The sequence below is a fragment of the Aerolutibacter ruishenii genome (genome assembly GCF_007830115.1).
GTDB lineage: Bacteria > Pseudomonadota > Gammaproteobacteria > Xanthomonadales > Xanthomonadaceae > Aerolutibacter > Aerolutibacter ruishenii.
This window is the reverse complement of the sequence record NZ_VLKP01000007.1, coordinates 54,752-111,425: the sequence shown is the minus strand read 5'-3', so window position 1 is coordinate 111,425 and position 56,674 is coordinate 54,752. Positions and strand designations below refer to the sequence as shown.

Genomic DNA, 56,674 nt, shown 5'->3' with positions numbered 1-56,674 from the left:
ATGGTCGGCCAGAACCCGATGCGCCCCAGCAGGAATGGGAATGCGAGGAACATCGGCAGCGTGGGCACCACGTACCAGAACGTGTACCAGGCGTGGTTGGCGATCTTGGCCTGCGGCTGCTTTTCCACGTACAGCCAGATCAGGGCCAGCACGGTGACCAGTGGCAACGCGGCGACAAAACCGCCGAGCTTGTCGCTTCGCTTGGCGGCCTCGGAGACCAGGACCACCACCGCGGCGGTGAGGAGGTATTTGGTGATCAGCCAGCTCATACGGTTTCCTTTGGCAATGCGTGCATCAACAAGATGAATCAGCCTTGTCGGCTGCTCGGCAACGCGGACGCGACCTCACGGAACGCGACCAGTGCCGCTTCAAGGTGGTCGATGATCTCCTGCGCCAGCACATCCGGCGGCGGCAGGTTGTCCAGATCATCCAGGCTGTCGTCCTTGAGCCAGAAGATGTCCAGGCTGGCCTTGTCGCGAGCGACGAGCGTTTCGTAGTCGAAGTAACGGAACCGCTCCGATTCCTTGCGCTTGTGGCGGTTGGCCGGGTTGTAGGCCTCCACGAACTCCCGCAGGTCCTCGCGGCGCAACGGCTTGGTTTTGAGCGTGAAGTGCTTGTTGGTGCGCAGGTCATAGATCCACACGCCTTTGGTGTGGACCTTGCCGTCCTTGGGCTTGGCGTCAAAGAACAGCACGTTCGCCTTCACGCCCTGCGCGTAGAAGATGCCGGTGGGCAATCGCAGCAGGGTGTGGACGTCGCAGGTTTCCAGCAGCTTGCGGCGGATCTTCTCACCGGCGCCGCCTTCGAACAGCACGTTGTCCGGCAGTACCACCGCGGCCTGGCCGGTGGTCTTGAGCATCGAGACAATGTGCTGGAGGAAGTTCAGCTGCTTGTTGGACGTGGTCTGCCAGAAGTCCTGGCGCTCATAGGTCAGCGCGTCGCGGTCTTCTTCGCCGTCGGCATTGGTGATGGTCATGCTGCTCTTCTTGCCGAAGGGCGGATTGGCCAGCACGTAGTCCACCTTCTGCCGGAGCTCGGAGATCAGCGCGTCCGCGCGGTCCACCGTCGGCTCGCCGTCCAGGTCGCCAACGTTGTGCAGAAAGAGGTTCATCAGGCACAGGCGGCGGGTGGCGGCGACGATCTCGTTGCCGAAGAAGGTCTGGCGGCGCAGGAACTCCTTTTGCTTCCTATTCAACTGCACGCCGTCGCGGGTGAGCCACTCGTACGCGCCGAGGAAGAAGCCGCCGGTGCCGCAGGCCGGGTCGGCGATGGTCTTGCCGGGCTCGGGCTGCACGCACTCGACCATCGCCTGGATCAGCACGCGCGGGGTGAAGTATTGGCCGGCGCCGCTCTTGGTGTCCTCGGCGTTCTTCTGCAGCAGGCCCTCGTACAGGTCGCCCTTGGTGTCAGCGTCCAGGCTGACCCAGTCCTCGGCGTCGATCATCTGCACCAGCCGCGCCAGCTTGGCCGGGTCCTGGATCTTGTTCTGCGCCTTGAAGAAGATCGCGCCGAGCATGTCGGGCTCCTCCCCCAGTTTGTGCAGCACCTTCAGGTAGTGGGCCTCCAGCGGCGCGCCGGTCTTGCCGCGCAGGCTGGTCCAGTCGCAGCTCCTGGGGATGTGGGTGTCGCGGTTGTAGGGCGGCTGCGAGTACTCGTGCGCCAGCTTGAGGAACAGCAGGTAGGTCAGCTGTTCCAGGTAGTCGCCGTAGCCCACGCCGTCGTCGCGCAGGGTGTGGCAGAAGTTCCAGATCTTCTGGACGAGGGCGGTGCTGTTCATATCCGGATCACGGCAAGGTTGAATAACGCATTGTTTTTAAATGTCTTTATTAAGGATTGGCGAGTGACAATCGCATCACCCGTCGCATTGCTTGAGACCGGACAACCTGCCTATAATTCGGCCAAGTGGACTGGGAGAACCCGGTCGGCGTCCAGCCTCGGTGAGCCTCACCGGGGCTTTTCGCTTTCTGGGGCCGGGTAAACCTTCAGCCCCCAGTTCTCGAACCCCGCCCCCACGTTGTCGCGGCCGCCGCTGCAGAAGAACTTGCGCTTGAGCGCATCGAACGCCCGGTTTTCCTGCGTGGGACGCAACCGGTTGAGACCGACAGGCCTTGCCACCAGATCCGCAAGCTGAAGGCCGGACGAATTGACGCGCTTGTCCGCAAAAATGATGTCGAAGGGCAGCGAAATGCCCTTGCGGTTTGCACCATCGCAGATCCGCCGGAACTCCAGCTCAAGCTCCGCATCCTCCTTCTTGCCGCGACATTCCACGACGACGTGGGTGAGCTTTTCGTCCTGCTTCTTTTCCTGCATCAGGTCGTGCAGCGTTTCAAGGCAGAAGCCCAATGCCAAGTGATAAGGGTTGGAAGGTGCGCTTGAACCGCGCTGACGCAACTGTTCCTTGTCGATCACGCAGGCGATCAGGATGAAGTTGCTTGCCTCGATGATGTCGGTAAGTTGGCCGAGGAAGTCCTCTTTGTGCCGCCGGCTCTGGAACCGGAACGCACCCGTTTCCTTGCGGATGTCGGTTTCATGCAAGACGACCAGGTCATGGCCGAAATGGTTGAACTTGAACTTCTCCAGCGCCGGGACGACCTTCTCGGCGTAATGGCGCTTGTAGAAGACGCAGAACGCCAGCACGAACAACGGGTAATTCGGGTCCAGCTTTTCCATGCCATGGTCGCCGCTCTCATCGACGTACACGATGAAATTGCTGAACCTGCCTGCGGGCGTGACAGCATCCTCGCCAGCCGCCCGCTCTGGCGGTGGATTGATCTGGTCGAAGAGGGAGAACTGCGGACTTTCGTTGGTTGGAGAACTCATTCGGCCTCCTTGGCCTTTCTGCTGCGCCTGCCTTGGCGGGGCGTCCGGTCAGCGGCGCTGGGCTTTGAACCTGCTCCGCGCCGAGAGCGGGAGTTGGGGGCCGCCTCGCGCTCAGCGCGAATGCGGGCCAGCAGCGCGCTGGCGGGTTCGTCGTTGGAGTCCTGCGGGACCAGTTGGCCGGCGAAGGCGGTCGTTAGAAGGTTCTTGCGCTGGGCAGAAGACTGAGCGAGCGACATATCAACCGCTTGTTGTTGCCCATTCACTCCATCAATTGCAGCGCGCACCATTGAAGTTATCGCCGCTTGCTCTGCCAAACCTGGAAGCGGAATTGGCATGCGTTTCAAGTCATTCCCCGAAATTCCCGTCTGACCAGCCGTAGTCTTTACGCGCGATACAATGTGCGCTCGGGAGACTCCGGTTGAGGCGACTATCTCAATCCAATCAGCCAAATGTGCGCCTAGAACTGGCCGGATTCGAATGAGCTTGTCCGGATGCACTATGTCGCGAGACACGCCGCGAACCACGCCAACGACTCCCAGAAGATCAACACTTCCGTTGTATCTCGTCGCAAGAAGATCACCGTTCGCTAAAAGATACGGCGCGGCGTCTTCACGGGGGAGATGCAGGTAGCGAACCTCGTCTAGATTGACCGTCATTGGCCTGACGGCATTAATCCGCAGAATCGGATAACCAATCGGCTCCTGCGTTGGCTTTTGTGATAGCCCATTTCGGACATGAATGGAAAGCTGATCGATGGTGGACCACACCCATCCATCAGGCAGCGGCGGTAGGTCGGCGGTGTTCGGCGCAACGGGCTCGGGATATTTGGTCTGCCAGTCCTTGGGCGGCGTCTTGCCTTGCTCAGCAAATCTGGCGAGTTGCATCTGCGCCCAGCGGGCGCGGCGTTCGGTGAGGATGCGCTGCAGCAGTTCGGCGCCGGTTTCCTGCGACTGGTCGCGGGCCGTGCGCCAGTCGGCTGTCAGCGCGCCTTCCACCGCCGCCTTCAGCAGTGACTGGCGGTACTGCACCAGCTTGCGCTGCGCGGACTTCAGCTCTGTCACGCCGGCGTCGAGGTCGGACAGCAGCTCTTCCAGCTTCTCGACGATGCGGGTTTGCTCCGCGCGTGGCGGAAGCGGCAACTCGATTTCTCCAATCGTCTTCGACGACAGATGCTTTACCGTAATCGATGGTGTATTGGCGTTGATGGCTGCCAGGTATCCCGGCAGGACATAACCCAGAAGCGCCTTGTCATAGAGCTCAGAAGTCGGCGTGAGCTTGCAGACGCGCTGATTTAGCAGGGCAATCTGCGCTCCCCAGTAGCCGGTATTGAAGTCGCCATCCATGCCGACCAGCAAATCCCCTTGGCCAAGCAGATAGGCGTCTTCGTACTCGCCCGTGTAGTACGTCGATGTCCTGCCCGCCATTACGTCGCGGATGCGAGCCAGCGGAAGTCCGCCAGTAGAGTTGAACATTGCTGAGTCAAAAGGAGCACCGTTCAGAATGCTCGCGACTTCGGACAGAGGAACCCGCTCCCAAGACTCGTGTTTGGTCAACAAACCAGTCCTGTCTTCGGCGATCAGGTCCGCGATCTTTGCGGTAAACGCCATTAAGCCACCAACTCCTCATTCATCTCCGCCAGCAACTCATCCAGCTGTCCGTCAAAAACATGCCAAGCCCTCTGCAGCCCGCCCTTGCCCGCCAGCTGCGCGTAGTCGAAATCGTCGCGCTCGATGCGGCAGCTGCTGGCGATGTGGTCCTTGACCAGCCGCAGCCACTCCATCTGCTCCGGGGTGAACGCCGTGGCGCGCCGCGCATTGTGGCGGAACACCCAGTCCTGAAAGCGCTTGTCCACGCTGTCGGCAAACGGTCGCAGCTCCTCGTCCATTCCCAGCGCGAAGCGCACCAGCGACACCAGATCGGTCAGCTGCCGGCGCACGCCACTGCCGCGCACCTGGCTCTCCTGCACGCGCGCATAGGCGGTCCACAGTTTCTCGGTGGTCAGCATCAGCGGCGGGCGCGACAGCGCGTCGTGCAGTTCGTCGATCATGTCCAGGGTCAGTTCGCGCCGACGGTACGGCTGGGCGTAGAAGAAGCCCAGCGCGGCGATCTCGTCGCGGTGCGTCTCCAGGAATTCGCGGAAGCGGCCAACCGCGGCCTCGGCGTTGGCCTGTGCCTGCGCGGCAAACTCGCTGCGCGTGACCGAGTCGGTGTTGATGATGTCGATCAGCTGTTCGCGGTCGCGCCTTGACGACTCGACCAGGTCGCGCAGCGCCGGGTTGTCGAACGGCTGGCAGGCGGCGTCCACGCGCTGGCGCCCGGCGGCATCCAGTTCGGCATCGGTCACCGTGTCCTGACTACGGGTGATGCCGGCGGCCTTTGCAGCGTCCAGCGCGTCGGCCAGCACGCGGTCGGGGTCGAGCGCCTGCACCAGCCCGCGCGCGAGGTCCTGCAGGCCGATGCCGCCGCTGGCCTGCTTGATCCGGGCCAGCGCCTTGTCGTCCAGCTGCTTGGCCAGGCGGACCAGGCGGTTGCCCAGGCTCTGCACCGTGTCCGCGTCGCGCGCGCCCACCGCCACGCCCTTGAGCAGGTTGTCCAGGCTTAGGGTGGGGGTGCGCTCCAGCGGCCGGCTTTCGGTCTTGAGCGACTTCTCCACGCCTACGGCGTCGACCAGCACGAAGTGGGTCTTGGCACCGTCGGCGGAGTTGCTGACCTTTTTCAGCGCTTCAGCATCGAGGCTGCGCACGCCGCGGCCCTTCATCTGCTCGTAGTAGCCCTTGCTGCGCACGTCGCGCATGAACAGCAGCACTTCCAGCGGCTTCACGTCGGTGCCGGTGGCGATCATGTCCACGGTGACGGCGATGCGCGGGTGGTAGTCGTTGCGGAAGTTGGCGAGCACGCTGTCGGCGTCATCGCCGGCCACCGACTGGCCGGTCTCCGCATCCACGCCGGCGCGGTAGGTGACCTTCTTGCAGAACGCGTTGCCCTCGTCGTAGACCTCGCGCACCATGCGGATGATGTCGTCGGCGTGGCTGTCGGTCTTGGCAAAGATCAGGGTCTTCGGCGTTTCCTTGCGGTGCGGGAAGATGCTGGTTTCCACCGCGGTCTTCATCGCCTGGATGACCTGACGGATCTGGCTGGGGTTGACCACCGAGCGGTCCAGGTCGGTGGCGCCGTAGGCGGTGTCCTCCTCGGTCTGCGCCCAGCGCCTGGCGCGGGTCTTGCGGTCGCGGTGGTCGACCCACTCCTTGGCTACCAACGTGGCGCCCTTCCTAGTCACCTCGGTTTCGATCTCATACACGTCATAGCCGACGTTGACCCCGTCCACCACGGATTGCTCGTAGCTGTACTCGGCCACTACGTTCTCGTTGAAGAAGCCGTACGTGCGTTTGTCCGGTGTGGCGGTCAGGCCGATCAGGAAGGCGTCGAAGTAGTCCAGCACCTGCTTCCACAGGTTGTAGATGCTGCGGTGGCACTCGTCGATGACGATGAAGTCGAACTCCTCGATCGGCACCCGGGGGTTGTACTGCACCAGCTTTGCCTGCGCGTTGGACTGTCCTACCTCGTTAAGCGAGATGTCCTCGCTGGTTTCGGCCAGCTCGGTGCCGGACAGGATCGAGTACATGCGCTGGATGGTGCTGATGCAGACCTGCGCGTGCGGGTCGATGTTGCTGGAGGCCAGGCGCTGGACGTTGTACAGCTCGGTGAACTTGCGGCCGTCGTCCGGCGGCGTGTAGGCCATGAATTCCTGTTGCGCCTGCTTGCCGAGGTTGCGGGTGTCGACCAGGAACAGGATGCGCTTGGCGCCGCCGAACTTGAGCAGGCGGTAGACCGAGGTGATGGCGGTGAAGGTCTTGCCGGCGCCGGTGGCCATGTGGATCAGGGCGCGCGGCTTGTTCTTGGCCAGCGACTGCTCCAGGCCGGTGACGGCGTTGATCTGGCAGTCGCGCAGGTTGCGCTCGGGCAGCGGCGGCATCCGGGTGAGGCGGCGGCGCAGGGTGTCGGGCTCCGCAGCCCAATCGGCCAGTGTCTGCGGGCGAAAGAAGTGGAACAACTCGCGGGCGCGCGGTGCTGGGTCGGCGCCATCGGTGAAGTAGATGATCTGGCCGGTGCCTTCGTAGAGGAAGCGCAGCGGCGTGCCGCCTTTGCGCCACTTCAGGGTGGCGTTGGCGTAGCGCTCGGTCTGGGTCTCGTGGACGCTGAGGTTATGGCCGGCTTCGTCGCGTTTGGCTTCGATCACGCCGACGGGTTGGCGGTCGACGAAGAGCAGGTAGTCGGCGGGGCCGGTGTCGGTGGGATATTCGCGGACTGCGACGCCTTGCCCGGCACCGAGGTTGAGGTCCTTCTGGTCCTGAACGACCCAGCCAGCGGTTTCCAGCTTCTGGTCGATGAGCAGGCGTGCCTTGGCTTCCGGCGTCATGGTCCCCCCTCTTACCGCAATGACGGCAGCGGGCAGTGTAGCCGCTAGGTCGTCTGGGCCCGAAGCGGAAATAGCCTCAGCGACCGTCGGCACGGGGTGCATTTCGGGCGCTCGCTCGCGAACGCTTTACGCTCGCAAGCGCATACGCGGGCCCTGTCAGGGACCATGGGGCGCAGGCGCAACTACGTCCACCTCTTCGACTACGACCAGAGGCGCCGCGATCAGGCCGCGCACATCGGCGCCGGGCGACTTGCGTCCGCTCGATGACAGGTATAACGTTGGTTATAACGCGACTCCTCCCTGACGCCCCCATGAAGCTCAAGATCACCACCATCGGCAATTCCGCCGGCCTGATCCTGCCCAAGGAGCTGCTGGCCCGCCTGCGCGTGGACAAGGGCGATGAGCTGTACGTGCTGGAGACGCCCGACGGCATCAAGCTGACCGCGTTCGATCCGGAGTTGGCGGCGCAGATGGAGGTGGCCGAGCGCATCATGCGCGAGGACCGCGCCGTGCTGCACAAACTGGCCCAGTGAGGCGCGCGCCATGATCGTCTGGATCAGCAGGACGCTGGCGCTGGCCATTCACGACCGGCAGTTGGCCGAGCACGGCGGCGGCGGTGGAGTGCGTGACGAGGCGCTGCTGGACTCCGCGCTGGCGCGGCCGCAGCAACTGCAGGCCTACGGCGATCCGCCGCCCGACCTCGCGGCGCTGGCCGCCAGCCTCGCGTACGGCATTGCCCGCAACCACCCGTTCGTGGATGGCAACAAGCGCACCGCGCACGTCTGCTATCGCGCGTTCTTGGCACTCAATGGCGCGGAGCTGGTGGCGAGCGAGGAAGAAAAATACATCGCGATGCTCTCGCTGGCCGAAGGCAGCGTGGATGAGGTTGGATTCGCGGCATGGCTGCGTCGTCACCTGCATGGGCCCGGAAGCGCGGTACATGAGCCCCCCATCTCGTACGGCACACGTTGACCAATCCGTCCCGCTTCATCTCGCCGCACGGCACCATCGCGGGGCCAACGGCTGACGGAAGCCCGGTGCGTCGCGATAGCCGACAATCCAGCGCCCGACGTCTGCTAGGCTCCCGCCAAACCCCGGGGGATGCATGACGCAGGACGAGTCGAAGCCGCAATCGCACACCGCTCCGGATGGAGCCGTCACCCACAGCCAGTTCGGCCTGCTGCGCCAGCGGCGCTTCCTGCCGTTCTTCGTGGTGCAGTCGCTGGGTGCCTTCAACGACAATGTCTACCGCCAGGCCATCATCGGCCTGCTGTTCTGGCTGGGCGTGTCGCCCGAGCAGCGCACGCTGTACACCAACCTGGCCCCGGCGCTGTTCATCCTGCCGTATTTCCTGTTCTCCGCCACCGCCGGACAGATCGCCGAGAAGCTGGAGAAGTCGCGGCTGATCCGCATCACCACGGCGATGGAGATCGGGATAATGTCGCTGGCGGCGATCGGCTTCCTGACCCAGAACATGGCGCTGCTGCTGGTCGCGCTGTTCCTCACCGGCGTGCAGTCCACGCTGTTCGGGCCGGTGAAGTATTCGCTGCTGCCGTCGGTGCTCAAGCCCGAGGAGCTCACCGGTGGCAACGGCCTGGTGGAGATGGGCACGTCCATCTCCATCCTCACCGGCATGATCGCCGGTGGCCTGATCTTCAAGCTGGCCGGCGACCAGGGGCCCGTCGTTGCGGCCACCGCCATCGTCGCGCTGGCGATCACCGGCAACCTGGTCAGTCGCCTGATCCCGCGCGCTGAGGCCGGCGCGCCGGACCTGAAGATCAACCTCAACCCCATTCCCGAATCACGCGCGGTACTGCGCCTGGCGAAGAAGCAACCGGCGGTGCGCAACGCGGTGCTGGGCGTGTCATGGTTCTGGTTCGTCGGTACCATGCTCACCGCGCAGTTGCCCACCTATGCCGAGGTCAACCTGGGCGGTGCGGAAACGCTGTACCTGTTCGTGCTGGCGCTGTTCTCGGTGGGCACCGGACTGGGCTCGCTGCTGTGCGAGAAGCTGTCGGCGCGCACGGTGGAAATCGGCCTGGTGCCGTTGGGCGCGTTCGGCATGAGCGCGTTCCTGTTCGACCTGTACTTCGCCCGCACCGGCGCGCCGCCGGCTACTGGGCTGGACGTGGCGGGCTTCCTGCAGCAGTCCGGCAGTTGGCGGATCGTGCTGGACCTGACCGGCGTGGGCCTGTTCACCGGCTTCTTCGTGGTGCCGTTGTTCGCGCTGATCCAGAGCCGTACCCCGCGCGGTGAAATCGCGCGGGTGATCGCCGGGCTCAACATCCAGAACTCCGGCTTCGTGGTGCTGGCCGCGGTGTTGGGCGTGCTGCTGCAGATGTCAGCGCTGCAACTCGGCGGCGTGCGCATTCCGATGCCCGGCCTGACGATCCCGCAACTGTTCCTCGCGTTGGCCGTGGCCAACACGCTGGTGGCGCTGTGGATCTTCACCCTCGTGCCCGAGTTCCTGATGCGGTTCCTGAGCTGGGTGCTGGTGCGCTCGCTGTACCGCCTGCGCGTGCGTGGGGTCGAGGCCAACGTGCCCGACGAAGGACCGGCCCTGATCGTGTGCAACCACGTCAGCTACATGGACGCGCTGATTTTGGCCGCCAGCATCCCGCGACCGGTGCGCTTCGTCATGTATTACAAGATCTTCAACATCCCGGTGATGCGCTGGATCTTCCGCACTGCGAAGGCCATTCCCATCGCTGGCGCACGCGAGGATCCGGCGATCATGCAGCGCGCTTTCGATGAGGTCGACGCGGCCCTGGCCGACGGCCAGATCGTAGGCATCTTCCCCGAAGGTGCGCTGACCCGCGACGGCGAGATCGCCGCGTTCAAGTCGGGCGTGGAGCGCATCCTCGAACGCCGCCCGGTGCCGGTGGTGCCCATGGCGCTGCGCGGCATGTGGACCAGCATGTGGAGCCGCCGCGACAGCCGCCTGGGCCGCATGCGCGTGCCACGCCGCTTCCGTGCGCACGTGCAGGTGGTGGCCGATCCGCCGTTGGATCCCGCCGCTGCTTCGGCGGAGGTGCTTGAAGCCAAAGTGCGTCAGCTACGCGGTGATGCCGCTTAGCTCACCCACCCCGCAATGACAAACAGCGCCAGCACCGCCAACCACACCAGCAGGCAGCGCCACACCAGGCTCATCGCATCGCGCAGCTCCGGCAGGTCCGCCGCCACCGCCATGTAGCGCGCCGGCACCACGCCATTCTCGTCGGCGTAATCACTGGCTTCCTCGACCAGTTCGCTGCGCACGCTCGCGCGCGCCACCGCGCCCAGGAAGCGGTTGTCCAGCGACATCGATGCACCCCCGGACTCGCGCCACGCCGCCAGCACCGTGTCGAAGTTGCCGACCAGGGCCAGCGCCAGCGTCATCAACTGCGCCACCGGCCAGTCCAGCAGGGCCAGCACGCGGCGCGCTCCGTCCGCGGTCGCCGCAGGCACCTGCGCGGCCGCCTCGCCTTCCACCGCCAGGACCGCCAGGCGATAGAGCAGCGCGCCCACCGGCCCCAGCAGCAGGAACCAGAACAACACGCCAAACCAGCGCCGCAAGGCATTGCGGAACACCGCCTCGACCAGCGATCCGCCGTCCATCGACGGTTCCTGCCCGGCCGGCCACAGACGGGCCGCGGCTTCGCGCCGCGCCACCGGGTCCGTCGCGGCGGTGATCGCATCCACGTCCACGTCCAGGTCGCGCGGACCCCACGCGTACACCAGCACCGCCACCGCGAACAGCAGGCCGACCAGGCCCAGCAGCGGTGCATCCAGCGCCAACTGGAACAGCGCGACCACCAGCAACGGCGGCAGCAGTGCGATGGCGATGCCGTAACGCCCGCGCCACGCACTGCCTTCGCCAAAGCGGGTGGACAGCCAGCGCAGCCAGTCGCTGTACCAGTCGTACTGGCGCAGCGCGGCCACGAATGGCTGTGCCAGATGCCCCAGCAACAACGCGATGACCACGGCGATCAGGGTGACGGACATGGCGTCTCCTTCGGCCCGGCTGAGGCCCCGTCCGATTCTAGCCCGGTGGCATTGCCAGCGACGGCAACGCCGTCATGCCCCCCACCGGTCCATCAGGTGGGCGTCGACTTCGAATCCACCCAGGCATCGATCAACCAGCGCGCAATCGAAATGCGCGGCGACAGCAGCAGACCATCACCGGCGTCGTCGTGGCGCCGCTGCTGCGCGGCGCGCACTTCGTCCAGGCTGAACCAGCGCGCGTCCTCCAGTTCATCGTTCACGCGCGGCTCGTCCGGAGTGGCCAGCGCGGTGAACCCGAGCATCAGCGCCGAGGGGAACGGCCACGGCTGCGACGCAGCATAGTGGCAGGCCTGCACGCGCACGCCGGTCTCTTCGGCCACCTCGCGCACCACCGTCTGCTCCAGCGATTCGCCCGGCTCGACAAAGCCGGCGATCAGCGAGTAGCGGCGCGGCGGCCAACTGGCCTGCCGGCCGAGCAGCAGGCGTTCGCCATCGCTCACGGCGACGATCACCGCGGGATCGGTGCGCGGGTAGTGTTCGGTGTTGCACTGGGTGCAGCGCCCCAGCCAACCGGCGCGCGAGCGGCTGACCTCGCCGCCGCAGACGCCGCAGTAGCGGTGTCGCGCACGCCAGTGCTGCAACGCGCGCGCCTCGGCGAACACCGCGGCCTCGCGCAGCGGCCAGGTGGCGGCCGCGCCACGCAGGTCGATGCGAGACGGCGCTTCCCACGCGGTCAGCGCCGCGTCCAGCGAAAACCAGGCCACGCCTTCGGGGTCCAGGCCGAGGAAGGCGGCCGCGCCGACGCCACCGGGACCACCAGTGATCTCGGCGCCGGTCGGCAACAGGGGCGCATGGTCGGCATCGGCCAGGGCGTGGCCCTGCTCATCCAGCACGATCACGTGCGCGCGGGGCCACAGCGCAGCCAAAGCATCGGCGTCATCGCGCAGGTGGTCCGCACGGTCGAGCGCCGCTGGCGCCACGCGGCCAGCGGGGTCGCCGCCATCGATGAACGCGAACGGCGCGCCGGCCACAGTCACGTCGAGAACGACGAGCCGCAGCCGCAGGTGGTCTTGGCGTTGGGGTTGCGGATCACGAACTGCGCGCCGTGCAGGCTCTCGGTGTAATCCACTTCGGCACCCATCAGGTACTGCAGGCTGAGCGGGTCCACCAGCAGGGTCATGCCGTCGGTGCGCACGGCCAGGTCGTCCTCGGCCTGCGCCTCGTCGAACTCGAAGCCGTACTGGAAACCCGAGCAACCGCCACCCTGGATGTATACGCGCAGCTTCAGGTCGGGGTTGCCCTCTTCGGCCACCAGCTCACGCACCTTGGCGGCCGCGGCGGCGCTGAACTGCAACGGGCGATCCAGCGACTGGTAATCCGGCGCCAGGAGGGACTCGGGGGAAATGATGTCCATGTGTCCATGGTGGGGGGCGAGCAGCGCGCATTCAACCCATGGGGGCTGATCCTGCGCCGCAGCCCGCGGGTCGAAAGCGGGCGAAGCGCGTGCCGCTCAGGGCGCGGCGGCAGTGCTGTCGCGGGTGGCATCGGCCCACGTGAAGGATTCGGTGACCGAGCCGCCCGAACGCGGCTGCAACCGCACCTCCACCCGGACCGGGGTGAAGCCGGCCGGCAGGAACACGTCGCCTTCCACCTGCTCGAAGTACTTGAACGAGTAGGCCACGCCAGGGGCCTTCGGCTGCCGGCGCAGGTCGCTCCAGGCCAGCTTGCGCAGCTTGCCGGCCTGGGTGCCTTCCACCGCCAGCGTCATCTGCCCGGTGCTGACCGCGCCACGGTTGAGGTTCTGGGTCAGGGTGGTGGCGAAATGCCACGCATCCGGGCCCTGCGCCTGCAGGCGCAGCGCATGCACGCTGAGGCCACGACGCTGACCGGTGGCTCCCACCAGGCGCTCGTAGAAGGCCACGTCGGCACGCAGGCCGGCGATCTCCTCTTCGCGTTCGGCCAGTGCGCCCTGCAGGTCGCGGTTGGCGTCGCGGCTGATCTGGTCGGAGCGTTTGAGGGTCGCGATCTGTTGCTCCCGCTCCTCGATGTACGCCTTGGCCACGGCCAGTTGTCGCTCGGTGGCGGCGAGCCGGCCCCGCGTGTCGCTGCTGGAGGGCGCGAACACGCGCCAAGCGCCCCACAGACCAAACAGCAGGGCGATGGCGACCAGTAGCGCCAGCACGTAACGCGCGCGGGGACCGCGCGCGGGGGGTATCGGGCTGCCAGCGGCGCTGGAGGGGGTTGGGCTGGCTTCCATGACCGCTCCCGGAAGTCCGGAGAAGCGGTCAGCCTACTACGGCCGCAGCCTCCTGCCGTGCCTCGTCGAGCGTGGAGTCAGCGTGGATCAAGCGACCCGTCAGCATCGCCCCGGCGGCCATCTCCACCACCTTGTAGTACACGTTGCCACGCACCTGGGCCTTGGCCGCCAGTTCCACCCGTTCCTCGGCATGGACATCGCCATCAAAGCGACCATTGAGCACCACCACCGGGACGCGGATCTCGCCCTCGATGCTGCCGTTCTCGGCCAAAGTCAGCATGGCGGGCTTGCCTTCCTCAGCCACCACCTTGCCGAAGATGCGGCCTTCCACGTACAGCCCGCCACTGAACTGCAGGTCACCGCGAATGGTCATCTGCGGGCCGACCAGTGTGTCGACCTGGCCGTCCGGCACCGACGCCGGTTTGCTCTTGAACTTCATTCAGGTGGTTCCGGTAGAGGAAATATCGTTCCAGCCAAAGCTCTGCTCCAGGGCCACGCCGCCGCCGCGCACGTCCACGCGGACGCGCTGCGGGGTGAAGCCAGGCGGCAGGCTCACGCTGCCCTTGAGCCGCTGGAAATAGCGGAAGGAAAAGGCCTGCGGCTGGCGCCCCGGCGACAGCTCCGACCAGCCAAGCGTGGCCGGCCGGCCGCCGCGCATGCCTTCGATGCGCAGTTGCAACTGGCCCTGGGTCACGCCTTCGCGGTTGAGGCTCTGGGTCAGCACCACCTCGTACTGCCAGCTGCCCGGGGCCTCGGGGCCAATGGCCACCGAATGCACGTTCAGCGGTTGCGCCTTGGCACCGGGGCCGACCAGCCGCTCGTAGAAGGCCAGGTCGGCGCGCAGTTGCGCGAGCTGCTCATCGCGCTCGGCCAGGGCCACCTGCACCTCCTGGTTGGCGGCGCGGCTGATCTGGTCGGAGCGTGACAACGTGGCCTCGCGCTGGCGCAGGTCCTCCAATTCGCCCTGCACCACGCCCAGCCGATTGCGGGTCTCATCCAGCGCGGCGCTGACCACCGGCAGGCGCGGCGCGGCAGACATGGAGGCCCACCACCAGGCAACGCCCAGCGACGCCACCCAGGCCATCGCCAGTCCCGCCCACGCCCAGCCCCGCCGGCCCGGGCGCTGCTGGGTGACCACGTAACGCGGCGGTGGCGGCTTGCTGATCATCGAATCCCCGTGAGCGCGCTGCGAACGCCGCACTCCTATACTGCAGCCAACAGTCTAGCCGGATCACGACATGACCGATGCGCACCTGTTCGCAATTGGGGTGGTGCTGGCCTGGCTGGCCGGCATCCGCGTGTACCTGACCGTGTTTGGCGTGGGCCTGGCCGGCTTTTTCGGCTGGCTGGACCTGCCGCAGGCGTTGGAAGTGACTGCCTCGCCGTGGGTGATCGGGGTCTCGGGGGCACTGGCCACCGCCGAGTTCTTCGCCGACAAGATCCCCGGCGTGGACTCGGGCTGGGACCTGCTGCACACCCTGCTGCGGGTACCGGCCGGCGCGTTCCTGGCCGCCGCCACGCTGGGCGGCGACAGCGGCGAACTGGGCGCCGGCGCCCTGGCCACCGGCGCGGGCGTGGCGCTGACCAGCCACCTGCTGAAGGCCGGCTCGCGCGCGCTGCTCAACACCTCCCCTGAGCCGGTCAGCAACTGGACCGCCTCGGTCACCGAGGACGTGGCGGTGGTGAGCGGGCTGGGGCTGGTGTTCGCCTATCCGTGGGTGGCGCTGTCGATCGTGGTGGTGCTGACCGTCGCGTTCGCGCTGGTGCTGTGGTGGGTGTGGCGAAAGCTGTTCCGGCGGGCGCCGAGGGTACGGACGGGCTGAAAATCAACTGGCCTTCGAGGTCCGGCTTGGCGCGCTGGCGCGCGAGCGACCCGCCACGCCCCGCGAACGGGCAAATCCCGGAACCAAACTAAAACGCCACCGCAAGGTGGCGCTTCGCTGGACGGCGTTGACCCGGGAAAATCAGCTTTCCATCTTCATCGCCAGGTAGTTCTGGTCGCCCACGCGATCCATCAGCGACAGTTGGGTCTCGATCCAGTCGATGTGCTCTTCCTCGGAGTCGAGGATGTCGGCGAACAACTGGCGGCTGACGTAATCGCTGACCGTTTCGCAGTACTTGATGGCTTCGCGCAGCAGCGGCACGCCCTCAAGCTCCAGCGCGAGGTCGCAGCTGAGCACTTCACGCGGGGTTTCGCCGATCTTCAGCTTGCCCAGCGCCTGGAAGTTGGGCAGGCCATCGAGGAACAGGATGCGATCCGACAGCTTGTCGGCGTGCTTCATCTCGTCGATGGATTCGTGGTACTCGTGCTCGGCGAGCTCCTTCAGGCCCCAGTTCTTCAGCATCTTGGCGTGCAGGAAGTACTGGTTGATGGCGGTCAGCTCGTTGAAGAGCGCCTTGTTGAGGAACTCGATGACCTTGGCGTCACCCTTCATCGCGGTGCTCCGTTTGCATGGCAATGGGGCACTTTAGCCCGTTTTGCGCCCTTCAGGCAGGAACGCGAACCGGGTGCGGACGCGGACGCGGATCAGCGGCGCTCGACGGGCCGCCGAGCGGCTGTCACGCCGCCTGTCGGAGCACCGGCAGCGGCAGCGCCAGCCGGGCGTGGGTCTCGTCGAGGATCGCGCTGGCCATCTCGATGCAGCTGCCACAGGTGGAGCCGGCGCCGGTGCGCATGGTCAGCTCGGCCATCGTGCGGCAGCCGGCCTCGGCGGCCTGGCGGATGTCGTGGTCGGTGACCCCGTTGCAGATGCAGACGTACACGGTGGCATTCGGCTGGCAGACAGCCCGATTGGCTGCGTGCACAGGGGAACACGAATGAGAATGATTGTCAATTATTGGAAGCTGAACCAGCGCCACCGCCACGACCCGGCGCGCCCCCCGTCTGTGGCCGGGGGTGTGGGCGCGGACGGCCCACGGGTCGGGCCAGGCCAGGCAGGCCGCACGGATCGGGCACCGCCGCTGGGCCGGCGATGCGGCGCGCCACCGGGGCCAGGTGATGCAGCGCGCTGGCGTAGACCCCGCGCTTGAACATGACCACATGCTCGACCGGATACCAGAAATCCACCCAACGCCAGTGATCGAACTCGGGTTTGTCGGTCAGGTCCAGTCGCAGATCCGACTCCGCCCCCATCAGCCGCAGCAGGAACCACACCTGCTTCTGGCCAATGCAGACCAGGCGGTCGTGGCGGCGGATGGAGCGTTGCGGCAGCCGATAACGCAGCCAGCCGGGGGTAGCGCCCAGCACTTCGACGTGCTCGGGCAGCAACCCGGTCTCCTCGCGCAACTCGCGGTACATCGCCTCGAGCGGCGTCTCGTCGGTGTTCATCCCGCCCTGCGGGAACTGCCAGCCGTCGCGATGCACGCGGCGCGCCCAGAACAGACGGCCGTCCGGATGCATCAGGATGATGCCGACATTGGGCCTGTAGCCGTCCGGATCGATCACGATGCGGACTCCTGATATGGGTGACTTGCGTCTCTGTCCCCGACTCTGCCACGAGGGGTGGCGCAGGACAAGCCGGCCCCGGCGGGCCCTTGAATTGACATTGCCCGCTAGGATCCGCACAATTTGCGGCTCGCCGCGACTGCGGCGGGATCTGCGGCTCCCTGGCTATGTAGCTCAGCCGGTTAGAGCACAGCACTCATAATGCTGGGGTCGGTGGTTCGAGTCCACCCATAGCCACCAGTCGGTCGAGTCGCAGACGAACATTCAACCCCGCGGACTTGCGGGGTTTTTTGTGCCTGCCAGGCGGGACAGCCGTCAACCCAGCCCCAACGCCGCCTGCATCACCGGGAAACACTCGCGCTCCTCCATGCGGACATGGGTTGCAAGCCGCTCGCCCCACGCGCGCAATGCGGGTTCGTCCAGGGACAGGGCTTCGGCCCGTCGTGCGCCTTCGGCCAGCACGAGGTGATCGTCGAGCAGGCGTTGCTGCAGCACCCGCGGCAACGCGTCGGGATACTGCGCCAGGATCGCCTCCTCCTGTTGGAAGTGCGCCCGCATTTCCGTTTGCCAGTACTGGGCGATGCGCAAGTTCATCGCCTGCAGGACGTCCACCGGGGCAGACGACGGCATGCCGGCCACGCTACGGGCGAGCACCAGTGCGTTGTGGTGGTCGCGCGAAAGCTGCAGGAATGGACCCAGGCGGGGCATCAGTCATCTCCCGTGTGCATGCAGACGCCATTTGTATCGCGACAGCCAGCCAAGCGCTGGCGCAACCGTCCCGCGCGCACCAGTGCGTTGGCCAGGCATGCCGCAACCGCGTCGCCGCCGCTCCACAGCGCGACGCTGTGCCGCGCGCGCGACAGGCCGGTGTACAGCATCTGCCGCACCAGCAGCGGGTGCTCCGCCACCGGCGGCAGCAGCAGCGCCACGTGCGCATACTCGGAGCCCTGGCTCTTGTGCACGGTCAATGCGAAGGCGCCTTCGTGGGCGGGCAACACGTCCGGGTCGAACCAGCGCAATGCGGGAGCGTCGCTGGTCGTGCTGGCAGCGGCCTCGAAGGCGACGCGCAGCATGTCCCGGCCATCGGCCGTACGTACTCGCAGGCACAGGCCCACGTCGCCATTGAACAGGCCGCTGGCGTAGTCGTTGCGCGTGATCATCACCGCCCTGCCGGGATACCACGCGCCATCGACCCAATCGACGAGCGCATCGTTGCGCCGCAGGTGGTGTTCGATGCGCGCGTTGACGTCCACCGCGCCGAAAGGTCCTTCGCGCAACGCACACAGCAGTTGCTGCGCGCGTAGCGCGTTCATGGCGCGCAGGCCGGCGGCACCGTCAGCGGCGGGCAGGACGTCGAAGGCACCTGCATCGACAAGTGCGCGCTCCACCCGCGTCGCCCAGTCGGACAACAACGGATCCAGGGTGCGGCGATCCACCGGCGCGTGGCGCGACGCCTGTCCGCCGGCAGCGTTCCACGCGGCCTCGAAGGCATGCGCATCGCCATCGCGTATGGCGTCGTTGATCGGCACCAGCGCGCGGTCGGCGCGAAAGCAGTGGCGTAGGCGCACCAGGTCATCGCCACCTTGCGTTTCCAATGCAGCCACGAGGTCGGCGAGCACGGAACCGGTGCCGACGGAGGTCAGCTGGTCGGCATCGCCCACCAGGACGAGTGCGGCATCGTCGCGCAGGGCTTCGAGCAGGGCGCGCAGCAGGGCCAGGTCGATCATCGACGCTTCGTCCACCACCACGATGTCCGCCGGCAGGCGGTGGCCGCGATGGTGCGAGAAGCCCCCCTGCCCACCGCGACTGCCGAGCAGTCGATGCAACGTGCCGGATTCGGCGGTTTCGATCGCGGCCAGGTGTGGCCGCCACGCAGTGGGCAGGGGCTGCCAGACATCGTCCTGGCGGTGGGGCGGGCGCTCGTGCAGGTCTCGGCTGCCGGTGCGCAACGCTTCGGTGAGGCGTTGCGCGGCCTTGCCGGTGGGTGCGGCGATGCGCACCACGGGCGGGGCCCCGTGGCGGGCGCCATGGTCGCGCACCTGTGCCAGCAACATGCGCAGCACGGTGGTGGTCTTGCCGGTGCCGGGGCCGCCGGTCAGCACGAACAGGCGCTTGCCGGGAGCGGCGGACACCGCGGCGCGCTGCGGGACCTCTTCGTCGCGCCAGCTGCCGTTGAACAGGCCGCGCAGGTCGTCGTCGGTGATGGGGGCCGAGGGTGATTGCGGTTGGGTGCGACGCGAGCGCACCAGATCGGCAACCGCGATTTCGTGGAGGAAATTGCGGCGCAGGAAGAACGCATCCCCATCAAGGACAAATGGGCTGTCCGGACGGCCGGATTCGGCGGCATGTCGCACCCAGCCGTTGCTGCCGTCATCGGCCCAGGCCTGCACACGGGCCAGCAGGTCTGGGCTCCAGGGCATGCCAAGGCGCTGCGCGCCTTCGGCGCTGAGCACCTGTGCCGCGTCGCCCTGCCCCTCGGCCACGCTGGTCCAACCGGCGAGCTGCGCCAGCGGCACGGGTCCGCCGTGGGCGATCACCCAGCGCGCGACGGCGTGGTCGAGGCTGCTCCAGGCGGCAGGCGGCTCCAGCCCGGGCGCGGCGCGGAAGGAAAGGTGGTGGGGAGCAGTGGCGCTCATGCGGCCTCCTGCGCGGCAACGGTGGACAACGCGGCTTGCACGGCGTCGAGCAGGGCGTCGTCGAAGCGATGGTGCCAGATGCCGCACGCGCGGCCATCGGGCAGGTGCAGGCCGGTGGCGCGCACGAACAGGTACCAGCAGTCACCGAGGTGGCGGGCGCGCTGGTAGGCATCGCCCAACCGCTCGCGCAGGTAACGCTCGACGGCCACGGTGTAGAGCAGTGCCTGGAAGCGGTAGCGGGTGGCGTCCATCTTCCGCTCCAGCGCATCGGGGGCGTAATCCTCCAGGCACGCGCTGCTGCCATCGCCCAGGTCGTTGCCCTTCCAGTCGAGCACGTGGAAACGGCCGCCATGTTCGAACACGAGGTCGATCTTGCCGTTCATCAGGCCGGCGAGGACGGGCGTGCGCGCGGGGATCAGGTCGGGATGGCCGAGTTGCTCGCACGCAGCGCGCAGGCGGTCGAGCGAGGCGCCATCGAGGGCGTAGTTGAATTCCAGTTCGGCGCGCAGGGCGTGTGCGGGCAAGGCGGCCAGTCGCAGGTCGGCGCCATCGAGGCGGGTGTCGAGGACGGCCTGCAGGCGCGGCAGCAACCGGTCGGCCAAGGCGTCGGCATCGAGCTCGCGGTGGCGGACGTTGTACTTGGCCAGCTGTTCCAGCATCAGCGTGCGGTGGGCGGCCAGCGGTTGGCCAGGCGCGCGTAACTCGAGGATGCCGTGCACGGCGTTGCCGAAGTCGGCGCCAGCCACGCCGAGCAGGCTGTCGAGATCGGGGTGTGGCGTGCGGGCGGTGACGGGCAGGTCGTCGGCAACGGTGGCGACGTCGCGTTCGTCGCCGGCGGCGGCCCAGGGGTCGGCTTCGAACGCGCGGCGGCGCGCGGTGAGCGTGGTGAAGCTGTGGCGCGCCGGCAGCGGAGTATCGGGCAGCACGGGCCATGCGCGGGCTTCGTCGCCGGTGCGCACGCGGGTGGGCGGCGTGGCCACGGTGGTGCGCGGCGCTTTCCAGCCTTCCACCACGGCGATGCGGTCTGCCGCGAGTGCGTGCAGGGTGGAGGTGTCCAGTTGTGGCGTGGCCAGCGCCAGCGGCGAGGCGAGCGGGTCGCTGGCGTTCGCGTCCAGCGCGGGATCCAGCCATACGTGGCAGGCATGCACCGCGCGGGTCAAGGCGACGTACAACACGCGGTAGCGCTCGTCCTGCTCCTCGCGTTCGACTTCGGCACGGCCGGATTCGTCCAGCACCACGCGACGGGTGCCGTCGGCGGCGGACAGGGTGCGCACGCCCTTGGCGTTGTGCTTCTGCTTGCCGCGGTGCGCCCACATCAACGGCAGCATCACCAGGTTGAACTCCAGGCCCTTGCTACCGTGCAGGGTCATGACCTGCACGCAGCGCGCGTCGGATTCGATGCGCAGGGCCGTCGCGTCGGCCTCGTCCTCGTCGCCGTTCTTCGCGCCGTCGAGGCGTTGCTGCATCCACTTGAGCACCGACTCCGGGCCATCGGCCTGCTCTTCCTGCGCCTGCAGCAGTTCGCCCAGGTGGCGCAGGTCGGTGAGCACGCGATGGCCGTCGCGGGTGTCCAGGTGCGCGCGCGCGACTTCGTCGATCAACGCGGTGACCACCGCCAGCACGCCGCGCTCGCGCCACAGGCGCTGCCAGCGGTGGAAGCGCACGACCTCCTGCTGCCAGCGGGCGGTGTCATCGCGCAGCGCGCGCAAGGCCTGGTAGCCGGTACCCCACAGCCCGGTCGCGAGTGCGGCACGCAGCGGCGCAGGTTCGCGGCAATGGATGACAGCGTGCAGCACCACCAGCAGGTCGGTGGCGACGTCGTTGTCGTCGAACACACCGTGGCGACCGCGCTGCACGCAAGGCACGCCGCGTTCGCGCAGCAGTTCGAGCATGCGGCGCGCGTGCCAGTTGTTGGGCACCAGCACGCACAGGTCGGAAGCCTGCAGCGCCTCGTCGGCGATGGCGTGGCCGCCGACCGGGTCGAGCAGGATGGCGATGCGGTTGGCGCACGAGCGCAGGGCGTCGAGGTCGCCGCCTTCGTCCTCGTCGGGATCGGCGCGATGCAGCACCAGACAGTGCTCGCCGGCCGATTCCGGGCCGCGGTAGGGCGTGGCGTCGCGGCGTCCGCTGGCCTTCACCGGTTCGAAGGCGATGGAGGTGCGCGACGCAGGCGCGCCCAGCTGCGCGCCCACGGCGTTGTAGAACTGGTTGACCGCTTCGACATAGTCGGCGGAGGAGCGATGGTTGACGTCGAGCGTGAGCCGGTCCTGTTCGGCAACGTAGGCCTTCGCGCGCTCGTAGGTGTGGATGTCGCCGCCACGGAAGCGGTAGATGGCCTGCTTGGGGTCGCCGATCACCACAAGGCGGCCGCGGGGCGCGCCGTTGTTGTCGCGGTAGATGGCATCGAGGATGCCGTACTGCACCGGGTCGGTGTCCTGGAACTCGTCGATCAGCGCCACCGGCCACGTGGCGAACAACGCATCGGCCAGCGCGCGGCTGCCGTCGGGCGCGGGCTGCAACGCAGCGTGCACGGTGGTCAGCAGGTCATCGAAGCCCAGCTGGCCCGCGGTGGCCAGGCGGCGGTCGAGTTCGGTGCGGGCCCAGGCCTGTACGGCGGACAGGAAGCGGGCGTGGCGGTGGGTCTGGAAGGCCTGCAGCCGTTCGGCGAATGCAGCGGCGAAATCCAGTGTGGCGATGACGTCGGGGCGGTCGACGGCGGCTTTGAGCACGCCGGTCCGGTTCCGCGCGTTGTCGGCCAGTTTGCCGCGGTCCTCGGATGCCATCCAGGCACCCGGATCGCCCTTGGTTTCGATCAGTTCCGCGAGTTGGGCAAGCAGGCGGCGCAGGACCGCCTTCTTGTTCAACACGGCATCGTCCTGGGCCAGCAGGCGAAGCGGTGCCACCTGCTCGCTGGGCCAGTGGTCCTCTTCGACCTCCGGCACGGGAACGTGGACGCCCGGCGCGACGAGGCCCTGCAACAACGCGCTCAGGTCCTTTCGCACCAACGGCTTGGCCAGGGCGTGCGCGGCGGCGCGGACGCGTTCGGTATCCGGCGGAAGCGGCGTTGGCGACTGGACCACCCGCCACAGGTCGTCGGCGAGGGCGTCGACCAGTTGCCGGCTGTCCACCATCTCCGGCATCCGGAAGGCCGCGCCCGCCGCGAACGGGTGGTCGGCAAGGATGCGCGCGCACAGGCGATGCAGGGTGCTGACCGGCGCCAGGTCCAGTTCGGCCAACGCCAGTTGCAGGCGCGCGGTGTCGTCGATGCGGGCTTTCCGGTCGAGCCAGCGCGCGTGCAGCCAGTCGAGGTCGGTGTGGTGGGGGTCGGGGGCGGCATCGAAGCCACGCAGCGCTAGGTCCAGCGTGTCGAGCAGCCGCGTGCGCAGACGGCGGCGCAGTTCGTCGGCGGCGGCGTTGGTGTAGGTGGCGACCACGATCTGTCGCGGCGACAGCGGTGGTTCGCCGTCGCGCGTTTCCAGCAGCAGGCGCAGGTACAGCGCGCCGATGGTCCAGGTCTTGCCGGTGCCGGCGCTCGCCTCGACGAGCGCGCGCCCATTGCCACGTAGCGTCAGCTGCCGCCAGTCGCGTGCTTCAGTCATCGATGCGTCCCGGTGGGGTGGTCGGCGTGTCGAGGCGGATCAAATCGTGCAGTTGCCCGGCGTAGGCCAACAACCGCTGCAGCTCGGGTGTAGGCGCCCCGTCATCGTCCAGCCGGAATTCGGTGCCGCGTGCCAACAGGCGGTTGTAGCCGGGCGCGTGGGTGCGGACACCGCCGCCCTGCCCGCCCCAGCCGCCACCATCCATGGCCTCGTGGGCCACCTTGGCGGCGGCCACCCATGCGGCCTGCGTTGCAGTCGCCTGCGCATCCGGACTCGTGTCCGTATGGGCAACGGCCGTTCCGTGCACGCCGGCCGTCAATGCGACGGCAGCATCGGGCTCTGCACCTGCGGCGCTCGCTCCATCCAGCGCCTTGCGCCACGCACGCCGCGCTTTCCACGCCACGCCCGGCAGGTACACCGGCGGCTCGGCAGCGGCGTGTTGCCACAGGCCCAGCAGCACAGCGAGGCGACTACGCAGGCCATCGAGCATCCCGGCGCGGGCCAGCGGCTGCGCGATGAAGCGCTGGTCCCAGGCCTGCCAGCCGAACCCGTCCCAGCCTTCGCCCTTCATCGCGAGCATGGCCAGGCGGATCGGCGGCGGTGCAGGCTGCGCCGCGGTGTGCAGGCGCAATGCGGCCCACTCGATGAAGATCCGGACCAGGTCGCCATAGTCGAGGTCATCGACAGACTTGAGCGCTTTCTTCGCGTCGGGGCCAGCTTTGGGGAAGGCGCGCAACAACACCTGGCCACCGCTGGCTGGATCCGGAAACACGTGCTCCACCACCCCATGCACGCGCGCGGTGTCGCCATTGGCCATCGCCAGCGCAAGATCGACTTCAACCGAACCGCCGGCGCGCGCCGCGCCGCCATCCACGCCCTGCGCCGCGGCGGCGGCGAGCAGCGCCAGCACCGCGTTGGCCTCGTTGCGCCACGCGATGCGGCCCAGTTCGCCCGGCGGCAGCAGGCCGGCATGCGCCACCCAGTCGGGCAGCGAGGCCGCATCCCAGCGCACGCTGCCGTCGTCGGCGAAGCCCGTGGGCAGCGCTTCGGCGAAGAACACGCGGCGGGCGATGGTTTCCAGGCGGTCCAGGCGTTCGTCCAGCGGCTCGCTGGCCGGCAGGTGTTCGCCATCCAGTGCTTCAAGGTCGAGCTGCAGACGGCGCGCCAGCAGGTCGTCGGCCGGGCGCTTGAAGAAGCGCGCGAACGCCGGCAACGACAGCGGCATCGGCAGCGGATCGGGAGCGCCAGCGGCGCCGTCAACGAAGGCGCGCGGGGCGCGGTGGCCGCCGCCGTCCTGGCGCGCGAACGGCTGCGAATAGGAGTACAGCGCTGCATCGGTGCCATCGAAATAGCGATCGTCGAACGGCTGCAGCGGGTGCCACACCCACCAGGGACGGTCCGGGTGTGCCCGTTCCAGCGAAAGTTGCTGGGTGCCGGCGGCGTGATCGAGCGCAGTGATCAGTTCGGCCAGCGGGGGCGCGGGGTTGCGCGCGCTGCCATCGCGCACGTCCTGGCCGATCCAGCTCAGGTGCAGGCGCTTGCGCGCGGACATCACTGTTTCCAGGAACAGGTAGCGGTCGTCGCTGCGCACGTCGCGGTCGCCCAGGCGGCGCACGCGGGCCATCAGGTCCAGGCCGCCGTCGCGGTGGCTGCGCGGGAATTCGCCGTCGTTGAGGCCGAGCACGCAGACCATGTCGAACGGGATCGCGCGCTGCGGCACCATGCCGCAGAAGGTGATGCCGCCCATCAGGAAGCGCTGGCGCTCGGGCACGCTGCCGAGTGCATCCAGCAGCAGTTCGCGCACCACGGCGAAATGCAGTGGCGGGTCGAGGTCGGCCTTTGCCGGTTCCGCGGCAAGCTGGGCGATGATGCGGCCGATGGTCTTGAGCGCCTCGACGGCATCGCCATCGTCCGCATCCGCGCGCAGCAGGGCGTCGATGCGTTGCTGCAATTCTTCCGCCCAGGCCGATGCGGGCAACGTGCGGCCGGCCAGATCCCGCCAGCGCTGCAGTTCGCACAGCAGCCGGTCGAGTGCGCCGAGGCTTGAAGTGGCCGGGCCCTGCACGCCGGCCAGCGGCAGCAGGCGGGTGCCATCGGGCAGGTCGAGCGCGGCGGTGCGCGCATCGTCGGGCGCGTCGGCCATGACGTAGCCGGCAAGCAGGCGGTCCATGGCCCACGCAAAGGTATGGTCGGCGATGGCCGGCGCGGCGAAGGCGGCGCGGTGGGTGCCATCCAGCGCCCAGGCCACGCGGCTGCGTTCCAGCCAGCCGAGCAGTCCATCGCGCGCATCACCGCCCAGGCCAAGGCGAAGCGCCACTTCCGGTACCGCCAGCAGGTCGGCGATCTCGGGGGTGGTGGCGCGGCTGCTGCCCAGGTCCAGCAGGCGGGTGAAGGTGCTGAACAACCGGTGCGCACGGGCGATGGGCACATCGCTGAGGTGGTAGGGCAACACGCGTTCGCGTGGACTGCCGGGTTCGCCGAATACGGCGGGGATCAGCGGGGCATAGGCGGTGATGTCCGGGGCCATGACCACGATGCCGCCGGCGCGCACGCCTTCGTGCTCCACGGCGTCGAGCAGCGCGTCGCGCAGCACTTCCAGTTCGCGCAGGCGGGTATGGCAGGCGTGCAGGCGCAGACTGGCGTCACTGCGGCCGTGCTGCTGCCACGCCTTGCGTGCTTGTGGCTCCTCCGGCACGGATTCGTCCAGCAGCGACGGTTGCAGGCGGCGGATACCCGCCTGCAGGCGCTGCAACCGGTGAGTGGGCGCGTCGTCGCCTTCGTCCTGCCAGTGGCGCATGTCCTCGCGAACCTCGCCTTCGACCAGGGAGGCGAAGAAGTGCTGGCCCAGCCGGCCCCAACGGGCAAGCAGCGGATGGCCCTGCGTCTCGCACCAGTCGCCCACGCCAGCATTGTCGATGCGGGCCTGCTCCTGCGCCGTCCACGCGCGCAGTTCATCGACGTGACCGGGGCGCACCAGCCCGCCCCAGTACTCGCGGCAGGGGTCGGGCACGTACAGGCACACGGGTGCGCGGCGCGCCCACGCACGCAACACCTCCAGCTCTCGCGGCGCCAGGTGGCTCAGGCCGAACACGTGCAACGGCTCGCGGGCCGCATCGTGCTCCAGCGCGGTGACCAGCGCATCCACGGCATCGGCGCGGTGCGCGCCGAGCCGCGCCTTGAGGGCGCGCCACAGCGGGGCCAGCAACTCGGATTCCAGTCGCCGGGCGTCGGTGTCGGCCGTGCGCGCGGTGGCCTCATCGAGCTTGCCGCGCTCCCAGGCGCGCAGCCAATCGGAGCGGTAGATCAGGTACTGCGAGTACAGGCCCGCCAGGCGGTCGGCCAGTTGGAAGCGGCGACGGGCCGCATCGGCGGCACTGGATGCATGGGCCGCTTCGGCATTCCCGGTGCCTGCCGCCGGCGCGAGGTAGCGTTCGATGCGCGTGTCGGTCACGCCTGGCACGGCATGCCCCGGACGCAGCAGGTCGTGCACCGTCCAGCGCAGGTGCGCGCGCTGCCAGGCCGGCAGCTTCACCGCCTGCGCACCCAATCGCTCGCCCGCCACCCGGTCCAGCCAGGTGCTGGGCAGGATCACCTCCAGGTTGGCGACGATGCCGCCCGGACCGGCCTCGCGTGCCAGCGCACCGGTCAGCCACTGCTTCATGCCGGGGTGCGCGGCCACCACCGTCTGCGGCGCCAGCACCGAGTCGGGACAGGTCTGGCGCAGCATTTCCCGCAACGGGGACACCAGCGCTTCCAGCCGGCTGGCGCGGAAGATCACCAGCCCGGCGTCGTTGTCGCTGCTGTTTGCCGTCACGTCGGGTGCCATGCGTCCGCCATCCAGGGTGGCGCCTAGGATAGCCACAGGGCGACTCACCGGATGAGACGGCGTGGCTCGCACGGCAGCGGCGACGGTGCGTGGCGTCGCCCGCGGACAGGTTTCGCGTCGGGGGGGTGCCGGCGGTCGGACGGGGTGATTCCACCATCGGCGGACGACGCCCACGAAACCCCGGGGGTAAAATGACGGCTTCGCCGCCCGTTTCGGCCTCCCCCAGAGTCCATGCCCGCCATGAACACCGCCTTCCGCAAGCCGCTCCCCGGAACGAAACTCGACTGGTTCGACGCGCGTGAGGCCGTCGACGCGCTGCAGCCCGGTGCCTGGGCCACCCTGCCCTACACCGCCCGCGTGCACGCCGAGAACATCGTGCGCAAGGCCGATCCGGCACTGCGCGACGACTACCTGCGCCAGCTGGTGGAGCGCCGCCGCGACCTCGACTTCCCGTGGTTCCCGGCGCGCGTGGTGTGTCACGACATCCTCGGCCAGACCGCGCTGGTCGACTTGGCCGGCCTGCGCGACGCCATCGCCGACAAGGGCGGCGACCCGGCGCAGGTCAACCCGGTGGTGCCGGTGCAGCTGATCGTCGACCACTCGCTGGCGGTGGAATGCGGCGGCTTTGATCCGGATGCGTTCGCGAAGAACCGCGCCATCGAGGACCGTCGCAACGAGGACCGCTTCCACTTCATCGACTGGACCAAGCTCGCGTTCCGCAACGTCGATGTGATCCCGCCGGGCAACGGGATCATGCACCAGATCAACCTGGAGAAGATGAGCCCGGTGATCTACGTGCAGGACGGCGTCGCCTTCCCCGACACCTGCGTGGGCACCGACAGCCACACCCCGCACGTCGATGCGCTCGGCGTGATCGCCGTCGGCGTCGGCGGCCTGGAAGCCGAGAACGTGATGCTCGGCCGCGCCTCGTGGATGCGCCTGCCGGACATCGTCGGCGTGGAGCTGACCGGCAAGCCGCAGCCCGGCATCACCGCCACCGATATCGTGCTGTCGCTGACCGAATTCCTGCGCAAGCAGAAGGTGGTGGGTGCGTACCTGGAGTTCCGTGGCGAAGGCGCGGCGGCGCTGACCATTGGCGACCGCGCCACCATCTCCAACATGGCGCCCGAGTACGGCGCGACCGCGGCGATGTTCTTCATCGACGGCAACACCCTCGACTACCTGCGCCTGACCGGCCGCACCGACGAGCAGGTCGCGCTGGTGGAGACCTACGCCAAGGCCGCCGGTCTGTGGGCCGACGACCTGCTCGGCGCGCAGTACGAGCGCACGCTCACCTTCGACCTGTCCAGCGTCGAGCGCACCATGGCCGGCCCGTCCAACCCGCACGCCAAGCTGCCGGTGGCGCAGTTGGCCGAGCGCGGCATCGCCGGGAACCTGGAAGCCGCACGCGCGCAGGAGGCGCAGGGCCTGCTGCCCGATGGCGCGGTGATCATCGCCGCCATCACCTCGTGCACCAACACCAGCAACCCGCGCAACGTGATCGCCGCTGGCCTGCTGGCGCGCAACGCCAACCGCCTCGGCCTGACCCGCAAGCCGTGGGTGAAGTCGTCGCTGGCGCCCGGCTCCAAGGCGGTGGCCCTGTACCTGCAGGAAGCCCGCCTGGACGATGACCTGGAAAAGCTCGGCTTCGGCATCGTCGGCTTCGCCTGCACCACCTGCAACGGCATGAGCGGCGCGCTGGACCCGAAGATCCAGCAGGAAGTGGTCGAGCGCGACCTGTACGCAACGGCGGTACTCAGCGGCAACCGCAACTTCGACGGCCGCATCCACCCGTATGCCAAGCAGGCGTTCCTCGCCTCGCCGCCGCTCGTGGTCGCCTACGCCATTGCCGGCACCGTGCGCTTTGACATCGAGAAGGACGTGCTGGGCGTGGTCGATGGCCGCGAGATCCGCCTCAAGGACCTGTGGCCAACCGACGCCGAGATCGACGCCGTGGTGAAGGCATCGGTGAAGCCCGAGCAGTTCCGCAAGGTGTACGAGCCGATGTTCAACGTGCGCGTGGAGCACGGCGGCGCGGTGAGCCCGCTGTACGACTGGCGCCCGCAGAGCACCTACATCCGCCGCCCGCCGTACTGGGAAGGTGCGCTGGCCGGGGAGCGCACGCTGCGCGGCATGCGTCCGCTGGCGGTGCTGGGCGACAACATCACCACCGACCACCTCTCGCCCAGCAACGCGATCCTGCTCGACAGCGCCGCGGGTGCGTACCTGGCGAAGATGGGCCTGCCGGAAGAGGACTTCAATTCCTACGCCACCCACCGCGGCGACCACCTGACCGCGCAGCGCGCCACCTTCGCCAACCCGAAGCTGTTCAACGAGATGGTGCGCAAGGACGACGGCAGCGTGAAGCAGGGTTCGCTGGCGCGGGTCGAGCCGGAAGGCCAGGTCATGCGCATGTGGGAAGCGATCGAGACCTACATGGAGCGCAAGCAGCCGCTGATCATCATCGCCGGCGCCGACTACGGCCAAGGCTCCAGCCGCGACTGGGCGGCCAAGGGCGTGCGCCTGGCGGGCGTGGAGGCGATCGTGGCCGAAGGCTTCGAACGCATCCACCGCACCAACCTGATCGGCATGGGCGTGCTGCCGCTGGAGTTCCAGCCGGGCGCCAACCGCAACACGCTGGCCATCGACGGCACCGAGACCTACGACGTGATCGGCGAGCGCACCCCGCGCGCGACGCTGACGCTGGTGATCCACCGCCGGAACGGCGAGCGCGTGGAGGTGCCGGTGACCTGTCGCCTTGATACCGCCGAGGAGGTATCGATCTACGAAGCCGGTGGCGTGCTGCAGCGCTTTGCCAACGACTTTCTCGAATCGTCACGGGCGGCTTGATACCTTCGACGGACCGCCACCAGCAAGGAGCAGCGTCATGCCCGGCACCGTCACCCTGCACCGCGTGCTCAAGGCCCCGGCCGACCGTGTCTACCGCGCTTTCCTCGATCCGGATGCGATGGTGAAGTGGCTGCCGCCGCACGGCTTCACCGGCAAGGTCCACGAGATGGACGCGCGCGTGGGTGGCGGCTACCGCATGTCATTCACCAACTTCGGTACCGGCAGCAGCCATGCGTTTGGCGGCACCTACCTCGAACTCGTGCCGGGCGAACGCATCCGCTACAACGATCGCTTCGACAACCCCAACCTGGCCGGCGAGATGGAGGTGACGGTGACATTGAAGCCGGTGCTGTGCGGCACCGAGGTGCACATCGCCCAGCAGGGCATTCCCGACGCGATCCCGGTCGAGTTCTGCTACCTGGGATGGCAGGAGTCGCTGGCGCTGCTGGCGCAACTGGTCGAGCCCGACATCCCCGACAATGCCTGATGCGCCTTCTCCCACCAACGGGAAAAGGACGCCCCAAACGGGCGGATGCGGCTGCGTTCGTGTCCCTCCACCCCACTCCAGCGCGCTCCCACCACCGGAGCGGACGTAGCACACCGGAACTCAGAACATGACCCACGCACCGCAGCTCCGCATCCCCGCCACCTACATGCGCGGCGGCACGTCCAAGGGCGTGTTCTTCCGCCTGCAGGATCTGCCGGAAGCGGCACAGGCACCGGGCGCCGCGCGCGATGCGCTGCTGCTGCGCGTGATCGGCTCGCCCGATCCGTACGCCAAGCACACCGACGGCATGGGCGGCGCCACCTCCAGCACCAGCAAGTGCGTGATCATCGCCAAGGCCAGCGTGCCCGACCACGACGTCGACTACCTCTACGGCCAGGTGTCCATCGACACCGCGTTCGTCGACTGGAGCGGCAACTGCGGCAACCTGTCCTCGGCGGTGGGCCCGTTCGCGATTGCCAATGGCCTCATCGACCCTTCGCGCGTGCCACGCGACGGCACCTGCACCGTGCGCATCTGGCAGGCCAACATCGGCAAGACCATCGTGGCGCACGTGCCCGTCAGCAACGGCGAAGTGCAGGAAACCGGCGATTTCGTCCTGGACGGCGTGACCTTCCCCGCCGCCGAGATCGTGCTGGAATTCATCGACCCCGCCGACGAAGGCGAACGCGACGGTGGTGGCGCGATGTTCCCCACCGGCCACCTCATCGACGACCTGGACGTGCCCGGCGTGGGCACGCTGAAGGCGACGATGATCAACGCCGGCATCCCGACCGTGTTCGTCAACGCCGCCGACATCGGCTACACCGGCAGCGAGCTGCAGGACGCGATCAACGGCGATGCCAAGGCGCTGGCCATGTTCGAGGCCATCCGCGCGCACGGTGCGGTGCGCATGGGCCTGATCCAGGACGTCTCCGAAGCGGCCAAGCGCCAGCACACACCCAAGGTAGCCTTTGTCGCGCCTGCCGCCGACTACGTCGCCTCCAGCGGCAAGCACGTTCATGCCAGCGACATCGACCTGCGCGTGCGTGCGCTGTCGATGGGCAGGCTACACCACGCCATGATGGGCACCGCCTCGGTCGCGATTGCCACTGCCGCCGCGGTGCCGGGCACGCTGGTCAACGCCGCGGCAGGGGGCGGCACCCGCAAGGTGGTCACCTTCGGCCATCCCTCCGGCACCCTGCGCGTGGGCGCCGACGTGCAGCAGGTCAACGGCCAGTGGACGGTCACCAAGGCGGTGATGAGCCGCAGCGCGCGGGTGCTGATGGAAGGCCAGGTGCGGGTACCGGCCGGGACCGTCTGACCGGCTGAGGCGTCGGTCAGTGCGCCCCACCCAGCGGTGCAAGGCCCATGGCTGCGCGGTAGTGGGCGTGCAGCTGGGCAACCTTCCGCACATAGTCCAAGGTTTCCCGATAGGGCGGTACGCCGCGGTACTTGGCGACCGCGCCCACGCCCGCGTTGTACGCCGCGGCGGCGCGCGTGTAATCGCCGCCATAGCGCTGCAGCAGCTGTCGCAGGTGTCGCGCGCCGGCATTGATCGAGTCCGATGCCGAAAACGGGTCACGGACACCCTGCTCGCGCGCGACCTCCGGCATCAACTGCATCACGCCCTGCGCTCCCTTGGCCGACTCCGCACGGGCGTCGTAGCCACTTTCGGCATGCGCGATGGCGCGCAGCCAGGCCTCGTCCAGCTTCGAAGCCTTGGCGGCCTTGCGGAACTCGACGGGATAGCGGTCCAGCCGAGCTTTGCCAGCCCTGCCCAGCCCCGCATGCGCAAGTGACGCCCCGAGGGTCTCCGAGGCCTGGGGTGTCGCCGATGCGGGAGAGGGCTCAACGGTGTAGGTGAAGCCGAACACGCGGGTCGAGCCGGGCAGGTTGCGGGTGCTGTACACCACCTTGCCGCCCTGCACGCGTTGGTAGAGGGCACCCGACACCGTGCCAAGCTCGCCCCACAGATTGGGCACCTTGGCCGCGTTATCGTCAAGGTAGTGGGCCTCGCAGCCCGAACCTGGCTCGGGCGCCGTGGCGAGGCTGACCGTGCCATCGCGCATGCAGCGGTACACGGTGCGGGCCTGTGTGGGCAGGGCCATGCCGCACACCATCACGAGCGCGATTGCGGGCACCATCCGGACCATGCGGCCGAGTGTACGAAACAATGGTTAACGGACCGTCACAGCGGGGAACGGGACCGGCGGCGCAAGCGCGTGAGACAATGCGTCCATGGACATCTTCAAGGCCTTCACCCTCGAAGCCGCGCACCGGCTGCCCAACGTGCCGCCGGGCCACAAGTGCGCACGGCTGCACGGCCATTCGTTCCGCGTCGAGCTGCATGTCAGCGGCGAAGTGGGCGCGGACACCGGCTGGGTGATGGATTTCGGCGATGTGAAGCAGGCCTTCCAGCCGCTGTACGACCAGTTGGACCACCATTACCTCAACGACATCGCCGGCCTGGAGAACCCCACCAGCGAACGCCTGGCGATGTGGATCTGGGACCAGCTCAAGCCGTCGCTGCCGCTGCTGAGCGAAGTGGTGGTGCACGAAACCTGCACCTCCGGCTGCCGCTATCGCGGGCCCTGAAGGCGCTTACACCGGCGTGAAGGCCGTCACCATGGCCGCCGCACCGGCCATCGCCACCAGCCCGGCGCCGACGTAGCGGCCGTATCGCCAGCCACCGCTGACCAGCGCCAGCACCAGCTTCGCCAACGAACCGGCGGCGAGCAGGGCCACCACGCCCCAACGCGCATGCTCGACCGGCAAACCGCCGGCGACCGTCAACTGGGCCACGCTGGCCGCCGCGGCGTGGATTTCCACCAGCGCCACCAAGGTGGCGGCCACCAGCGCGCCCGCATCACCAAAAATCTGCTGCAACCACGCCGAGAGCAGCAACACGACGGCAATGATCGCGGCAATCATCAACGCATGGGACAGGTGGAAGGCACGCGGCGAAGGTTCGTCCGGCAGCGCGTCAGTACCGCTGGTCCGATGCAGCCCCAGCGCGGCGAACAGCAGCAGGCCCGACGCCGACGCCGCCAAGGGCCATGCGGTGGCGGCAAACAGCTTCGGTGACACCGTGCCGATCACCGCAGCGAACAGCAGCAACGACGCCAGGTTGGCGAGCAATGCAGCGGCACCCGCGGGCGCGACCAGCCCGGGGTTGTCCGCCGCGCGCCGACCGAACCCGGCGACAGCCGCCGTCGACGAGGCAAAGCCTGAAAAGAAGCCGGCGACCGGTAAACCCCAGCGCGCGCCCACCGCCCGCAGCGCGATGTGCCCCAGCATGCCGACCGCCATGACCAGCACCACGATGCGCCACAGCATCCGCGGCTGCAGCACGCCCCAGGGGTCGATGGGGCGATCCGGCAGCAGCGGCATCACCACCAGCGCCGCGGCCGCCAGCAACAGCGCGTCCTGCACCTCGCGTTCGCTGATCAGTTCGCGGGTAAGGCGTTGCAGCGGCTGCTTGGCCTGCAGCAGGATCGCCGCCACCACGCCCAGCCCGGCCGACAGCGCGGGCTCCTGCCGCGCCAGTGCGCCCAGCATGGCCGACACCAGCAACGCCACTTCGCCGGTGAGGCCCGGGTCTTCGCGGCGGCTGTTCCAGTAGCCCGCAATGCCATACGCCCCCACGATCGACAACAGGGCGATGAACGTCGGCGCGCCAAAGCCCATGGCCACCGCGCCCAGCAGCGCCACCAGTGCATGCGTGCGCACGCCCGCCTTGCTCACGTCCAGCCCGTAGTGCCGCTCGCGCACCACGCCGATCAGCAGGCCCACGCCCAAGGCGGTCAGCAAGCCCCTCAGCACTTCGTTCCAGTCCATCGCCACTCCGGTTTCACCCGGCCATGCTAAGCCACCGGTGGGCCCGCAGAACCCTGGTACGGGCCGGCGTGGGCCCCGCCCGACCCTGGCGTGCCGGCCTCGCGGGGGTGAGCCGGCTCATAACCCAAGGTGCCCGTTCATAATTTTCTTGTTGCATTGCACAATAGCCCGCGTTATGCTGCACCGCACAAACCGGCAATCCCTGCCGGCGAGACCGGAGCCCTGCCATGTACCAGCAGTTCAACGAACAGTTTGCCGCCGCCACGCGCCAGTTCGCGGACACGGCAGCCCAGATCAACCGCATTGCCCTCGAGAACGCCGAGGCCGTGTTCGGCCTGCAGCTCTCGGCGCTGGAAGAGCGCGCCAACGCCACCTTCGCCTTCTTCGGCGAAGTGTCCGAGGCCCGCGACCTGGACGCCGCCAAGACCCTGTTTCCGAAGGGCGTGCAGATTGCCCGCGAGAACGTGGAGCGCGCCGTGTCCGCTTCGCAGGAAGTGGTCGACCGCACCGTGAAGGCCAACGAGGCCATCAGCCAGATCGCCAAGTCGCAGTTCGAAGCCGCGGCGAAGAAGGCCGAGGCCAACGTCGAGAAGGCGGTCAAGTCCGCCGCGCCGAAGGCCAAGTAACACCCCCAGCTCTCTCTCCAGTTCCCGCTGGAAACCCCACACCCGGCCGCGCCTGCGACCGGGTGTTTTTTCTACTACGTTGGTCGACGTACCGGAGACGGCCCGGGCCCCGTATCCTTCGCTGTCGCGGGCGGCCTCACTGCGGCGCAATCCCCGCCGGATGCCCCTGTTTCGCTTCTACTGCCGCGGCATGATCCCTGCACCTTGAACACCTTCGCCTCGCCGACGCTCGTTGACGCGATGAAGCCCACGCATGAATCCGGGCGCTGGGTCTCCGTCCCAGCCCCCCTGCCGCCTTACTCAAGCCGATGGCCATACGCCATCACCGTCCTGCTGCTGCTCACGGCGGGGACACTGCTCGCGCTGGGCGAAACCGCCGCCTTCAACGTACCAGTGCCGCGCTACGCCGGCTGGCACATCCTGGCGGAAACCCTTTCGATCTCAATGACCCTGCTGGTGGCGGTGGCCGCCTGGCTCCGCACCGGCGGCAGCACCGGCCTCAAGCTGGCCGCGGCTGGCTTCCTGTCGGTGGCAGTCCTCGACCTGCTGCATCTCGTCACCTATCCGGGGCTCTCGGAGTGGCCGCACCCACGCGAACTGGATCGCGCCTTGCTGTTCTGGTTCGGTGCGCGCGGCGGCGTGGCGCTGACGTTCCTGGCCATGCTGCTGCCCAAGCGCTGGCATTCATTCGCGACGTGGTTCTTCCTCCCTTACGCCGCCGCCGTCGCCGCGACAGGCCTCTGGCTGCTGGACCTCGTGCCGGCGCTGTATGTCCCGGGGCAAGGGCTCACCTGGATCAAGCGGGCCAGCGATCTGGCGATCAGCGCAAGCTATGTCGGTCTTGCGCTGGCCGTGCTGCGCCACCCTCCGCAGCCGGTGCGCCCGGACGTCGTGGCCTGCGGCCTGCTGGTGCTCGCCGCCGGCGAAGCGCTGATCGTCCTGTACAGCGCCCCGGGCAACATGCACAACACCGTGATCCACGCCTACAAGGTGCTGGGCACGGCCTTCTTCGCGTTCGGCATCCTGTTCACCCAGCTCGTCCGGCCCTACCGCCAACTCCAGTCCGCAACCCGCGCGCACGCCGACACCGCCGGGCGGCTTGCCGCGCTGGTACTCGGTGCTCCCGATGGCATCCTGATCGTGGACGGCGACGGCCGCATCCTCGCCCACAACAACGCGGCCGACCAGTTGTTCCGTGCGGCGCCACACGAGTTGTCCGCGCTCGCCATCGAAGACCTGGTGCCCAGCGAGCACCGTTCCAGCCACGCGCACCACCGCGCGTCACAACGGGCCTCGCACCGGACGCGCAAGATGAGTCCGGTGCCAACCCTGCAGGCCGTGCGCCGCAACGGCAGCCGTTTCTACGCCGACATCTCCCTCTCGCCGATGGTCTGGGATGGCGAGCGGTGCACGGCGGCGTTCATCCGCGACGTCAGCCCGCGCGTCGAGCACATGCTGCACACGGACTGGCTGGCCTCGCACGACGAGCTGACCCGGCTGCCCAACCGTGGCGCGCTGCGGCGCGAAATCGAGGCGCGGCTGGCCGCTGCGCAACCCGGCGCGGTGTTCATGTTGGACCTGGACAAGCTCACCCGGATCAACAATGCCCTCGGGCGCGAGATGGGCGACCGGTTGCTGTGCGCCACCTCCGAACGCCTGCGCGACAACGCCCGGCCCGGAGAGTATGTCGCGCGCTACGCCGGCGACCGGTTCGTGCTCATCCTCCAGCAGGTGGATGCGGGTCTGGAGCGTTGCCGGGAACTGCTGGCGCTGTTCCGGGAGCCGTTCGTGCTGCAGCCGGACCTCCAGGTGCAGGTGTCCGCAACCGGTGGCTACTGCCGCCTTGGGGAACCCGCGGAGAACGGCTCGCAGGTGCTGCAGCACTGCGAGATCGCGGTCGCGGCCGCCAAGGGCTTGGGACAGCGCATCGTCGTCGAGTTCAATCCGGCCCTCCACACCCGCAGCCAGCGCTGGCTCGAGTTGGCCTCACGCATGCCAAAAGCACTGGAGCAGGGGGAGTTCCGGCTGGTTTACCAGCCGCGGATGAACCTGGCGGACGGGCGCACGGCAGGGTTCGAAGCCCTGCTGCGTTGGCAGTCGGCCGACGGCAACATCGGCCCGGCCGAGTTCATCCCGGTGGCGGAAGACACCGGCTTCATTGTCGAGCTCGGTCGCTGGGCCCTGCGCCAGGCTATCGACCAGATGGCACGGTGGGACAGCCAAAGCATGAGCGTCAGCCAGGTCGCGGTGAACCTGTCGGTTCGTCAGTTGGCCGACGCCTCGCTCCCCGATTTCCTGCGCGATTGCCTGGCGGTGCACAGGCTGTCGGCGAACCGGATCGAGCTGGAAATCACCGAAACCGCCGCCATGGAAAACCTTGACTGGGCACTGCCTCGCCTGGTCCAGTTCGACGAGATCGGCGTGGCCTTGGCGCTGGACGACTTTGGTACCGGCTATTCGTCGCTCGCCTACCTGCAGGCACTGCCCTGTTCGACGCTGAAGATCGACATCGCGTTCGTACGCCGGCTGGGCACCCCATCCGGCGACGCGCTGGTGCGCGCGATCCTGGCGATGGCCCGAAGCCTGGACAAGGTCACCGTGGCCGAAGGGGTGGAAACGTCGCTGCAACACGACTGGCTGCGCGAGCATGGCTGCGACCAAGGCCAAGGCTACCTGTTCGCGCGGCCACTGGAGGCCGGCGAAGTGGGCGCTTTCCTGATCGACCAGCCGGCGCCGCTGCCGACGCCGACCTGAGTCGGGCGCCAGCTGTTAAAGGCGTGGCGCGCTCACCGCCCGCTTCTGGTGGTCGCGTCCGATCAGCAGGTACATCACCGGCACCACGAACAGGGTGAAGAACGTGCCGATGCCCATGCCGCCCACGATCACCCAGCCGATCTGGTTGCGCGCCTCGGCACCCGCGCCGGTGGCAATGGCCAGCGGCAGCGAACCCAGCACCATCGCCCCGGTGGTCATCAGGATCGGGCGCAGGCGCAGCGCGGCGGCTTCGACCACCGCATCCCGCTTGCTCCGCCCCTGCTCCTGCAACTGGTTGGAGAATTCCACGATCAGGATGCCGTGCTTGGCGATCAGGCCGACGAGGGTGACGATGCCGATCTGCGAATAGATGTTCCAACTGCCGCCGGAGAGCTTGAGCGCAAGGAAGGCGCCAAACGCCGCCAGCGGTACCGCCAGCAGGATCACCAGCGGATCCACCCAGCTCTCGAACTGCGCCGCCAGCACCAGGAAGATGAAGGCCAGCGCCAGTCCGAAGATCATCGCGAAATCGCTGGAGGACTCGCGGAACTCGCGGCTCTGCCCGGACAAGTCGTACTGCGCATTCGGCGCGACTTCGCGCAGCGTGTCCTCCATCCACGCCAATGCCTCGCCCATCGAATAGCCGGGCGCCAAGCCCGCGCTGATCGTGGCTGATCGCAGCTTGTTGAAGTGGTTGAGCTCCTTCGCGGCGATGGTCTCGCGCACGTCCACCAGGTTGGACAACTGCACCATCTGCCCGTCGCCGGCACGCACGAAGATGTTGCTCAGGTCACCCGGTACGCGGCGGTTGGCATCGTCGGTCTGCACGATCACGTCGTACTGCTCGCTGCCCATCTTGAAGCGGGTGACGTTGCGTCCTCCAAGCAGGGTTTCCAGCGTACGTCCCACCGTGACCACGTTGCTGCCCACCGCCGCCACCTTGTCGCGGTTCACGTCGATCTTGAGCTGCGGCTTGTCCAGCTTGAGGTCGGTGTCGGGGTTGGTCAGCCTGGGGTTTTCCGCCATCCTGGCCATCAGCTTCTGCACCGTCCCGCCCAGTTCATCCCAGGTGCCGGTGCTCTGCACCACGAAGCTCACCGGCTGGCCCAGGCCCTGCTGGCCCAGCGGCGGCGGCAGCACCGGGAATGCCATCACCCCGGGGATGCCCATGAACTGCGGGAACAGCTGGCCCTGGATCTCGGCCGAGGTACGGGCGCGCTTGTCCCAGTCCACCAGGCCGACAAAACCGATCGTCTGGGTGATTGACGGGAATCCGACGATCTGGAAGTAACGATCCACCTCGGGCACCTGCGCGAACATGCCTTCCATCACCCGCGCGTACTTGTCGGTGTACTCCACCGTCGAGCCTTCGGGCGCAATGCCGAAGCCGATCACCAGCCCCTGGTCTTCCTGCGGCGCCAGCTCGCGCGGCAACAGCATGAACAGGCCGATGGCCACCGCGAGGATCGCCAAGCCAAGGCCGGCGACGATCACCTTGAATGACAACGCACGCTGGAGCACCGCCTTGTAGGCGTCGTCCAGTCGGCGCAGCGCCTTCTCGCCGATGGCGTAGAAGCGGCCATGCTTCTTTTCATGACGCAGCAGCTTGGACGCCATCATCGGCGACAGGGTCAGCGCGGTGAAGCCCGACACCAGCACCGCCCCGGCCAGCGTCAAAGCGAATTCCACGAACAACTTGCCGGTACGCCCGGTCGAGAACGCCAACGGCACGTACACCGCCACCAGCGTCAGGGTCATGGCGATGATCGCGAAGCCAATTTCCTTGCTGCCCTTGAGCGCGGCCTCGAATGGCGGCATGCCCTCTTCGACATGGCGGAAGATGTTCTCCAGCATCACGATCGCGTCGTCCACCACCAGGCCGATGGCGAGCACCATGGCCAGCAGGGTCAGCGTGTTGATGGTGAACCCGAAGGCGTACATCAGCGCGAACGCGCCCACCAGCGACACCGGGATCGTCACCAGCGGGATCAGCGTGGCGCGCCAGCTGCGCAGGAACAGGAAGATGACGATGACCACCAGCAGCACCGCCTCGCCGACGGTCTTGTAGACCTCCTCGATCGATTTCTCGATGAAGATGGTGGAGTCGTAGGCGATGTTGACCTTGACACCCTGCGGCAACGTGCGCTGGATCTGCGGCAGCATGGCCTTCAGCGCTTCGGAAATCTGCAGCGGGTTGGCCACCGCCTGCTTGACCACGCCCAGCGGCACCGCGTCCACGCCGTTGAAGCGCGCGCGGAAGCGGTCGTCCTGCGAGCCCAGCTCGACCTTGGCCACGTCCTTCAGCCGCACCAGGTAGCCGTTGCTGTTGCCCAGGATCACCTGGCCGAACTGCGCGGCAGTGCGCAGGTCGGTTTCCGACAGCACGGTGAACTCGCGGGTATTGCCCTCCACGCGGCCGGCGGGAATCTCCGCGTTCTGCGCGCGCAGGGCATTTTCCACGTCCTGCGGGGTCAGCCCGAAGCCGGCCAGCCGCTGCGGGTTCAACCACACGCGCATCGCATAGCGCACGCCGAACACCTGCGCCTGGGCCACGCCCGGAATGGTCTGCACCCGGTCCTTGACCAGGCGGTCGGCCAGGTCGGCCAACTCGGTCTTGCTGTGCCGGTCGGACGAGAACGCCATCCAGATGATGGGTTGCGCATCGGCTTCCTGCTTCTGCACGATCGGCTCATCGGCTTCCTCGGGCAGGAAGTCGCGCGCCTGGCCGACGCGATCGCGCACGTCGCTGGCGGCACCGTCGGGGTCGCGGTCCAGGCGGAAGCGGATGGTGACCTGGCTGGACTGCTCGCGGCTGACCGAGCTGATGTATTCGACGCCTTCCACGCCGGAGAGCGCGTCCTCGATCGGCTGGGTGATCTGCGATTCGATCACCTGCGCGCTCGCGCCCGGGTAGGAGGTGTTGACGGTGACGACCGGCGTGTCGACGTTGGGGATCAACCGCACCGCCAGGCGATCGTAGGCGATGATGCCGACCAGCAGCACCACCAGGTTGATCACCGTCGCGAAGACCGGACGACGGATGGAGAGGTCGGAGAGGACCATGGGCTCGCCTCCCTCAACCGCCGCTGGCGGGTTGGGTCGCGTCGGCCTTGGCAGGCCCGTCCTTGGCGGCAGGTGCCTTCGTCCCGCTTGCACCAGGCTTGCCACCGACCGCACCCTCGCCCGCACTTTGGGGCGGCAGCGACATCACTGCCATGCCGTCGTGCATCATCGGTTTGGCCTGGCCCGCGGTGATCACCACGTCACCGGCCTTCAGTCCTTCCACCACCTGCACCAGCCCCGGCGTGCGCGTTCCGGTCCTGACCGTGGTCTTTTTCGCCTTGCCATCCACCACGACGTAGACGAAACGGGTGTCGCCGTCCTGCATCAATGCCTGCTCGGGCACCATCAGCGCGTTGGCGTCGCCAGTGCCGGTATCGAGCTTCAGCATGGCGAACTGTCCGGGGCGCAGGCGGAAATCCGGGTTGGGGATCCGTGCGCGCAATTTGGCGCTGCGGCTGTTGGGGTCGATCACCGGGTCGATGGCCACCACCTGCCCGTCAAACGCATCGCCGGGAAACGCGTCAACGGTGATCGCGATCTTCTGTCCATTGCGCAACTGGGTCAGCGCGGTCTCGGGCACGCTGAAATCGACCTCGATCGGATCCAGCTTGACCAGCGTGACCAGGTCCTGGCCGACGTTGACGAATTCGCCGACGCTGATGCCGCGCAGGCCCACCTGCCCGGAGAATGGCGCACGCAACGTCATCTTCGACAACGCGGTTCGCGCCGACGCCACGCGCGCCTGGTCCACGCCGAACTGGGCACGGGCCTTGTCCAGGTCGGACTGGGAGATCAGCTTCTGGGCGCTGAGTTCCGCGGCGCGCGCCAGGGCGCGGCGGCTGTTCTCGAGGTTGGCCGTGGCCTCGTTGAGGCTGGCCTGCGCCAGGCTGCCATCCAGCGTGAACAGCGGTTGCCCGGCGGCGACGCGGCCGCCTTCGGTGAAGTGGATGCGGGTGACGCGCCCGCCGACTTCCGGCCGCACCACCACCGACTCGTCCGCCCGCAGGCTGCCCACGGTCTGCAGGCCACCCTGCAGCGCCTGCGGTTGCACCGTCACGGTCTCCACCGGCAGTTGCATGCCCCCCGGCGGGCCACCGGCGCCACCACCACCCTGCTCCTGCTTGCCGCCGCAGGCGGCGACTGACAGCACGGCGGTCAATACTGCGGCAATGAGAATGGAGCGGCGCATCCTGGGCCTCGCGGGGGACGATTTCTTGTACTACCCAGTTTAGCTTGACGCCCACCTGGTCACGCCCGTGCCATTAGTCCCTCCCTCGAACGACGACACCCGGTCGTACGCGCGTCAACCGGGAATGCGCAGGAATCCGCCCAGAAGCGCCGGTTCCAGCACCGCCGCATGCGGCAGGCGCCCCCAGCACGGCGCATTCATGTAGCGGTGGAGGATCGCGAAGTTCTCGTCGGCGCAAGCCATCGCCGGATCGATGCCGTTGGCGATCCAGCCCACCAGCCGCGTCCCGCTGGCCTCGATGGCCTGCTGCGTCAGACGCGCGTGGTTGATGCAGCCCAGGCGCAGCCCCACCACCAGCACCACCGGCAACCCCAGCGCGCGCACCAGGTCAACCTGGTCCAAGGTGGCCGACAACGGCGCCGACCAGCCGCCCACGCCCTCCACCACCACACATTCCGCTTGCGCCTGCAGCCGCGCAAACGCCGTGCGGATGGGGTCCAGCGCGAGCGTCACGCCCGCGCTGGCCGCGGCCAGCTCCGGCGCCAGCGGCTCCGGCAGGGCAAACGGGTTCACATCGGCGTACTCCGGCCGCGGCACACTGGCGGCCTGCAGCAGCAGTGCATCCTCGTTGCGCCAGCCGTCGGCATGCGGCTCGCAGCCACTGGCCACCGGCTTCATGCCCACGGCCGTGCCACCTTCGCGGCGCAACGCATGCAGCAGCGCCGCGCTGGCCACCGACTTGCCGATGCCGGTGTCGGTACCGGTGACGAACAGGCGTTTCACGGGCATCATCGACGGCCCCCGGCCAGCGGCAGGGGACTGATAGACTCCAAGGCGGGGGTAGCCATCGCGATGTTCACCACCAGCAGTTTAAGCGGCACCAAACCCGAGCAGTATGCGCAGTTGGCCGAACAGGCCCGTGCGCTGGTGCATGGCGAGCGCGACCGCGTCGCCAATGCCGCCAACCTGTCGGCGCTGGTGTACCAGGCCTTGCCGGGGCTGAACTGGGTGGGTTTCTATTTCTTCGACGGCGCCGAACTGGTCGTCGGCCCGTTCCAGGGCCTTCCCGCATGCGTGCGCATCCCGCTTGGCAAGGGCGTGTGCGGCACGGCGGCACAGGCCCGGCTGACGCAGCGCGTTGACGACGTGGACGCATTCCCCGGCCACATTGCCTGCGACTCGGCGTCGCGCTCGGAACTCGTGGTACCGCTGGTGGCCGCCGACGGCGCGCTGATTGGCGTGTTCGACCTGGACAGTCCGGAGCTCAACCGCTTTACCACGGACGACCAGACCGGCCTGGAGGCCATTGCGAAGGTATTCGTGGAGTCGATCGCTTGAGCACCGGGAAGCTGCGCAACATCGGACCCAAGTCGGCCGCCTGGCTGCGCCAGGTGGGCCTGCGCACGCAGGACGACATCGCGGCCATCGGCACGGTGGAGGCCTTCGTACGGGTCAAACGGGCGGGCTTCAAACCCACGCTGAACCTGCTGTATGCCCTCGAGGGCGCGCTGCTGGAGTGCCATTGGCAGGAGGTGCCCGAGCCACGCCGCCAGCAACTGGCCGCGGAAGCGGAGGCCGCCATCGCGCTGCTGCCGCCACCGCGCTACCGTCCGGCGGCCGCACCGGTGACCACCACCGTACACAGCGGCGATGGCGTGGACGTGCCTGAAATGGCGACGGAGCCCGGCGCGCCGGACGGCGACGACTGATCACGGCCGCGTGCATCGTCTCCAGGGTCGAGGCGCGGAGCTTGCCGCTGGCCAGGATGTCGCCACGCTTGAGCGCGATGTGAAAACTACTCCACCGTGACGCTCTTGGCCAGGTTGCGCGGCTTGTCCACGTCGGTGCCGCGCGCCAGCGCGGCGTGGTAGGCCAGCAGCTGCACCGGAATGGAGTGCACGATCGGCGACAGCACGCCCACGTGGCGCGGGGTACGGATCACGTGCACCTGCTCGGATTCGCCGAAGTGGCTGTCCAGGTCGGCGAACACGAACATCTCGCCGCCGCGCGCGCGCACTTCCTGGATGTTGGACTTCACCTTTTCCAGCAGGCTGTCGTTGGGCGCGATCACCACCACGGGCATCTCGGTGTCCACCAGGGCGAGCGGACCGTGCTTGAGTTCACCCGCCGGATAGGCCTCGGCGTGGATGTAGGAAATTTCCTTGAGCTTGAGCGCGCCTTCCAGCGCGATCGGGTAGTGCACGCCGCGGCCGAGGAACAACGCGTGCTGCTTGGGCGCGAAGCGCTCCGACCACACCTGTACCTGCGGCTCCAGGTTGAGCGCGTGCTGCACGCTGCCGGGCAGCTGGCGCAGGTCGTCCAGGTAGGCCGCTTCCTGCGCCTGGGCCAGGCGGCCGCGCAGCTTGGCCAGGGTGCAGGTCAGGGTGAACAGCGCCACCAGCTGGGTGGTGAAGGCCTTGGTCGAGGCCACGCCGATCTCGGCGCCGGCACGGGTGTAATAGACCAGCGCGCTCGCACGGGGAATGGCGCTTTCCGGCACGTTGCAGATCGACAGCGTCTTGTCGTGGCCCAGCGACTTGGCGTATTTCAGCGCCTCCATCGTGTCCAGCGTCTCGCCCGACTGCGAAATGGTCACCACCAGGTGCTTCGGGTTGGCCACGACCGTGCGGTAACGGTACTCGCTGGCGATCTCCACCGAGCACGGCACGCCGGCGATGGCCTCGATCCAGTAGCGCGCGGTCAGGCCGGCGTAATAACTGGTACCGCAGGCGAGGATCTGCACGCCTTCGATGTCGCCCAGCACGGCCTCGGCATTGGCGCCGAACAGCTGCGGCACGAAACCGTTGTTGGCGATCACCTGCTCGATGGTGTCGGCGATCGCGCGCGGCTGCTCGTGGATCTCCTTCTGCATGAAGTGACGGTATGGGCCCAGTTCCAACGAGGCCAGCGACACGTCCGAAAGATGCTCGTCGCGCGTGACCAGTGCGCCGCTCGCGTCGAACACGCGCACGCCCTCGCGGGTGAGGTCCACCGTGTCGCCTTCCTCCAGGAAGATCACCCGGCGCGTGGCCTGCACGATCGCGGAGACGTCGCTGGCCAGGAAGTTCTCGCCCTCGCCCAGGCCCACCAGCAGCGGACAGCCCATGCGCGCGCCGACCATGCGCCCGGGTTCGCGCTTGCTGACCACGGCGATGGCGTACGCGCCGTGCAACTCCTTCGCGGCAGCCTGCACCGCGGCCAGCAGGTCATGACCCTGCTGCTGGTGGTGGTGCACCAGGTGGGCGATGACCTCGGTGTCGGTCTGCGATTCGAAGGTGTAGCCCAGCGCCTTCAGGCGATCACGCTGCGCGTCGTGGTTCTCGATGATGCCGTTGTGCACCACCGCCAGCTCGCCAAAACTGACGTGCGGGTGGGCATTGGCCTCGGTCACGCCGCCGTGGGTGGCCCAGCGGGTGTGGCCGATGCCCAGCTGTGCGTGGATGCCCTCGGCCTGCGCCGCCGCCTCCATCTCCGCCACGCGGCCGGTACGGCGCACGCGGCGCACCTGGCCGTCGTCCAGCACCGCGATGCCCGCCGAATCGTAGCCTCGGTACTCGAGCCGCTTCAGGCCTTCGACCAGGACGGGGACGACATCACGGCCGGCGATCGCACCAACAATTCCGCACATGGAGGGACTGTTTCCAGGGTAGGGGTGGCGCCATTCTAGCGCGCCGCGCCACTGCAACCCCGGACGCCATCAGCGCGGTTTTTTCACGGGTCGTTTCCAGCCCTCCACCGTGGACTGGCGTGCGCGGGCCACGGTCAGCTGCCCCGCTGGGGCGTTGCGGGTCAGCACGGTGCCCGCGGCCAGGGTGGCGTCGCGCTCCACGGTGACCGGCGCCACCAGCGAGCTGTTGGAGCCGATGAACGCGCCATCCTCGATGGTGGTCGTGGACTTGTTCACCCCGTCGTAGTTGCAGGTGATGGTGCCGGCGCCGACGTTGACCCGGCTGCCGATGACCGCATCGCCCAGATAGGTGAGGTGGTTGGCCTTGCTGGCCACGCCCAGCCGCGCGTTCTTGGTCTCGACGAAGTTCCCGATGTGCACACCGTCGGCCAGCACCGTGCCCGGGCGCAACCGCGCGAAAGGACCGATGGTGGCCGCCCCCTCCACCACCACGCCGTCCAGGTCGCAGTGCGCGCGCACCTCGGTGCCGGGACCGAGCTTGACGTCCTTGAGCCGGCAGAACGGTCCGACGCGCACGCCATCGGCAAGTTCGACCCGGCCTTCCAGCACTACGTTGGCATCGATCTCGACGTCGCTGCCAACGCTGACCATGCCGCGCACGTCCAGCCGCGCCGGGTCGGCCAGGCGCGCACCGGCCACGCACAACGCGCGGGCCTGGCGCAGCTGGTAGGCGCGCTCCAGCTGCGCGAGCTGCCACGGGTCGTTGGCGCCTTCCACCTCGATCGGTTCGGCCACGTGCACCATCTCGGCGGCGCTGAATTCCGCGGCGGCCGCGGAGAAGATGTCGGTCAGGTAGTACTCGCCCTGGGTGTTGTCGTTGCCCAGGCCCGTGATCCAACGCCTGAGCGGCTCGCCGTCGGCGACCAGGATCCCGGTGTTGACCGTGCGGATCTCGCGCTGCTCGTCGCTGGCGTCCTTGTGCTCGACGATGGCCCCCACGCGCCCTTCGGCATCGCGCACGATGCGGCCGTAGCCGGTGGGGTCGTCCAGGTCGGCAACCAGCACCGCAAGCCGCCCCGGCGCTGCCAGCAGGCGCTCGAGGGTATGGGCGGCGATCAGCGGCACGTCGCCGTACAGCACCAGCACGCGCGCGTCCTGCGGCACGCCGGGCATGGCCTGCTGTACCGCGTGCCCGGTGCCCAGTCGCTGCGCCTGCTCGCTCCAGCGCAGGTCGGGATCGGCGGCGAATGCGTCGCGCACCTGTTCGCCGCCGTGGCCGTAGACGACGTGGATCCCGGCCGGCTGCAAGGCGCGCGCGGTATCGATCACGTGCCTGAGCATCGGCTTGCCCGCCACCTTCTGCAGCACCTTCGGGACCGCGGACTTCATGCGCTTGCCTTCGCCGGCGGCGAGGACGACTACGTGCAGGGGAAGGCTCATGCGGGCTCCGGGATCGGCGGGTTTCGCCACGAATTCTATCGTGGCGCGCACTGCTACGATTTCCCCATTCTTCCCACGGAGCAACCCCGCGCATGTCACTCGGCCGCCAGGGCGGGCACTACCTCGCCATCGGCATCGTCCAATGGCTGCTGGACTGGGGGGTGATGGTGGGCCTGAGCCACCTGGGTCTTCCCGTCGAGTGGGCCAACATCAGCGGGCGCGTGTGCGGGGCCTCGCTGGGCTTCTGGGCCAACGGCCGCTTCACCTTTGCCGGCGCCAATACCGCCGTGGGCCGGCACCAGCTGGCCCGCTTCCTGGTGATGTGGCTGGGCACCACCGCGGCCAGCACCTGGGCCATGGGCACCATCGACGATGTGCTGGGCCTGCAGTGGGCGTGGCTGGCCAAGCCAGTGGTGGAACTGGCGCTGGGGGCGCTGGGGTTCTTCATGTCGCGGCACTGGGTGTACCGCAAGTAGGACCGCGCCCTCTGGATCACACCAAAGCAAACAAAAACGCCGGCCCAGGGCCGGCGTTCTCGCAAACACGTCGCGCGATGCTCAGTGCTTGAGGTTCTTGCGCAGGCGCTCCAGCGCGCTCAGCTGGGCGACGCTCATCGCCAGCTGCGCCTGGGCTTCCTCCAGGCTCATCTTCGGATCCTTCTTGGCGAGGATGCGCTCGGCTTCTTCCTTCGCCGCGCGCACCGCCGCCTCGTCGATGTCCTCGGCGCGGATCGCGGTGTCGGCCAGCACGGTCACCACCTGCGGCTGCACCTCGAGGATGCCGCCGGAAATGGCGATGTCGACCTGCTCGCCGCCCGGCAGGGTCACCACGACCTTGCCCGGCTTGAGGCGGGTGATCAGCGGCGCGTGGCGCGGCGCGATGCCGAGTTCGCCCATCTCGCCGGTGGCGACCAGCAGCTCGGCGTCACCGTGGAAGATCTCGTTCTCGGCGCTGACGATGTCGCAACGGAAGGTGGTGCTCATCAGGATGTCCTTGGTTGGTCAGGCGTGGAAGACAGGGTGGGCGCTCAGCCCACGCCCATCTTCTTGGCCTTCTCGACCGCTTCCTCGATGGAGCCGACCATGTAGAACGCCTGCTCCGGCAGGTGGTCGTACTCGCCCTCGACAATACCCTTGAAGCCGCGGATGGTGTCCTTCAGCGACACGTACTTGCCCGGCGAGCCGGTGAACACTTCGGCCACGTGGAACGGCTGCGAGAAGAAGCGCTCGATCTTGCGGGCGCGCGACACGGCCTGCTTGTCTTCTTCCGACAGCTCATCCATGCCCAGGATCGCGATGATGTCCTTGAGCTCCTTGTACTTCTGCAGGGTCGACTGCACGCGGCGCGCGGTGTCGTAGTGCTCGTTGCCGATCACGTTCGGGTCCAGCTGGCGCGAGGTCGAGTCCAGCGGGTCCACGGCCGGGTAGATGCCCAGCGAGGCGATGTTGCGGCTCAGCACGACGGTGGCGTCGAGGTGGGCGAAGGTGGTCGCCGGCGACGGGTCGGTCAGGTCGTCCGCGGGCACGTACACGGCCTGGATCGAGGTGATCGAACCGGTCTTGGTCGAGGTGATGCGCTCCTGCAGCACGCCCATTTCCTCGGCCAGGGTCGGCTGGTAACCCACCGCCGACGGCATGCGGCCCAGCAGCGCCGACACTTCGGTACCGGCCAGCGTGTAGCGGTAGATGTTGTCGACGAACAGCAGCACGTCCTTGCCCCTGCCCGACGCGTCCTTCTCGTCGCGGAAGTATTCGGCCATGGTCAGGCCGGTCAGCGCGACGCGCAGGCGGTTGCCCGGCGGCTCGTTCATCTGGCCGTACACCATCGCCACCTTGTCGAGGACGTTGGAGTCCTTCATCTCGTGGTAGAAGTCGTTGCCCTCGCGGGTACGCTCGCCCACGCCGGCAAACACGGACAGACCCGAGTGCGCCTTGGCGATGTTGTTGATCAGCTCCATCATGTTGACGGTCTTGCCCACGCCGGCGCCGCCGAACAGGCCGACCTTGCCGCCCTTGGCGAACGGGCACATCAGGTCGATGACCTTGATGCCGGTCTCGAGCAGTTCGTTGGCCGAGGACTGGTCCTCGTACGACGGGGCGGCGCGGTGGATTTCCCAATGGTCGGACGCCTGCACCGGACCGGCTTCGTCGATCGGGGTGCCCAGCACGTCCATGATGCGGCCCAGCGTGCCGGCGCCGACCGGCACCGCGATGGCGCGGCCGGTGTTGCTGGCGACGAGGTTGCGCTTCAGGCCGTCGGTCGAACCGAGGGCGATGGTGCGGACGACGCCGTCGCCCAGCTGCTGCTGCACTTCCAGCGTGATCGCGGTGCCGTCGACCTTCAGCGCGTCGTACACCTTCGGCACGAACTCACGCGGGAACTCGACGTCGACAACGGCACCGATGATCTGAACGATCTTGCCCTGGCTCATTGTGGTTTCCTCTAACTTTAAATCTGCTTGGCGCGGGCGGTTGCCCGTGCCGGAATGTGTGTTTCAGACCCGGGCTCAGACCGCCGCGGCGCCGCTGACGATTTCCGAGATTTCCTGGGTGATCGCCGCCTGGCGCGCCTTGTTGTAGGACAACTGCAGCGTGCCGATCAGCTTGTTGGCGTTGTCGGACGCGGCCTTCATCGCGACCATGCGCGCGGCATGCTCGGAGGCCACGTTCTCCAGCACCGCCTGGTACACCAGCGACTCGATGTAGCGGGTCAGCACGTGGTCCAGCACGCCTTCGGCGTTGGGCTCGTAGATGTAATCCCAGTCATGCTTGGCGACCGGCGCATCCGACGGCGGCAGCGGCAGCAGCTGGTCGAACGCGGCGCGCTGCGTCATGGTGTTGACGAAGTCGTTGTAGCAGACGAACACGCGGTCGATGTTGCCGGCGCTGTAGCCGTCCAGCACCACCTTGACCACGCCCACCAGCTGCTCGAGCTTGGGCTGGTCGCCCAGGTGGGTGACCGAGGCCAGCATGTTCACGTGCAGGCGACGGAAGAACACCGAGGCCTTCTGGCCGATGGTGACCACGTCCACCTCGACGCCCTGCTCCTGCCACTTGCGGAACTCGGCGACGAGCTTGCGGAACATGTTGTTGTTCAGGCCGCCGGCCAGGCCGCGGTCGGACGACACCACGACGTAGCCAACGCGCTTGATGTCCTTGCGCTCGGCCATGTACGGGTGCTGGTAATCGCTGTTGGCCTGCGCCAGGTGGCCGATCACCTGCTTCATCACGCGCGCGTAGGGGCGCGAGACCCGCATCCGCTCCTGCGCCTTGCGGATCTTGGAGGCCGAGACCATCTCGAGCGCGCGCGTCACCTTGCGGGTGTTCTGCACGCTCTTGATCTTCGTCTTGATTTCGCGTCCGCCTGCCATGCTGCTCTCTTCTGCTTGGACTCAACGACGCGGGCCGGAACCCGCGCGGATGGTGGCCTGCCCTGCCCGGTGCGCCGCGGACGGCGCGCCCGGCGTGGGGCTTACCAGGAACCGGTGCTCTTGAACTCGCCGATGCCCTTCTTGAAGGCGCCTTCGATGTCGTCGTTCCAGTTGCCGGTGCTGTTGATCTGGTCGATCAGCGCGCCCTGGGTGTTGATGAAGTGGGCGTGCAGGCCGCTTTCGAACGCCAGGAGCTTGTTGACCGCCACGTCGTCGAGGTAGCCCTCGTTGACGGCGTAGATCGACAGGGCCTGCAGCGCGATCGACATCGGCGCGTACTGCTTCTGCTTCATCAGCTCGGTGACGCGCTGGCCGCGCTCGAGCTGCTTGCGGGTGGCTTCGTCCAGGTCCGAGGCGAACTGCGCGAACGCCGCCAGCTCACGGTACTGGGCCAGGGCGATGCGGATGCCGCCCGACAGCTTCTTGATGATCTTGGTCTGGGCGGCGCCACCGACGCGCGACACCGAGATACCGGCGTTCACGGCCGGGCGGATGCCGGCGTTGAACAGGTCGGTTTCCAGGAAGATCTGGCCATCGGTGATGGAGATCACGTTGGTCGGCACGAACGCCGAGACGTCACCGGCCTGGGTCTCGATGATCGGCAGCGCGGTCAGCGAGCCGGTCTTGCCCTTCACGGCACCGTTGGTGAACTTCTCGACGTACTCCTCGGACACGCGGGCGGCGCGCTCGAGCAGGCGGCTGTGCAGGTAGAACACGTCGCCCGGGTAGGCTTCGCGGCCCGGCGGGCGCTTGAGCAGCAGCGAGATCTGGCGGTACGCCACGGCCTGCTTGGACAGGTCGTCGTACACGATCAGGGCGTCTTCGCCGCGATCCATGAAGTACTCGCCCATGGTCGCGCCGGAGTAGGCGCTGATGTACTGCATCGCGGCCGACTCGGACGCGGTGGCGGCGACGACAATCGTGTGCGCCAGCGCGCCGTTCTCTTCCAGCTTGCGCACGATGTTGGCCACGGTCGAGGCCTTCTGGCCGATCGCGACGTACACGCACTTGATGCCGGTGCCCTTCTGGTTGATCACCGCGTCGATGGCCATCGCGGTCTTGCCGGTCTGGCGGTCGCCGATGATCAGCTCGCGCTGGCCGCGGCCGATCGGGATCATCGAGTCGACCGACTTGTAACCGGTCTGCACCGGCTGGTCGACCGACTTGCGCCAGATCACGCCCGGGGCCACGCGCTCCACCGGAGCGGAAATGGCGGCGTTGATCGGGCCCTTGCCGTCGATCGGCTCGCCCAGCGCGTTCACCACGCGGCCCAGCAGTTCCGGACCGGTCGGCACTTCCAGGATGCGGCCGGTGGTCTTGGCCACGTCGCCTTCGCGCAGGTGCTCGTAGTCACCCAGGACCACGGCGCCGACCGAGTCGCGCTCCAGGTTCAGGGCCAGGGCGAACGTGCTGTTGGGCAGCTCGATCATTTCGCCCTGCATCACGTCGGCCAGGCCGTGGATGCGCACGATGCCGTCGGACACCGAGGTGACGGTGCCTTCGTTGCGCGCCTCGGCGGCCAGCTTGACCTTCTCGATGCGGGTCTTGATCAGTTCGCTGATTTCGGACGGGTTGAGCTGGGTTTGCATGGGAGTTTCCCTATGTGCCCGGCGTTGCCGCCGGAGTAGCAATTGAAGACTTTGTGTGCCGTCAGCCCGCGAGCGCGGACTGCAGGCGCGAGAGCTTGCCCTTGAGCGAGCCGTCGATGACCACGTCGCCGGCGTCGATCACCGCGCCGCCGATCAGCGACGCGTCGATGGCCGTCTCGATCTCGACGTCGCGGCCGAAGCGCTTCTTCAGCGCGGCCTTGATCGACTCGAGTTCGGCGGCCGGCAGTTCGGCGGCGGCGGTCACCCTGGCCTTGACCACGCGGTCGGCCTCGGCGCGCAGCTCTTCGAACAGCCCGGAGATTTCCGGCAGCAGCGGCAGGCGGCGGTTGTCGGCGAGCAGGCCGAGGAAGCGCACGAACGCTTCGTCGGCACCGTCGATGACCAGCAGGCCGACGGCGTCGGCGCTGCTCAGCAGCGGGTGGCCGAGCACGGCTTGCGCCTGCGGGTCGGCGGCCACGCGCGCGGCGAAGGCAAGCGCCTTCGACCAGTCGGCGGCGCGACCGGCGTCACGCGACAGCGCGAAGGCTGCGCGGGCATACGGGCGGGCGAGGGTCAGGGGCTGGCTCATGGTGGGCTCAGATTTCCGCGGCGAGCTCGTCGAGCAGGGCCTTGTGGGCGTTGGCGTCGATTTCGCGCTTGAGCAGCTTCTCGGCGCCGGTCACGGCCAGCGCGGACACCTGCTTGCGCAGGTCCTCGCGGGCGCGGGTGGCGGACGCGTCGATCTCGGCCAGGGCCAGGGCCTTCTGGCGCTCGCCTTCGGCAAGGGCGTCGTTCTTGGCCTGGTCGATGATCTGGTTGGCGCGCTGGTGCGCCTGATCGATGATCTCGTTGGCCTTGCCACGCGCTTCGCGCAGGGCGGCGTCGACCTGTTCCTGCGCCTGGGCGAGGGCCTTCTGGCTGTTGTCAGCCGCAGCCAGTCCTTCGGCGATCTTCTGCTGGCGCTCTTCGATGGCCTTGAGCAGCGGCGGCCAGATCTTGGTCGCGATGATCCAGATCAAACTGGCGAACGCCAGTGCCTGGGCAAATAGGGTGAGGTTGATGTCCATGCGTGGTGCTCTGCCAGAAGGTGACGGGAAAGGGCGCGAGAACGCGCCCGGTCCTTCAACCGTGATGCAGGCCGACCGGGCCGGCCCGCATCGTCAGCGGCTGGATCAGCCGGCCAGCTTGGCGGCTTCGGACAGCAGCGCCGAGGCCATCGGGTTGGCGAAGGCCAGCAGCAGGGCGACGGCGACGGTGATGATGAACGCGGCGTCGATCAGGCCGGCGGTGATGAACATGCGGACCTGCAGGACCGGGATCAGCTCCGGCTGGCGCGCGGCCGACTCCAGGAACTTGCCGGACATGATGGCCAGGCCGAGACCGGCGCCGAGGGCGGCGAGGCCGACCATGATGCCGACGGCGAGAGCGGTCGAGGCCTGAACCGAAGCGAGGTGGGCAAGGATTTCCATGGTTGTCTCCGAACGGGTGCTTAAGGGTTGATACGAGGAAGGGTTGAAACGATACGAACTGGGTTGACCGGGACTTCGCGCCGAGGCGCTTAGTGAGCGTCTTCCGACAGGCTCAGGTACACGATGGACAGCATCATGAAGATGAACGCCTGCAGCGGAATCACCAGCAGGTGGAACAGCATCCAGCCGAGGCCGAACACACCGCCCGCGAGGGCGCCCAGGATGCCGGCACCGCCGAGCACCCAGATGAGGAGGAACACGATTTCGCCGCCGAACATGTTGCCGAACAGTCGCATGGCCAGCGAAATCGGCTTGCTCAGCCACTCGACGATGTTGAGGATCAGGTTGAACGGCAGCATCCACTTGCCGAACGGCGCGGTCAGGAATTCCTTGGTGAAGCCGCCCAGGCCCTTGGAACGCAGGGCGAAGAACAGCATCAGGAAGAACACGCTGATGGACATGCCCAGCGTGGCGTTGACGTCGGCGGTGGGCACCGGCTTCCAGTAATGGATGCCGACCAGCTCCAGCGGCTTGGCGATGAAGTCTGCCGGGATCAGCTTCAGCATGTTCATCATCAGGATCCAGAAGAACAGGGTGATCGCGATCGGCGTCACCAGCTTGCTTGGACCGTGGTAGGTGTCACGCGCCTGCTTGTCGACGAACTCCAGGCAGATCTCGACGAAGGCCTGCCACTTGCCCGGCACGCCCGAGGTGGCCTTGCGGGTGGCCATCCAGAACGCGAACACGATCAGCAGGCCCATCAGGACCGCGCCGACCAGGGTGTCCAGGTTCAGGGTCCAGAAGCTGCCCTCGCCGACACTAACGGTCAGGTTCTTGAGGTGGTGCTGGATATATTCGGTGGGAGTGAGTTCTGCCGCGCCGGACATGTGTCCTAACCTTGCAATGTGAAATTTGTGAACAAGCCGCAGTGCGTCAGCGGCGCGTCGCGGCCAGGGCGAGCGCAACGAGTGCAGCCACGATCCCCAGCAGCAGCGGCAGTGCCGGCAACCGCCAGACCACCACGCCCAACCACAGCACCACGAACACCACCAGCCACTTCAGTGCCAGGCCCGCGAACCAGCGGCCCAGCACCATGCCCGCGGAGCCGGCGCCGCCCCTGAACAGCAGGCGGGCCGCGAGGGCACCTCCGGCCGCCATCGCACCGCCGCCAAGCAGCGCCGCGAGGGCATGCGAGCCACCCTTGGCCAGGAAAGCCAGCGCCAGCAGGGCTGTCGCGGTGGCTTGCCAGACGACCGTGCGGGTCGCCAGGCGACGGCCTGCTGTCAATGGGTCGTGCACGCTGGCCCCGGTCGGAGGAAGCGGGCTGAAAAGCGCCCGGGTAAGCCGCAAAAGTATAGAACGGCTACCGGGACGGAGCAACCGACGTTGGTCGGCAGTGCGCTGGTAGATCAGCGACCCGGGCGGACGACCAATTGATACAAGCTATTGCTACAGCGGGAAATTTTGATTGGACAGGATGTCCGCAGGGTGCATAATTGAGATTCATTCTCATTTGCAGGCACTTGTCATGCGCAAGACGCTGAGCTTTGCCGCCGTGCATTTCGCCGTCGCCTTCTCGGTCGGCTACCTGATGACGGGCAGCGCCTGGGTGGGCGGTGCGTTGGCACTGGTGGAGCCGGCCATCAATACCGTGGCCTTCCACCTGCACGAGAAGGTGTGGACGCGGCTTGAACGTCGGCGACGACCGCCGCCCATGGGGCCCGCCGGCGCGTTGACGTGACCCCGTGGTTCCGCGCGGGAACCTTTTCGAGCGCCACCGGTCGCATACCTTGGGTCCCGCTGCGCCAATACTCCTCGTCAAGGGCCGTGCACTGGCGGGTACTTGAAGCCCCGGCCCGGTCATGCTCCCCGGGCCGGGGCTTTGCTCTTATTTCTTCTTCGGAATGTACAGGTCGGTGATGGTGCCGTCGTACACCTCGGCGGCCATCCCGACCGACTCGCTCAGCGTCGGGTGCGGGTGGATGGTGGCGCCGATGTCGTGCACCTCGCAGCCCATCTCGATGGCCAGCCCGATCTCGGCGATCAGGTCACCGGCGTGCACGCCGACGATGCCGCCGCCGATCACGCGGTGGGTGGCCTCGTCGAACACCAGCTTGGTGAAGCCTTCGGTGCGGCCGATGCCGATCGCGCGGCCGCTGGCGGCCCACGGGAACTTGCCGACCCCCACCTTCAGGCCCTTGGCCTTGGCTTCGGTTTCGGTGACGCCGACCCAAGCGATTTCCGGATCGGTGTAGGCCACCGACGGAATCACCCGCGCGATCCATTCCTTCTTCTCGCCGAATGCGACTTCGGCGGCCAGCCTGCCTTCGTGCGTGGCCTTGTGCGCCAGCATCGGCTGGCCCACCAGGTCGCCGATGGCGAAGATATGCGGCACGTTGGTGCGCATCTGCCGGTCGACGGGGATGAAGCCGCGGTCGGTGACGCTGACGCCGGCCTTGTCCGCATCGAGCTTGCCGCCGTTGGGCGAGCGGCCCACGGCCACCAGCACGCGATCGAAGGTCTGCGCTTCAGGCGCGCTGCCGCCTTCGGTAGCGGGCTCGAAGCGCACCTTGATGCCGCTCTTGAGCGCTTCAGTGCCCGCGGCCTTGACCCTGGTGTGGACGATGACGCCCTGCTTCTTCAGGCGGTCGGCCAGTGGCTTGATCAGGTCGGCGTCGGCGCCGGGCATGATCTGGTCGGCGAATTCGACCACGGTCACCTCGCTGCCCAGCGCGCGGTACACGGTGGCCATCTCCAGGCCGATGATGCCGCCGCCGACGACCAGCAGCTTCTTCGGCACGTCGGCCAGGTCGAGCGCGTCGGTGGAGTCCATGACGCGCGTGTCGCGCGCGCCCGGCTCACCCCACGGGAAGCCCGGCAGCTTCACCGCCTGCGAGCCGGCGGCGATGATGCACTGCTCGAAACGGATGAGCTGGGCGCCGTTGGCACCGGTCACTTCCAGCTCGTTGGGCGAGATGAACCTGCCCGTGCCTTCGACCACGCGCACCTTGCGCTGCTTGGCCATGCCGGCCAAACCCTTGGTCAGCTGGCCGACGACCTTGTCCTTGTAGGTGCGCAGCTTGTCGAGGGTGATCTTCGGCTTGCCGAAGTCGATGCCGTAGTCGCTGGCGTGGGCGGCTTCGTCGATCACCGCGGCGGCATGCAGCAGCGCCTTGGACGGGATGCAGCCGACGTTGAGGCAGACGCCGCCGAGGCTGGCGTGACGCTCGACCAGCACGGTGTCCATGCCCAGGTCCGCGGAGCGGAACGCGGCCGTGTAACCGCCGGGGCCGGCGCCGAGCACGAGCATGCGGCATTCGATGTCGGC

Annotated in this window: 48 protein-coding genes, 1 tRNA gene and 1 pseudogene (2 of these 50 cut by a window edge); 15 read left to right on the top strand and 35 right to left on the bottom strand. The window is 67.8% G+C overall.

Annotated elements, in window-relative coordinates; translation table 11 throughout:
- The 5 genes from IP93_RS09450 to IP93_RS09430 form a co-directional block, all read right to left on the bottom strand.
- A protein-coding gene (locus IP93_RS09450) for a DUF3147 family protein (RefSeq protein WP_144814922.1) crosses the window boundary here: on the bottom strand, nucleotides 1-269 show its 5' portion. Its footprint begins 85 nt before the window's first position; 269 of the gene's 354 nt are visible here — the first part of the coding sequence; its start codon is at nucleotides 267-269; its stop codon lies beyond the left edge, outside the window.
- Nucleotides 270-307: 38 nt separating this feature from the next.
- Complete coding sequence (locus IP93_RS09445; protein WP_144814919.1) at nucleotides 308-1,777, bottom strand: class I SAM-dependent DNA methyltransferase; 1,470 nt, start codon at nucleotides 1,775-1,777, stop codon at nucleotides 308-310.
- A gap of 167 nt (nucleotides 1,778-1,944) precedes the next feature.
- On the bottom strand, nucleotides 1,945-2,820 hold the full coding sequence (locus tag IP93_RS09440; protein ID WP_144814916.1) for a DUF3800 domain-containing protein: 876 nt from the start codon (nucleotides 2,818-2,820) through the stop codon (nucleotides 1,945-1,947).
- A complete protein-coding gene (locus IP93_RS09435) occupies nucleotides 2,817-4,427 on the bottom strand; it encodes a restriction endonuclease subunit S (RefSeq protein WP_144814914.1) in 1,611 nt (536 codons plus the stop codon). Before IP93_RS09435 ends, IP93_RS09440 begins: the two co-directional genes overlap by 4 nt.
- Complete coding sequence (locus IP93_RS09430) at nucleotides 4,427-7,237, bottom strand: type I restriction endonuclease subunit R (protein WP_144814911.1); 2,811 nt, start codon at nucleotides 7,235-7,237, stop codon at nucleotides 4,427-4,429. Before IP93_RS09430 ends, IP93_RS09435 begins: the two co-directional genes overlap by 1 nt.
- A 311-nt stretch (nucleotides 7,238-7,548) precedes the next feature.
- Between IP93_RS09430 and IP93_RS09425 the strand changes: the two genes are divergently transcribed.
- The 3 genes from IP93_RS09425 to IP93_RS09415 all read left to right on the top strand — a co-directional run bounded on the left by IP93_RS09425 (nucleotide 7,549) and on the right by IP93_RS09415 (nucleotide 10,313).
- The gene (locus IP93_RS09425) at nucleotides 7,549-7,770 is read left to right on the top strand and encodes an AbrB/MazE/SpoVT family DNA-binding domain-containing protein (protein ID WP_144814908.1); all 222 of its coding nucleotides are present in this window, start codon (nucleotides 7,549-7,551) and stop codon (nucleotides 7,768-7,770) included.
- Between the two features lie 10 nt (nucleotides 7,771-7,780).
- Nucleotides 7,781-8,209, top strand: a complete 429-nt coding sequence (locus IP93_RS09420) for a type II toxin-antitoxin system death-on-curing family toxin (RefSeq protein ID WP_144814906.1) — start codon at nucleotides 7,781-7,783, stop codon at nucleotides 8,207-8,209.
- A 133-nt stretch (nucleotides 8,210-8,342) separates the two neighbouring features.
- Nucleotides 8,343-10,313 (top strand): MFS transporter, encoded by a 1,971-nt coding sequence (locus IP93_RS09415; RefSeq protein ID WP_144814903.1) that lies wholly within the window; start codon nucleotides 8,343-8,345, stop codon nucleotides 10,311-10,313.
- On the opposite strand, the gene IP93_RS09410 is transcribed toward IP93_RS09415, so the two are convergent.
- From IP93_RS09410 to IP93_RS09385, 6 genes and pseudogenes are all read right to left on the bottom strand, one after another.
- On the bottom strand, nucleotides 10,310-11,221 hold the full coding sequence (locus IP93_RS09410; protein ID WP_144814900.1) for a hypothetical protein: 912 nt from the start codon (nucleotides 11,219-11,221) through the stop codon (nucleotides 10,310-10,312). The two genes, IP93_RS09415 and IP93_RS09410, sit on opposite strands and share 4 nt — an antisense overlap.
- Nucleotides 11,222-11,313: 92 nt before the next feature.
- A complete protein-coding gene (gene nudC, locus IP93_RS09405) occupies nucleotides 11,314-12,228 on the bottom strand; it encodes an NAD(+) diphosphatase (RefSeq protein WP_144815112.1) in 915 nt (304 codons plus the stop codon).
- A gap of 26 nt (nucleotides 12,229-12,254) precedes the next feature.
- Nucleotides 12,255-12,635 (bottom strand): iron-sulfur cluster insertion protein ErpA, encoded by a 381-nt coding sequence (gene erpA, locus IP93_RS09400; protein ID WP_144814898.1) that lies wholly within the window; start codon nucleotides 12,633-12,635, stop codon nucleotides 12,255-12,257.
- A 96-nt stretch (nucleotides 12,636-12,731) separates the two neighbouring features.
- Complete coding sequence (locus tag IP93_RS09395; protein WP_144814896.1) at nucleotides 12,732-13,478, bottom strand: DUF6776 family protein; 747 nt, start codon at nucleotides 13,476-13,478, stop codon at nucleotides 12,732-12,734.
- 79 nt (nucleotides 13,479-13,557) lie between these two features.
- Nucleotides 13,558-13,917, bottom strand: a pseudogene (locus IP93_RS09390) (bactofilin family protein); the annotation flags it as partial.
- Entirely contained in the window at nucleotides 13,918-14,646 is a 729-nt protein-coding gene (locus IP93_RS09385) for a DUF6776 family protein (RefSeq protein ID WP_242006826.1), read from the bottom strand. It abuts the pseudogene before it with no gap.
- Nucleotides 14,647-14,716: 70 nt separating this feature from the next.
- Here IP93_RS09385 and IP93_RS09380 point away from each other — a divergent pair, with 70 nt between their 5' ends.
- A complete protein-coding gene (locus IP93_RS09380; RefSeq protein WP_144814891.1) occupies nucleotides 14,717-15,301 on the top strand; it encodes a DUF4126 domain-containing protein in 585 nt (194 codons plus the stop codon).
- 141 nt (nucleotides 15,302-15,442) lie between these two features.
- Here IP93_RS09380 and bfr read toward each other — a convergent pair whose 3' ends face one another.
- The 3 genes from bfr to IP93_RS09365 all read right to left on the bottom strand — a co-directional run bounded on the left by bfr (nucleotide 15,443) and on the right by IP93_RS09365 (nucleotide 16,923).
- Nucleotides 15,443-15,913, bottom strand: a complete 471-nt coding sequence (bfr, locus tag IP93_RS09375; RefSeq protein ID WP_144814888.1) for a bacterioferritin — start codon at nucleotides 15,911-15,913, stop codon at nucleotides 15,443-15,445.
- A gap of 124 nt (nucleotides 15,914-16,037) precedes the next feature.
- Nucleotides 16,038-16,241 (bottom strand): bacterioferritin-associated ferredoxin, encoded by a 204-nt coding sequence (locus IP93_RS09370; RefSeq protein WP_144814887.1) that lies wholly within the window; start codon nucleotides 16,239-16,241, stop codon nucleotides 16,038-16,040.
- 67 nt (nucleotides 16,242-16,308) lie between these two features.
- On the bottom strand, nucleotides 16,309-16,923 hold the full coding sequence (locus IP93_RS09365) for an RNA pyrophosphohydrolase (protein WP_144814884.1): 615 nt from the start codon (nucleotides 16,921-16,923) through the stop codon (nucleotides 16,309-16,311).
- 163 nt (nucleotides 16,924-17,086) lie between these two features.
- On the opposite strand from IP93_RS09365, the gene IP93_RS09360 reads away from it, so the two are divergent.
- Nucleotides 17,087-17,163 (top strand) — tRNA-Met (locus IP93_RS09360).
- A gap of 75 nt (nucleotides 17,164-17,238) precedes the next feature.
- Here the strand turns inward: IP93_RS09360 and IP93_RS09355 are convergent.
- Genes IP93_RS09355 through recC form a run of 4 tightly spaced genes read right to left on the bottom strand, consistent with a single transcriptional unit; the run spans nucleotide 17,239 to nucleotide 26,984 of the window.
- Nucleotides 17,239-17,631, bottom strand: a complete 393-nt coding sequence (locus IP93_RS09355) for a hemerythrin domain-containing protein (RefSeq protein ID WP_144814882.1) — start codon at nucleotides 17,629-17,631, stop codon at nucleotides 17,239-17,241.
- Entirely contained in the window at nucleotides 17,631-19,559 is a 1,929-nt protein-coding gene (gene recD / locus IP93_RS09350; RefSeq protein WP_144814880.1) for an exodeoxyribonuclease V subunit alpha, read from the bottom strand. Before recD ends, IP93_RS09355 begins: the two co-directional genes overlap by 1 nt.
- Complete coding sequence (locus IP93_RS09345) at nucleotides 19,556-23,158, bottom strand: UvrD-helicase domain-containing protein (protein ID WP_144814878.1); 3,603 nt, start codon at nucleotides 23,156-23,158, stop codon at nucleotides 19,556-19,558. Before IP93_RS09345 ends, recD begins: the two co-directional genes overlap by 4 nt.
- Nucleotides 23,151-26,984, bottom strand: a complete 3,834-nt coding sequence (gene recC, locus IP93_RS09340; protein ID WP_144814876.1) for an exodeoxyribonuclease V subunit gamma — start codon at nucleotides 26,982-26,984, stop codon at nucleotides 23,151-23,153. Before recC ends, IP93_RS09345 begins: the two co-directional genes overlap by 8 nt.
- Nucleotides 26,985-27,224: 240 nt before the next feature.
- Between recC and acnD the strand changes: the two genes are divergently transcribed.
- The 3 genes from acnD (at nucleotide 27,225) to prpF (ending at nucleotide 31,642) form a co-directional block, all read left to right on the top strand.
- Nucleotides 27,225-29,834, top strand: coding sequence for a Fe/S-dependent 2-methylisocitrate dehydratase AcnD (gene acnD / locus IP93_RS09335; RefSeq protein ID WP_144814874.1), 2,610 nt, complete (start codon nucleotides 27,225-27,227; stop codon nucleotides 29,832-29,834).
- Nucleotides 29,835-29,871: 37 nt separating this feature from the next.
- Nucleotides 29,872-30,321 (top strand): SRPBCC family protein, encoded by a 450-nt coding sequence (locus tag IP93_RS09330; protein WP_144814871.1) that lies wholly within the window; start codon nucleotides 29,872-29,874, stop codon nucleotides 30,319-30,321.
- Between the two features lie 127 nt (nucleotides 30,322-30,448).
- Complete coding sequence (gene prpF / locus IP93_RS09325) at nucleotides 30,449-31,642, top strand: 2-methylaconitate cis-trans isomerase PrpF (protein WP_144814869.1); 1,194 nt, start codon at nucleotides 30,449-30,451, stop codon at nucleotides 31,640-31,642.
- A 16-nt stretch (nucleotides 31,643-31,658) separates the two neighbouring features.
- Here prpF and IP93_RS09320 read toward each other — a convergent pair whose 3' ends face one another.
- Nucleotides 31,659-32,429 (bottom strand): lytic transglycosylase domain-containing protein, encoded by a 771-nt coding sequence (locus IP93_RS09320; protein ID WP_242006825.1) that lies wholly within the window; start codon nucleotides 32,427-32,429, stop codon nucleotides 31,659-31,661.
- 130 nt (nucleotides 32,430-32,559) lie between these two features.
- On the opposite strand from IP93_RS09320, the gene queD reads away from it, so the two are divergent.
- A complete protein-coding gene (queD, locus tag IP93_RS09315; RefSeq protein ID WP_144814866.1) occupies nucleotides 32,560-32,916 on the top strand; it encodes a 6-carboxytetrahydropterin synthase QueD in 357 nt (118 codons plus the stop codon).
- A 6-nt stretch (nucleotides 32,917-32,922) separates the two neighbouring features.
- Here queD and IP93_RS09310 read toward each other — a convergent pair whose 3' ends face one another.
- Complete coding sequence (locus IP93_RS09310) at nucleotides 32,923-34,158, bottom strand: MgtC/SapB family protein (RefSeq protein ID WP_144814864.1); 1,236 nt, start codon at nucleotides 34,156-34,158, stop codon at nucleotides 32,923-32,925.
- Nucleotides 34,159-34,385: 227 nt separating this feature from the next.
- Here IP93_RS09310 and IP93_RS09305 point away from each other — a divergent pair, with 227 nt between their 5' ends.
- Together IP93_RS09305 and IP93_RS09300 are read left to right on the top strand one after the other, a co-directional pair.
- Nucleotides 34,386-34,784 (top strand): phasin family protein, encoded by a 399-nt coding sequence (locus IP93_RS09305; protein WP_144814861.1) that lies wholly within the window; start codon nucleotides 34,386-34,388, stop codon nucleotides 34,782-34,784.
- Nucleotides 34,785-34,988: 204 nt separating this feature from the next.
- Nucleotides 34,989-37,538 (top strand): putative bifunctional diguanylate cyclase/phosphodiesterase, encoded by a 2,550-nt coding sequence (locus IP93_RS09300; RefSeq protein ID WP_144814859.1) that lies wholly within the window; start codon nucleotides 34,989-34,991, stop codon nucleotides 37,536-37,538.
- 15 nt (nucleotides 37,539-37,553) lie between these two features.
- Here IP93_RS09300 and IP93_RS09295 read toward each other — a convergent pair whose 3' ends face one another.
- The 3 genes from IP93_RS09295 to bioD form a co-directional block, all read right to left on the bottom strand.
- Nucleotides 37,554-40,601: an efflux RND transporter permease subunit gene (locus tag IP93_RS09295; RefSeq protein ID WP_144814856.1), complete on the bottom strand. Its 3,048-nt coding sequence runs from the start codon at nucleotides 40,599-40,601 to the stop codon at nucleotides 37,554-37,556.
- Between the two features lie 13 nt (nucleotides 40,602-40,614).
- Nucleotides 40,615-41,790 (bottom strand): efflux RND transporter periplasmic adaptor subunit, encoded by a 1,176-nt coding sequence (locus tag IP93_RS09290; RefSeq protein WP_144814855.1) that lies wholly within the window; start codon nucleotides 41,788-41,790, stop codon nucleotides 40,615-40,617.
- 114 nt (nucleotides 41,791-41,904) lie between these two features.
- A complete protein-coding gene (gene bioD / locus IP93_RS09285; protein WP_144814852.1) occupies nucleotides 41,905-42,579 on the bottom strand; it encodes a dethiobiotin synthase in 675 nt (224 codons plus the stop codon).
- A gap of 63 nt (nucleotides 42,580-42,642) precedes the next feature.
- On the opposite strand from bioD, the gene IP93_RS09280 reads away from it, so the two are divergent.
- Nucleotides 42,643-43,128 (top strand): GAF domain-containing protein, encoded by a 486-nt coding sequence (locus IP93_RS09280; protein WP_144814849.1) that lies wholly within the window; start codon nucleotides 42,643-42,645, stop codon nucleotides 43,126-43,128.
- Complete coding sequence (locus IP93_RS09275) at nucleotides 43,125-43,499, top strand: TfoX/Sxy family protein (protein WP_144814847.1); 375 nt, start codon at nucleotides 43,125-43,127, stop codon at nucleotides 43,497-43,499. Before IP93_RS09280 ends, IP93_RS09275 begins: the two co-directional genes overlap by 4 nt.
- An 86-nt stretch (nucleotides 43,500-43,585) precedes the next feature.
- Here the strand turns inward: IP93_RS09275 and glmS are convergent, their stop codons facing one another.
- Nucleotides 43,586-45,418, bottom strand: coding sequence for a glutamine--fructose-6-phosphate transaminase (isomerizing) (gene glmS, locus IP93_RS09270; protein ID WP_144814844.1), 1,833 nt, complete (start codon nucleotides 45,416-45,418; stop codon nucleotides 43,586-43,588).
- 69 nt (nucleotides 45,419-45,487) lie between these two features.
- Entirely contained in the window at nucleotides 45,488-46,858 is a 1,371-nt protein-coding gene (glmU, locus tag IP93_RS09265) for a bifunctional UDP-N-acetylglucosamine diphosphorylase/glucosamine-1-phosphate N-acetyltransferase GlmU (protein ID WP_144814842.1), read from the bottom strand.
- A gap of 92 nt (nucleotides 46,859-46,950) precedes the next feature.
- Between glmU and IP93_RS09260 the strand changes: the two genes are divergently transcribed.
- On the top strand, nucleotides 46,951-47,334 hold the full coding sequence (locus tag IP93_RS09260; protein WP_144814839.1) for a GtrA family protein: 384 nt from the start codon (nucleotides 46,951-46,953) through the stop codon (nucleotides 47,332-47,334).
- Between the two features lie 81 nt (nucleotides 47,335-47,415).
- Here the strand turns inward: IP93_RS09260 and IP93_RS09255 are convergent, their stop codons facing one another.
- The 9 genes from IP93_RS09255 to IP93_RS09215 all read right to left on the bottom strand — a co-directional run bounded on the left by IP93_RS09255 (nucleotide 47,416) and on the right by IP93_RS09215 (nucleotide 54,645).
- Nucleotides 47,416-47,841 carry a F0F1 ATP synthase subunit epsilon gene (locus tag IP93_RS09255; protein ID WP_144814837.1) on the bottom strand — a complete coding sequence of 142 codons (426 nt, stop codon included), beginning with the start codon at nucleotides 47,839-47,841 and terminating at the stop codon, nucleotides 47,416-47,418.
- 44 nt (nucleotides 47,842-47,885) lie between these two features.
- Nucleotides 47,886-49,289 (bottom strand): F0F1 ATP synthase subunit beta, encoded by a 1,404-nt coding sequence (gene atpD, locus IP93_RS09250; RefSeq protein ID WP_144814833.1) that lies wholly within the window; start codon nucleotides 49,287-49,289, stop codon nucleotides 47,886-47,888.
- A gap of 75 nt (nucleotides 49,290-49,364) precedes the next feature.
- Nucleotides 49,365-50,228 (bottom strand): F0F1 ATP synthase subunit gamma, encoded by an 864-nt coding sequence (gene atpG / locus IP93_RS09245; protein ID WP_144814831.1) that lies wholly within the window; start codon nucleotides 50,226-50,228, stop codon nucleotides 49,365-49,367.
- A 101-nt stretch (nucleotides 50,229-50,329) separates the two neighbouring features.
- Nucleotides 50,330-51,877, bottom strand: a complete 1,548-nt coding sequence (gene atpA, locus IP93_RS09240; RefSeq protein ID WP_144814828.1) for a F0F1 ATP synthase subunit alpha — start codon at nucleotides 51,875-51,877, stop codon at nucleotides 50,330-50,332.
- 61 nt (nucleotides 51,878-51,938) lie between these two features.
- A complete protein-coding gene (locus IP93_RS09235; protein WP_144814825.1) occupies nucleotides 51,939-52,466 on the bottom strand; it encodes a F0F1 ATP synthase subunit delta in 528 nt (175 codons plus the stop codon).
- A gap of 7 nt (nucleotides 52,467-52,473) precedes the next feature.
- A complete protein-coding gene (locus IP93_RS09230; RefSeq protein ID WP_144814822.1) occupies nucleotides 52,474-52,944 on the bottom strand; it encodes a F0F1 ATP synthase subunit B in 471 nt (156 codons plus the stop codon).
- Between the two features lie 105 nt (nucleotides 52,945-53,049).
- The gene (gene atpE / locus IP93_RS09225) at nucleotides 53,050-53,346 is read right to left on the bottom strand and encodes a F0F1 ATP synthase subunit C (RefSeq protein WP_144814819.1); all 297 of its coding nucleotides are present in this window, start codon (nucleotides 53,344-53,346) and stop codon (nucleotides 53,050-53,052) included.
- Between the two features lie 89 nt (nucleotides 53,347-53,435).
- Nucleotides 53,436-54,233, bottom strand: a complete 798-nt coding sequence (atpB, locus tag IP93_RS09220; RefSeq protein WP_144814816.1) for a F0F1 ATP synthase subunit A — start codon at nucleotides 54,231-54,233, stop codon at nucleotides 53,436-53,438.
- A 46-nt stretch (nucleotides 54,234-54,279) separates the two neighbouring features.
- Complete coding sequence (locus IP93_RS09215; protein ID WP_242006824.1) at nucleotides 54,280-54,645, bottom strand: hypothetical protein; 366 nt, start codon at nucleotides 54,643-54,645, stop codon at nucleotides 54,280-54,282.
- A gap of 229 nt (nucleotides 54,646-54,874) precedes the next feature.
- Here IP93_RS09215 and IP93_RS09210 point away from each other — a divergent pair, with 229 nt between their 5' ends.
- Nucleotides 54,875-55,087 carry a DUF2061 domain-containing protein gene (locus tag IP93_RS09210; RefSeq protein ID WP_144814813.1) on the top strand — a complete coding sequence of 71 codons (213 nt, stop codon included), beginning with the start codon at nucleotides 54,875-54,877 and terminating at the stop codon, nucleotides 55,085-55,087.
- Nucleotides 55,088-55,234: 147 nt separating this feature from the next.
- Here the strand turns inward: IP93_RS09210 and lpdA are convergent, their stop codons facing one another.
- Nucleotides 55,235-56,674 carry the 3' portion of a dihydrolipoyl dehydrogenase gene (gene lpdA, locus IP93_RS09205; RefSeq protein ID WP_144814810.1) on the bottom strand. 480 nt of this gene lie beyond the right edge of the window, so 1,440 of the gene's 1,920 nt are visible here — the last part of the coding sequence; the start codon falls outside the window, past its right edge — the gene reads right to left on this strand; it ends in the stop codon at nucleotides 55,235-55,237.

Bases quoted from the DNA above. Each gene is read 5' to 3' on its own strand.
- IP93_RS09445 (WP_144814919.1), bottom strand. From the start codon at position 1,777: ATGAACAGCACCGCCCTCGTCCAGAAGATCTGGAACTTCTGCCACACC.
- IP93_RS09440 (WP_144814916.1), bottom strand. From the start codon at position 2,820: ATGAGTTCTCCAACCAACGAAAGTCCGCAGTTCTCCCTCTTCGACCAG.
- IP93_RS09435 (WP_144814914.1), bottom strand. From the start codon at position 4,427: ATGGCGTTTACCGCAAAGATCGCGGACCTGATCGCCGAAGACAGGACT.
- IP93_RS09430 (WP_144814911.1), bottom strand. From the start codon at position 7,237: ATGACGCCGGAAGCCAAGGCACGCCTGCTCATCGACCAGAAGCTGGAA.
- IP93_RS09425 (WP_144814908.1), top strand. From the start codon at position 7,549: ATGAAGCTCAAGATCACCACCATCGGCAATTCCGCCGGCCTGATCCTG.
- IP93_RS09420 (WP_144814906.1), top strand. From the start codon at position 7,781: ATGATCGTCTGGATCAGCAGGACGCTGGCGCTGGCCATTCACGACCGG.
- IP93_RS09415 (WP_144814903.1), top strand. From the start codon at position 8,343: ATGACGCAGGACGAGTCGAAGCCGCAATCGCACACCGCTCCGGATGGA.
- IP93_RS09410 (WP_144814900.1), bottom strand. From the start codon at position 11,221: ATGTCCGTCACCCTGATCGCCGTGGTCATCGCGTTGTTGCTGGGGCAT.
- erpA (WP_144814898.1), bottom strand. From the start codon at position 12,635: ATGGACATCATTTCCCCCGAGTCCCTCCTGGCGCCGGATTACCAGTCG.
- IP93_RS09395 (WP_144814896.1), bottom strand. From the start codon at position 13,478: ATGGAAGCCAGCCCAACCCCCTCCAGCGCCGCTGGCAGCCCGATACCC.
- IP93_RS09385 (WP_242006826.1), bottom strand. From the start codon at position 14,646: ATGATCAGCAAGCCGCCACCGCCGCGTTACGTGGTCACCCAGCAGCGC.
- IP93_RS09380 (WP_144814891.1), top strand. From the start codon at position 14,717: ATGACCGATGCGCACCTGTTCGCAATTGGGGTGGTGCTGGCCTGGCTG.
- bfr (WP_144814888.1), bottom strand. From the start codon at position 15,913: ATGAAGGGTGACGCCAAGGTCATCGAGTTCCTCAACAAGGCGCTCTTC.
- IP93_RS09355 (WP_144814882.1), bottom strand. From the start codon at position 17,631: ATGCCCCGCCTGGGTCCATTCCTGCAGCTTTCGCGCGACCACCACAAC.
- recD (WP_144814880.1), bottom strand. From the start codon at position 19,559: ATGAGCGCCACTGCTCCCCACCACCTTTCCTTCCGCGCCGCGCCCGGG.
- IP93_RS09345 (WP_144814878.1), bottom strand. From the start codon at position 23,158: ATGACTGAAGCACGCGACTGGCGGCAGCTGACGCTACGTGGCAATGGG.
- recC (WP_144814876.1), bottom strand. From the start codon at position 26,984: ATGGCACCCGACGTGACGGCAAACAGCAGCGACAACGACGCCGGGCTG.
- acnD (WP_144814874.1), top strand. From the start codon at position 27,225: ATGAACACCGCCTTCCGCAAGCCGCTCCCCGGAACGAAACTCGACTGG.
- IP93_RS09330 (WP_144814871.1), top strand. From the start codon at position 29,872: ATGCCCGGCACCGTCACCCTGCACCGCGTGCTCAAGGCCCCGGCCGAC.
- prpF (WP_144814869.1), top strand. From the start codon at position 30,449: ATGACCCACGCACCGCAGCTCCGCATCCCCGCCACCTACATGCGCGGC.
- IP93_RS09320 (WP_242006825.1), bottom strand. From the start codon at position 32,429: ATGGCCCTGCCCACACAGGCCCGCACCGTGTACCGCTGCATGCGCGAT.
- queD (WP_144814866.1), top strand. From the start codon at position 32,560: ATGGACATCTTCAAGGCCTTCACCCTCGAAGCCGCGCACCGGCTGCCC.
- IP93_RS09310 (WP_144814864.1), bottom strand. From the start codon at position 34,158: ATGGACTGGAACGAAGTGCTGAGGGGCTTGCTGACCGCCTTGGGCGTG.
- IP93_RS09305 (WP_144814861.1), top strand. From the start codon at position 34,386: ATGTACCAGCAGTTCAACGAACAGTTTGCCGCCGCCACGCGCCAGTTC.
- IP93_RS09295 (WP_144814856.1), bottom strand. From the start codon at position 40,601: ATGGTCCTCTCCGACCTCTCCATCCGTCGTCCGGTCTTCGCGACGGTG.
- IP93_RS09290 (WP_144814855.1), bottom strand. From the start codon at position 41,790: ATGCGCCGCTCCATTCTCATTGCCGCAGTATTGACCGCCGTGCTGTCA.
- bioD (WP_144814852.1), bottom strand. From the start codon at position 42,579: ATGCCCGTGAAACGCCTGTTCGTCACCGGTACCGACACCGGCATCGGC.
- IP93_RS09280 (WP_144814849.1), top strand. From the start codon at position 42,643: ATGTTCACCACCAGCAGTTTAAGCGGCACCAAACCCGAGCAGTATGCG.
- glmS (WP_144814844.1), bottom strand. From the start codon at position 45,418: ATGTGCGGAATTGTTGGTGCGATCGCCGGCCGTGATGTCGTCCCCGTC.
- glmU (WP_144814842.1), bottom strand. From the start codon at position 46,858: ATGAGCCTTCCCCTGCACGTAGTCGTCCTCGCCGCCGGCGAAGGCAAG.
- IP93_RS09260 (WP_144814839.1), top strand. From the start codon at position 46,951: ATGTCACTCGGCCGCCAGGGCGGGCACTACCTCGCCATCGGCATCGTC.
- IP93_RS09255 (WP_144814837.1), bottom strand. From the start codon at position 47,841: ATGAGCACCACCTTCCGTTGCGACATCGTCAGCGCCGAGAACGAGATC.
- atpD (WP_144814833.1), bottom strand. From the start codon at position 49,289: ATGAGCCAGGGCAAGATCGTTCAGATCATCGGTGCCGTTGTCGACGTC.
- atpG (WP_144814831.1), bottom strand. From the start codon at position 50,228: ATGGCAGGCGGACGCGAAATCAAGACGAAGATCAAGAGCGTGCAGAAC.
- atpA (WP_144814828.1), bottom strand. From the start codon at position 51,877: ATGCAAACCCAGCTCAACCCGTCCGAAATCAGCGAACTGATCAAGACC.
- IP93_RS09235 (WP_144814825.1), bottom strand. From the start codon at position 52,466: ATGAGCCAGCCCCTGACCCTCGCCCGCCCGTATGCCCGCGCAGCCTTC.
- IP93_RS09230 (WP_144814822.1), bottom strand. From the start codon at position 52,944: ATGGACATCAACCTCACCCTATTTGCCCAGGCACTGGCGTTCGCCAGT.
- atpE (WP_144814819.1), bottom strand. From the start codon at position 53,346: ATGGAAATCCTTGCCCACCTCGCTTCGGTTCAGGCCTCGACCGCTCTC.
- atpB (WP_144814816.1), bottom strand. From the start codon at position 54,233: ATGTCCGGCGCGGCAGAACTCACTCCCACCGAATATATCCAGCACCAC.
- IP93_RS09210 (WP_144814813.1), top strand. From the start codon at position 54,875: ATGCGCAAGACGCTGAGCTTTGCCGCCGTGCATTTCGCCGTCGCCTTC.